General features: G+C 75.3%; 42 protein-coding genes and 1 tRNA gene (1 of these 43 running past the window's edge). 17 read left to right on the forward strand and 26 right to left on the reverse strand.

Translation table 11 applies throughout. From position 1 onward, the window contains the following. The 3 genes in view from IH44_RS0103675 to IH44_RS0103685 are tightly spaced (at most 17 nt apart) and all read right to left on the reverse strand, a layout consistent with a single transcriptional unit that may run on beyond the window. Nucleotides 1–306: the beginning of a SulP family inorganic anion transporter gene (locus tag IH44_RS0103675; protein WP_035953771.1), read on the reverse strand. It extends 1,383 nt beyond the left edge of the window; the window shows 306 of its 1,689 coding nt (coding positions 1–306); the start codon lies at nucleotides 304–306; the stop codon falls past the left edge of the window. Beyond that, a complete protein-coding gene (locus tag IH44_RS0103680) occupies nucleotides 306–974 on the reverse strand; it encodes a GAP family protein (RefSeq protein ID WP_030457915.1) in 669 nt (222 codons plus the stop codon). The genes IH44_RS0103675 and IH44_RS0103680 overlap by 1 nt, the downstream gene beginning before the upstream one ends. Before the next feature lie 17 nt (nucleotides 975–991). After that, the gene (locus tag IH44_RS0103685) at nucleotides 992–2,323 is read right to left on the reverse strand and encodes a DUF1254 domain-containing protein (RefSeq protein WP_030457916.1); all 1,332 of its coding nucleotides are present in this window, start codon (nucleotides 2,321–2,323) and stop codon (nucleotides 992–994) included. Between the two features lie 330 nt (nucleotides 2,324–2,653). Between IH44_RS0103685 and IH44_RS0103690 the strand changes: the two genes are divergently transcribed. Continuing rightward, a complete protein-coding gene (locus tag IH44_RS0103690; protein WP_030457917.1) occupies nucleotides 2,654–3,649 on the forward strand; it encodes an NAD-dependent epimerase/dehydratase family protein in 996 nt (331 codons plus the stop codon). An 8-nt stretch (nucleotides 3,650–3,657) separates the two neighbouring features. Here the strand turns inward: IH44_RS0103690 and IH44_RS0103695 are convergent, their stop codons facing one another. Then, nucleotides 3,658–4,734, reverse strand: coding sequence for a family 2 encapsulin nanocompartment cargo protein polyprenyl transferase (locus tag IH44_RS0103695; RefSeq protein WP_369794889.1), 1,077 nt, complete (start codon nucleotides 4,732–4,734; stop codon nucleotides 3,658–3,660). 111 nt (nucleotides 4,735–4,845) lie between these two features. Next, a complete protein-coding gene (locus IH44_RS0103700) occupies nucleotides 4,846–6,252 on the reverse strand; it encodes a family 2B encapsulin nanocompartment shell protein (RefSeq protein WP_030457919.1) in 1,407 nt (468 codons plus the stop codon). 381 nt (nucleotides 6,253–6,633) lie between these two features. Between IH44_RS0103700 and IH44_RS0103705 the strand changes: the two genes are divergently transcribed. Next, the gene (locus IH44_RS0103705) at nucleotides 6,634–7,749 is read left to right on the forward strand and encodes an ATP-grasp domain-containing protein (protein WP_051816513.1); all 1,116 of its coding nucleotides are present in this window, start codon (nucleotides 6,634–6,636) and stop codon (nucleotides 7,747–7,749) included. Nucleotides 7,750–7,794: 45 nt separating this feature from the next. Here IH44_RS0103705 and IH44_RS0103710 read toward each other — a convergent pair whose 3' ends face one another. Together IH44_RS0103710 and IH44_RS0103715 are read right to left on the reverse strand one after the other, a co-directional pair. After that, complete coding sequence (locus tag IH44_RS0103710; protein ID WP_030457921.1) at nucleotides 7,795–8,328, reverse strand: methylated-DNA--[protein]-cysteine S-methyltransferase; 534 nt, start codon at nucleotides 8,326–8,328, stop codon at nucleotides 7,795–7,797. Between the two features lie 41 nt (nucleotides 8,329–8,369). Further along, a complete protein-coding gene (locus tag IH44_RS0103715; RefSeq protein WP_030457922.1) occupies nucleotides 8,370–8,594 on the reverse strand; it encodes a hypothetical protein in 225 nt (74 codons plus the stop codon). 143 nt (nucleotides 8,595–8,737) lie between these two features. Here IH44_RS0103715 and IH44_RS0103720 point away from each other — a divergent pair, with 143 nt between their 5' ends. The 10 genes from IH44_RS0103720 to IH44_RS0103765 all read left to right on the forward strand — a co-directional run bounded on the left by IH44_RS0103720 (nucleotide 8,738) and on the right by IH44_RS0103765 (nucleotide 20,285). Beyond that, nucleotides 8,738–10,078 (forward strand): chloride channel protein, encoded by a 1,341-nt coding sequence (locus tag IH44_RS0103720; protein WP_030457923.1) that lies wholly within the window; start codon nucleotides 8,738–8,740, stop codon nucleotides 10,076–10,078. A gap of 262 nt (nucleotides 10,079–10,340) precedes the next feature. Then, on the forward strand, nucleotides 10,341–12,077 hold the full coding sequence (locus IH44_RS0103725; RefSeq protein ID WP_030457924.1) for a class I adenylate-forming enzyme family protein: 1,737 nt from the start codon (nucleotides 10,341–10,343) through the stop codon (nucleotides 12,075–12,077). Beyond that, complete coding sequence (locus IH44_RS0103730) at nucleotides 12,074–13,174, forward strand: serine hydrolase (RefSeq protein ID WP_030457925.1); 1,101 nt, start codon at nucleotides 12,074–12,076, stop codon at nucleotides 13,172–13,174. The genes IH44_RS0103725 and IH44_RS0103730 overlap by 4 nt, the downstream gene beginning before the upstream one ends. A 53-nt stretch (nucleotides 13,175–13,227) precedes the next feature. Next, on the forward strand, nucleotides 13,228–14,190 hold the full coding sequence (locus IH44_RS0103735) for a hypothetical protein (RefSeq protein WP_157852075.1): 963 nt from the start codon (nucleotides 13,228–13,230) through the stop codon (nucleotides 14,188–14,190). Continuing rightward, on the forward strand, nucleotides 14,183–14,770 hold the full coding sequence (locus IH44_RS0103740) for a hypothetical protein (protein ID WP_051816514.1): 588 nt from the start codon (nucleotides 14,183–14,185) through the stop codon (nucleotides 14,768–14,770). The genes IH44_RS0103735 and IH44_RS0103740 overlap by 8 nt, the downstream gene beginning before the upstream one ends. Beyond that, a complete protein-coding gene (locus IH44_RS0103745) occupies nucleotides 14,767–16,236 on the forward strand; it encodes a glycogen synthase (RefSeq protein ID WP_030457928.1) in 1,470 nt (489 codons plus the stop codon). Before IH44_RS0103740 ends, IH44_RS0103745 begins: the two co-directional genes overlap by 4 nt. Continuing rightward, nucleotides 16,233–16,856 (forward strand): SIS domain-containing protein, encoded by a 624-nt coding sequence (locus tag IH44_RS0103750; protein ID WP_051816515.1) that lies wholly within the window; start codon nucleotides 16,233–16,235, stop codon nucleotides 16,854–16,856. Before IH44_RS0103745 ends, IH44_RS0103750 begins: the two co-directional genes overlap by 4 nt. Then, nucleotides 16,853–17,422: an HAD-IIIA family hydrolase gene (locus IH44_RS0103755; protein ID WP_051816516.1), complete on the forward strand. Its 570-nt coding sequence runs from the start codon at nucleotides 16,853–16,855 to the stop codon at nucleotides 17,420–17,422. Before IH44_RS0103750 ends, IH44_RS0103755 begins: the two co-directional genes overlap by 4 nt. Continuing rightward, nucleotides 17,419–18,516: a galactose-1-phosphate uridylyltransferase gene (gene galT / locus IH44_RS0103760; RefSeq protein ID WP_232794802.1), complete on the forward strand. Its 1,098-nt coding sequence runs from the start codon at nucleotides 17,419–17,421 to the stop codon at nucleotides 18,514–18,516. Before IH44_RS0103755 ends, galT begins: the two co-directional genes overlap by 4 nt. An 8-nt stretch (nucleotides 18,517–18,524) precedes the next feature. Continuing rightward, on the forward strand, nucleotides 18,525–20,285 hold the full coding sequence (locus tag IH44_RS0103765) for an ABC transporter ATP-binding protein (RefSeq protein ID WP_051816517.1): 1,761 nt from the start codon (nucleotides 18,525–18,527) through the stop codon (nucleotides 20,283–20,285). Nucleotides 20,286–20,303: 18 nt separating this feature from the next. Here the strand turns inward: IH44_RS0103765 and IH44_RS0103770 are convergent, their stop codons facing one another. Continuing rightward, a complete protein-coding gene (locus IH44_RS0103770) occupies nucleotides 20,304–20,576 on the reverse strand; it encodes a helix-turn-helix transcriptional regulator (protein ID WP_051816518.1) in 273 nt (90 codons plus the stop codon). Between the two features lie 710 nt (nucleotides 20,577–21,286). Between IH44_RS0103770 and IH44_RS0103775 the strand changes: the two genes are divergently transcribed. Both IH44_RS0103775 and IH44_RS0103780 read left to right on the forward strand, forming a co-directional pair. Next, nucleotides 21,287–22,279: a hypothetical protein gene (locus IH44_RS0103775; protein ID WP_198544940.1), complete on the forward strand. Its 993-nt coding sequence runs from the start codon at nucleotides 21,287–21,289 to the stop codon at nucleotides 22,277–22,279. A gap of 118 nt (nucleotides 22,280–22,397) precedes the next feature. After that, nucleotides 22,398–24,230 (forward strand): BTAD domain-containing putative transcriptional regulator, encoded by a 1,833-nt coding sequence (locus tag IH44_RS0103780; protein WP_255358035.1) that lies wholly within the window; start codon nucleotides 22,398–22,400, stop codon nucleotides 24,228–24,230. Here the strand turns inward: IH44_RS0103780 and IH44_RS0103785 are convergent. The 7 genes from IH44_RS0103785 to IH44_RS46180 form a co-directional block, all read right to left on the reverse strand. Further along, nucleotides 24,151–25,467 carry an amidohydrolase family protein gene (locus IH44_RS0103785; protein ID WP_232794803.1) on the reverse strand — a complete coding sequence of 439 codons (1,317 nt, stop codon included), beginning with the start codon at nucleotides 25,465–25,467 and terminating at the stop codon, nucleotides 24,151–24,153. The genes IH44_RS0103780 and IH44_RS0103785 overlap by 80 nt on opposite strands. Continuing rightward, on the reverse strand, nucleotides 25,464–26,291 hold the full coding sequence (locus tag IH44_RS0103790) for an SAM-dependent methyltransferase (protein ID WP_051816520.1): 828 nt from the start codon (nucleotides 26,289–26,291) through the stop codon (nucleotides 25,464–25,466). The genes IH44_RS0103785 and IH44_RS0103790 overlap by 4 nt, the downstream gene beginning before the upstream one ends. Before the next feature lie 37 nt (nucleotides 26,292–26,328). Beyond that, complete coding sequence (locus IH44_RS0103795; RefSeq protein WP_051816521.1) at nucleotides 26,329–27,612, reverse strand: YcaO-like family protein; 1,284 nt, start codon at nucleotides 27,610–27,612, stop codon at nucleotides 26,329–26,331. Nucleotides 27,613–27,642: 30 nt separating this feature from the next. Beyond that, nucleotides 27,643–28,317 (reverse strand): nitroreductase family protein, encoded by a 675-nt coding sequence (locus tag IH44_RS0103800; protein WP_030457939.1) that lies wholly within the window; start codon nucleotides 28,315–28,317, stop codon nucleotides 27,643–27,645. Then, nucleotides 28,314–29,942 carry a hypothetical protein gene (locus IH44_RS0103805; RefSeq protein WP_030457940.1) on the reverse strand — a complete coding sequence of 543 codons (1,629 nt, stop codon included), beginning with the start codon at nucleotides 29,940–29,942 and terminating at the stop codon, nucleotides 28,314–28,316. Before IH44_RS0103805 ends, IH44_RS0103800 begins: the two co-directional genes overlap by 4 nt. After that, nucleotides 29,939–30,520 (reverse strand): TOMM precursor leader peptide-binding protein, encoded by a 582-nt coding sequence (locus IH44_RS0103810; protein ID WP_157852078.1) that lies wholly within the window; start codon nucleotides 30,518–30,520, stop codon nucleotides 29,939–29,941. Before IH44_RS0103810 ends, IH44_RS0103805 begins: the two co-directional genes overlap by 4 nt. A 120-nt stretch (nucleotides 30,521–30,640) precedes the next feature. Next, nucleotides 30,641–30,817 (reverse strand): hypothetical protein, encoded by a 177-nt coding sequence (locus IH44_RS46180; protein WP_157852080.1) that lies wholly within the window; start codon nucleotides 30,815–30,817, stop codon nucleotides 30,641–30,643. Nucleotides 30,818–31,666: 849 nt separating this feature from the next. On the opposite strand from IH44_RS46180, the gene IH44_RS0103820 reads away from it, so the two are divergent. Continuing rightward, nucleotides 31,667–34,606, forward strand: coding sequence for a BTAD domain-containing putative transcriptional regulator (locus IH44_RS0103820; protein ID WP_232794804.1), 2,940 nt, complete (start codon nucleotides 31,667–31,669; stop codon nucleotides 34,604–34,606). Between the two features lie 7 nt (nucleotides 34,607–34,613). Here IH44_RS0103820 and IH44_RS0103825 read toward each other — a convergent pair whose 3' ends face one another. The 8 genes from IH44_RS0103825 to IH44_RS46185 form a co-directional block, all read right to left on the reverse strand. Further along, a complete protein-coding gene (locus IH44_RS0103825) occupies nucleotides 34,614–35,636 on the reverse strand; it encodes a helix-turn-helix transcriptional regulator (RefSeq protein ID WP_157852082.1) in 1,023 nt (340 codons plus the stop codon). A 132-nt stretch (nucleotides 35,637–35,768) separates the two neighbouring features. After that, the gene (locus IH44_RS0103830; protein WP_030457944.1) at nucleotides 35,769–36,953 is read right to left on the reverse strand and encodes a galactosyltransferase-related protein; all 1,185 of its coding nucleotides are present in this window, start codon (nucleotides 36,951–36,953) and stop codon (nucleotides 35,769–35,771) included. A gap of 17 nt (nucleotides 36,954–36,970) precedes the next feature. Further along, complete coding sequence (locus IH44_RS0103835; RefSeq protein WP_030457945.1) at nucleotides 36,971–38,161, reverse strand: hypothetical protein; 1,191 nt, start codon at nucleotides 38,159–38,161, stop codon at nucleotides 36,971–36,973. Beyond that, the gene (locus IH44_RS0103840; RefSeq protein ID WP_030457946.1) at nucleotides 38,158–39,081 is read right to left on the reverse strand and encodes an LLM class flavin-dependent oxidoreductase; all 924 of its coding nucleotides are present in this window, start codon (nucleotides 39,079–39,081) and stop codon (nucleotides 38,158–38,160) included. Before IH44_RS0103840 ends, IH44_RS0103835 begins: the two co-directional genes overlap by 4 nt. After that, on the reverse strand, nucleotides 39,078–40,292 hold the full coding sequence (gene ribD / locus IH44_RS0103845) for a bifunctional diaminohydroxyphosphoribosylaminopyrimidine deaminase/5-amino-6-(5-phosphoribosylamino)uracil reductase RibD (RefSeq protein ID WP_081966709.1): 1,215 nt from the start codon (nucleotides 40,290–40,292) through the stop codon (nucleotides 39,078–39,080). The genes IH44_RS0103840 and ribD overlap by 4 nt, the downstream gene beginning before the upstream one ends. A gap of 264 nt (nucleotides 40,293–40,556) precedes the next feature. Further along, nucleotides 40,557–41,075 carry an NADPH-dependent FMN reductase gene (locus IH44_RS40550; RefSeq protein WP_051816522.1) on the reverse strand — a complete coding sequence of 173 codons (519 nt, stop codon included), beginning with the start codon at nucleotides 41,073–41,075 and terminating at the stop codon, nucleotides 40,557–40,559. Between the two features lie 94 nt (nucleotides 41,076–41,169). Then, nucleotides 41,170–41,841 (reverse strand): GTP cyclohydrolase II, encoded by a 672-nt coding sequence (ribA, locus tag IH44_RS0103855; RefSeq protein WP_232794805.1) that lies wholly within the window; start codon nucleotides 41,839–41,841, stop codon nucleotides 41,170–41,172. A gap of 161 nt (nucleotides 41,842–42,002) precedes the next feature. Then, nucleotides 42,003–42,173: a hypothetical protein gene (locus IH44_RS46185; protein ID WP_157852084.1), complete on the reverse strand. Its 171-nt coding sequence runs from the start codon at nucleotides 42,171–42,173 to the stop codon at nucleotides 42,003–42,005. A gap of 353 nt (nucleotides 42,174–42,526) precedes the next feature. On the opposite strand from IH44_RS46185, the gene IH44_RS0103865 reads away from it, so the two are divergent. Next, nucleotides 42,527–43,204, forward strand: coding sequence for a histidine phosphatase family protein (locus tag IH44_RS0103865; RefSeq protein WP_051816523.1), 678 nt, complete (start codon nucleotides 42,527–42,529; stop codon nucleotides 43,202–43,204). 210 nt (nucleotides 43,205–43,414) lie between these two features. Next, entirely contained in the window at nucleotides 43,415–43,789 is a 375-nt protein-coding gene (locus IH44_RS0103870) for a hypothetical protein (RefSeq protein WP_157852086.1), read from the forward strand. Nucleotides 43,790–44,089: 300 nt separating this feature from the next. Here IH44_RS0103870 and IH44_RS0103875 read toward each other — a convergent pair whose 3' ends face one another. From IH44_RS0103875 to IH44_RS0103885, 3 genes are all read right to left on the reverse strand, one after another. Continuing rightward, nucleotides 44,090–44,485, reverse strand: a complete 396-nt coding sequence (locus IH44_RS0103875) for a PIN domain-containing protein (protein ID WP_030457952.1) — start codon at nucleotides 44,483–44,485, stop codon at nucleotides 44,090–44,092. Further along, nucleotides 44,485–44,760 carry a hypothetical protein gene (locus IH44_RS0103880; protein ID WP_035953777.1) on the reverse strand — a complete coding sequence of 92 codons (276 nt, stop codon included), beginning with the start codon at nucleotides 44,758–44,760 and terminating at the stop codon, nucleotides 44,485–44,487. Before IH44_RS0103880 ends, IH44_RS0103875 begins: the two co-directional genes overlap by 1 nt. Before the next feature lie 128 nt (nucleotides 44,761–44,888). Further along, nucleotides 44,889–44,962, reverse strand: a tRNA-Thr gene (locus tag IH44_RS0103885). Nucleotides 44,963–45,044 lie beyond the last annotated feature (82 nt).

Consider the following 45,044-nt stretch of genomic DNA (forward strand, 5'->3'; position numbering starts at 1 on the left):
CACGCCGAGCACCGCCACGTTCCCGGCGTCCTTCGGGTCGAGCCCGGCGTCGGCCAGCACGCTCTGCGAGGTCAGCGCGATGGCGCTGGTCAGGGTGGTGACCATCAGCACGGTGCGGGCGGCCAGCGAGCCGACGATCGCCGGGACGACGCCGGAGAACAGGCCCGCGACCGGGTTGAACCCGGCGATCGACGCGTACGCCATGCCCTCCGGGATCGAGAACAGGCCGGTGACCAGGCCGGAGGTGACGTCACTCGGCTTCGGCCGTCCCGGCGAACGCAGCGATCGCGGTGACGGACGGCGCATCAGGTCAGGCCCGCCACGGCGTCACCGATGTACTTGGTGCCGAGGACCAGCAGCAGCACCAGCATGATCGCCGAGTTGTGCGCGGACATCCACGCCTTCCAGCCGCCCAGCACCTCGGTCGCCCGCGTCCCGCCGAGCAGGTAGACGCCCAGCGGCAGCAGCGTGCACAGCGAGCCGATCAGCACCAGCAGCGCCCCGGCCACCGCCTTGCCGCCGCCGCTCGCGCCGCTGGTGGCGATGGAGACCGCGCCGCCGACCGCCAGCACCAGGTTCTTCGGGTTGGCGGCGGCCAGCACCGCCGCCAGGCCCGCCGACTTCGCCGGGGTGAACCGGTCGACGGCCCGCATCCAGCCCGGCGGTTCGGCGACCTTCCCCGCCCGGGGCCGGCCCTGCCACTGCTTGGCCGCCAGCAGCAGGAACAGCACGCCCAGCCCGAGCTTCACCCAGGACGACCAGTCGGGCGTCCCGGCGCTGGTGTCGATGCCCGAACCGGCCAGCACCACCACCGTGGTGACCGCGCCGAGCGCCACCACCCAGCCGGCCGTGAACGCGATGCCGTTGGACCGGCCGCGCGGGGTGGCCAGCATCAGGATCACCGCGATCAGCGGCAGCGGGCTGATCGCGATGCCGACCGCCGAGGCCAGCATCTGCCCGATCGCGTCTCCCATCTCCGTCCCCTCCCCGGTCAGCGCAGCCGGATCGCCGGCAGCCGGTAGCTGCCGTCGAGCACCGCGTCCTGCGGCTGGTACATCCGCACCATCGGCCGGAAGCCGCCCTCGGGCGCGGGCAGCCAGTTCGCCAACTCGTCGGCGTCGGTGGGGCGTTCGTGCTGGAGGTGGAGGGTCAGCGAGCCGTCCTCGCCGTACACCAGGCCGGGCGTGCGGTCGCCGATCGAGTACCGGTCGATCTCGTTGGGGACCAGCAGGTACTCCGGGGTGCCGTACATCGTCACCGACCAGAACGCGCCCACCGGCGGGGTCTGCTCGAAGCGCAGCGTGTACGCGTGCGCGCCGGTCAGCGGGACGCCGTCCGCGTCGTTGTAGGTGGTGGCGTACGCGGCCTCGTAGGCGTGGTTGCCCCACAGGCCGGCCCGGGCCGCGACCGCGCGGGTCAGGTAGGCGGCGCGGCGGTCGGCGATCTTCCACTGCGGCTCGTCGCGGGTGCCGGGGCCGAGGTGGTCCAGGTTGTAGTCGAACAGGTGCAGGTTGGCGGCCCACTCGCCGGTCGGGTCGCCGGCGCCGACGGTCGCCGCCTCCACCCGCTCCCGGCCCGCCGCCAGGCCCTTGGCGAGCGCCGCCGTCCACTCGGCCGGGCCGTCCAGGTAGGGCGAGCGGCCCCGGTCGAGCAGCCCGATCGGGGCGAAGCGCTGCTGGAAGGCGACGTCGGCGTCGGCGGGCGGGAAGGCCGCCATCCACAGCCGCAGCTGCTCCAGGAACAGCAGCTCCGCCGGGACGTCCGCGGCCGGCTCGGGCAGTCCGGCCGCCGTGCCGCCGTCCTCGAACGGGGTCAGCGTCAGCTGCTGCTGCAGCACCCGGACCCGCGCCAGGTCGTCCGGGCCCGCGCAGTAGTTGCGCACCGCGATCGCCGCCACCGCCGTCGGCGCGGTGATCACCGGCACGCCCTCCGGGGCGCTGCCCCGCCAGCCGGGCGGGGCGACCAGCCAGGTCTGCTCGGCGGTGCCGGACGAACGGCGGCCCGCGTAGGCGAAGTTGTTCGTCCAGGCGTCGATGAACTGCAGCACGTCGTAGGCGCCGCCGGTGTCCGGGACGTGCAGCAGCAGCGGGCCGGCCGAGAGGTCCAGCGGGGCCACCGAGTACACGGTGTCGTTGTTCACCGAGACGAAGTGCGAGGCGGGGTCGGCCAGTTCGGTGGCGTGGCCGAAGGTGTTCCAGGCGGTCGGACCGATCGAACTCAGCCCCCGGCGGACGATGGTGTCCACCATGGTCAGGTTGGCCACCAGCGGGGAGCCGTACACGAAGGCCTCGGCGGCCAGCATCTCGGGCGTGGCGTCAGCCATGCGAACGTCCTTGTCTGATCGGTGGGTTCATCGGGGGCCCGGGCGGGCAGCGGCCGGCTGCCGTCCGGCGGCTCGGGCTTCGGGACGCGGGCGTGCCGGGTTCCCCATGACACCCGCCCTCCTTCCCGCCAAAAGGGAACATTCAGACATACCGGTACACGGGGGATGGTATGTGCTCCCCCCGCGGTCGGCACTCCGGACATCCGGTGGGCGGCCGACAGGCCGTCAGGCGGGTGCGGGCCCGGGCGGGCCGTCTGCTCCGGGCGAAACGGCTCCGCTCCCGGTGAACGCGGCGCATGGACCGGCCCCGGCTCGGAGAGCCTCGGAGGCATGGACATCCTTCTGCTCGGCGGCTCCAAGTTCCTCGGCCTCGCCTACGCCACCGAGGCCCTCGCCCGCGGCCACCGCGTCACCACCTTCAACCGCGGCCTCAGCCGGGCCGACCCGCCCGGCGTCGAGGCCGTCCACGGCGACCGCGCCGACCCGGACGCGCTGCGGCGGCTGGTCGACGGCCGCCGGTGGGACGCCGTCGTCGACACCTCCGGCCAGCAGCCCCACGACGTCGCCGCCACCGCCCGGCTGCTCGGCGACCGGGCCGGGCACTACGGCTTCGTCTCCTCCGTCCACGCCTTCGCCGACTGGCCCGCCCGTCCTGTCGACGCCGGCTCCGCCACCCTCGACTGCCCCGGCGACCTGCCGCCCGACCAGCCGTTCGCCAACGCGCTCAAGGCCGGCTGCGAGCGCGCCCTGCGGGACAACTTCGACGGGCCCGCCGCGATCCTCAACTGCGGCCTGCTGATCGGCCCGCACGAGCCGATCGGCCGGCTCCCCTGGTGGCTCGACCGGATCGCCCGCGGCGGCCGGGTCCTCGCCCCCGGCGCCCCCGACCGCCCGCTCAGCCTGATCGACGCCCGCGACTTCGCCGCGTTCGGCCTCGACCTCGCCGAACGGCGGGCCGAGGGGCGCTACGTCACCACCGCGCCGATCGGCTCCACGACCACCGGCGAGCTCCTCGAGGCCTGCCGCGCCGCGACCGGCTCCGACGCCGAGTTCGTCTGGACCCCGGACGCCGACCTGCTCGCCGCCGAGGTCTCCCCCTGGACCGAACTCCCGCTCTGGGCGCCCGACGCCGAGGGCTGGCACGGCACCTGGCGGGCCGACCCGGCCACCGCCCTCGCGGCCGGCCTGCGCATCCGCCCGCTGCTGGAGACCGTCACCGACACCTGGGCCTGGCTGGAGTCCGGCGGCCGCGCGGAGGTCGCCTACCGGCAGCTCGACACGCCGCTGGGGATCGACCCGGCGAAGGAGCGGGGCATCATCGGCTGAACGGGCCCTCAGTACGTCCGGCGGGTGACCAGCTCGGCGAGGGCCAGCAGGTCGTCGGCGCGGGACGGGTCGGGGACGGCCGCGGCCAGGTGGGCGATGGCGGCGGCCATCCGGTCGCAGCTCTCGGTCTGCGCCCAGTTGCGGCCGCCGGCCCGGTCGACCGCGTCGGCGGCGGCGGCCAGCTCGGCGGGGCTGAGCGGGCGGCCGGTGGCGTAGAGGGCGGCGAGCTCCGCGCCCGCGGGGGTGCCGGAGGAGAGCGCGTGCACCACGGGGAGGGACTTCTTGCGGGCCGCGAGGTCGGCGCCCACCGGCTTGCCGGTGACCGCCGGGTCGCCCCAGATGCCGATCAGGTCGTCGATCAGCTGGAAGGCCAGGCCGATCTCCCGGCCGAAGGCGTCCATCGCGTCGGCGGCCTCGGCGTCCGCCCCCGCGTACAGCGCGCCGAGCGCGCACGCGCAGCCGAGCAGGGCGCCGGTCTTGCCCTCGGCCATGGTGAGGCACTCGGCGAGCGTGACGTCGGCGCGCTGCTCGAAGGAGCAGTCGGCCTGCTGGCCGGCGCACAGCTCGACCACGCAGTCGGCGAGCCGGCGGACCGAGGCGGCGGCGGCCGGGTGCGGGTCCTCGGCGAGCACCCGCAGGGCCAGGGAGTGCATGGCGTCGCCGGCCAGGATCGCGCCGGTGGTGCCGAACACCCGCCAGGCGGTGGGGCGGTGGCGGCGGGTGTGGTCGCGGTCGAGGACGTCGTCGTGCAGCAGGGTGAAGTTGTGCACCAGCTCGACGGCGGCCGCGGCCCGCACCGCGTCCTGCGGGCGGCCGCCGACGGCGGTGGTCGCGGCCAGCACCAGCGCCGGGCGGATCGCCTTGCCGGCGCCGACCGTGCTGGGGCCGCCGTCGGCCTCCAGCCAGCCCAGGTGGTAGCCGGAGACCAGCCGCATGGAGTCCGGGAGGGTGTCGACGGCGGCGCGCAGCGCGGGGTCGACGACGGTGCGAGCCCGGCCGAGCAGGGCCATCGCCTCGGCGGTGTCGCGGCCGCTCTCGGCGGCGGCGGTGCCGTGCTGTTCGCGTTCGGGCACGGTGATGGCCATGGTGAGTCCTCCCCCTCGGCCGGCCCCGGGCGGCGGGGCGGCAGGAATGCGCGCTGACGGCGCGTCAGGCGGTGGGACGGGCGGGCCCAGGACGGTGGGCCCGCCCGGTGGTCAGTGCTGCCGGTGGTCGACGTTCACGTTCTCCAGGACGCCGATCGCGTCGGGAACGAGGATCGCGGCCGAGTAGTAGGCGCTGACCAGGTAGGAGATGACCGCCTTCTCGTCGATGCCCATGAAGCGGACGTTCAGGCCCGGCTCGACCTGGTCCGGCAGCGCGCCGGGGCGCAGGCCGATCACGCCCTGGTTGTCCTCGCCGACGCGCATCGCCAGGATCGAGGTGGTGCCGTTGACCACCGGGATCTTGTTGCAGGTGAGGATCGGGACGCCGCGCCAGGTCGGCACCGTCTTGCCCTCGAACTGGATCGACTCCGGGTACAGCCCGCGGCTGTTGCACTCCCGGCCGAAGGCGGCGATCGCCTTCGGGTGGGCCAGGTAGAACCTGGTGCTGCGGCGGCGGCAGAGCAGTTCGTCCATGTCGTCCGGGGTGGGCGGGCCGGAGTGGGTCTGGATCCGCTGGCCGTACTCGGCGTTCGCCAGCAGGCCGAACTCCGGGTTGTTGACCAGCTCGTGCTCCTGGCGCTCGCGCAGCGCCTCGACGGTCAGCCGGAGCTGGTGCTCGGTCTGGTCCATCGGCTTGTTGTAGAGGTCGGCGACCCGGCTGTGCACCCGCAGCACCGTCTGGGCGACGCTCAACTCGTACTCGCGCGGCTTGAGTTCGTAGTCGACGAAGGCGGTCGGCAGGTCGAACTCGCCCTCGTGGCCGGCCGACATGCCGATCGCCGCCTCGCCCTTGTGGGTCTGCGGGAGCTGCGAGTCGGCGATGAAGGCGAGGATCTGGTCGCGCAGCGCCTCGGAGCGGTCGGCCAGCTCCTGGAAGGCGGGCCAGGCCAGCACCATCACGGTGCCCGCGGTGGCGGCCTTGACGCTGTAGGGCCAGCGGCGGTCGGCGACGGTGAGCGCCTCGTCGCCGATGTGGTCGCCGTCCGCGAAGGTGCCCAGCACGGTCGGGTCGCCGTACTTGCCGGTGCCGATCTTGTCGACCTTGCCGTGCGCGATCAGGAAGACCTCGTCGATCTCGCCGCCCTGCTCGATCAGCACCTCGCCCGCGGCGAAGTCGCGCTGGACGAAGCGGCCGGCCAGCTCGACGAGCAGCGCGTCGTCCTCGAAGCCGCGCAGCACCGGGACCTCGCGCAGCGTCGGCGGGACGACCGTGACCTCGCGGCCGGTCTGCGCGAAGCCCACCCGGCCGCGGCCGACCGCGTACGACAGCCGCCGGTTGACCCGGTAGGTGCCGCCGGAGACCTCGACCCAGGGCAGCGCGCGGAGCAGCCAGCGGTTGCTGATCTCCTGCATCTGCGGGGCCGACTTGGTGGTCGACGCGAGGTTCTTGGCGGCCGCCACCGAGAGGCTGCTCTGCTGCCCCGTCCGGGAGATTTCGGCGGTGGTTTCGGTCGTCATTTCCGAGGGGCCCCTAGATCGTTTCGGCGGCACGTTGCGGCACCCATGCTGACGCCCGTTCAGGTGAGGCGGCAATCACTCGTGGGGGTGATTCAGGTGCGTGGACGCAATAGTGCGACCAGTGCACTGGATCGATCATCGTTCGATCCCGACGCCCCTCCGGGCACCTCTCCGGACACCTCTCCGGACACCCCTCCGAGGCCCCCGGAACACCCCCGTAACACCCCCGTTCCAGGCGTCCGCGCTGCTCACCAACCCCGTGTTCGAATCCGCCCGGAACAGCGCTAAGGTGGCCCCCTCACCGCGTGGTGACCGCCGCCACAGGGCAGGCGAACCGGTCGGTGACCTCCCATCGGCACGCCCTTCTCCAGGGAGACCCTCGTGACCGCGCCCGTCCGCGTCTGGCTGAACCGCACCTACGCCGAGAACGTCTTCTTCGTCGACCTGCTGCGGGCCGCGCCGCGCCCGGTGCACGTCCTGGCCACCCACGTCGACCCCGACTCCCCCGTGCTCGCCGCCGCCGACCTGGGCGCCCTGGAACCCGACGGGCTGAGCGCCGAGGGGTACGTGGAGTTCGCGCTGGAGTTCTGCGCCCGGCACGACGTGGACGTGTTCCTGCCGCGGCTGCACCAGCTGGCGATCTCGCTGCGCCGGCGCGACTTCGAGGCCCTGGGCACCGCCCTGGTCTGCCCGCCCGCCGCGGCGATCTCGCTGTTCGCCAGCAAGGCCGACGGCTACCGGGCGCTGGACACGGCCGGGCTGCCCACCCCGCTGTGGCGGCAGGCCGACACCGCCGCCGAACTGCTCGCCGCCGTCGAGGAGATCGAGGCCACCGGGATGACCGCCTGCCTGAAGCCGGCCACCGGCGCGGGCGGCGAGGGCTTCCGCGTCCTGACCCGCGAGCCGTTCAGCCTCCGCCGGCTCGCCGGGTACGTCGACACCCGGGTTCAACTCGACCAGGTGCTGGGCGCGTTGGAGCAGTCCGCGGCCCCCGCCGAACTGCTGGTGATGCCCTACCTGGACGGCCCCGAGGTGTCCGTCGACTGCCTGGCCGAACCGGACGGCCGGGTGCTGGCCGCGGTCGGCCGCACCAAGCAGGGCCGCCGCCGCGGCTTCACCCTCGACCCGGCCTACCTGGAGCCGGCCCGCCGCCTGGTCGAGGAGTTCGGCGTCGGCCACCTGTCGAACGTGCAGTTCCGGCACGAGCGGGGCACCGGCCGCGCGGTGGTCCTCGACATCAACACCCGCCCGTCCGGCGGCCTGCACCAACTCCGGCTGTGCGGGCTCAACCTGCCCGCCGCGGCCCTCGAACTCGCCCTCGGCCACCGGCCCGCGCTCCCGGCCGCGACGGAACTGACGCTCGGCGAGTACACCCTGGTCTCCACCATCCAGGCGGTGCTGCCCCGGCAGGCGGCGGCGCCCGCGCTGGAGCGGATCGGCGAGGGCGCCGGTGCCGCTGCGGGGCTGGTGCCGGTGCCGGTGCCGGTACGGGTCTAGGGACGGGTCTAGGGACGGGTCAGGCAGTCCTCGGCCGTCGCGGGCCTAGAGCTCCGGCCCGGACCAGTCCAGGGTCGGCGGGAGCACCCCTTCCAGGGTGAGCAGCCAGCGCTTGGTCTCCACGCCGTGCCAGGCCCCGCCGAAGCCGCCCAGGCCGTCCGCGGCCACCACCCGGTGGCAGGGCACCAGCAGGGGCAGCGGGTTCGCCCCCATCATCTGCCCGACCGTCCGGGCCGGTACCCCCGGCTCGGACGGTTCGGTGAACACCCCGCTGCGGGCGGCGAGTTCGCCGTAGGTGATGGTGCTCCCCCAGCCGACGTCCGCCCACAGGCGGCGCAGCACCGCCAGGTGGGGTCCGGAGGCCAGCCGCCAGTCGATCGGCAGCTCCAACTCCCGCCGCCCACCGGCGAAGTACTCGCCGACCCGGGCCCGCACCAGGTCGGCCTTGCGCGCGTCGGTGCACTCCGGGACCGGCCCGTCGCAGACGTAGCCGGCGGCGGCCACCCCCCGGTCCGTCACCCCGAACCGCATCGGCCCGCTCGGCAGCGGGGTCGGGACGGTCACCCAGGAGAGCTCCATCCCCCCACTGTAGGGGGCGGGCGGGGGCTCGAAGACGGGCCCTAGAGGTGGTCGCGGAGGTAGCCGGCCAGGGTGCGGGACCAGGTGGCGAGGGCGGCCCGGTCGGGGGTGCCGCCCGCGCCGAGGGCGGCGAGCTGTTCGCTGGAGAGGTGTCCGCCGGCGGCGAGCGCGGACAGGCCCGCGAGCACCGACGCCAGGTGTTCGGCGTCGTCGCGGCTGAGCATCACGAGGGTGTCGGTGTGGCCGATGGTCATGGAACCGGGCATCGCGTCCTCCTCGGTCGGTCCTTCCGTCCACCGTACGGCGGCGGGAGCGGTCCTCGCCCGTTCGGTCCACCCCGCTGGCCGGGGGGCGGTCGGGCGCCGGACGGTCGGAGGACGTGTGTCCGCCGTCGGAGACAGGAGCGCAGATGCCGGCAGCACCGGTCGTCGACACGTCCTCGCCGCCCAGCCTGCGCGAGCTGCTCCGCAGCCCCGGGTACGGGCGGCTGCTGCTGGTGTCGGCGCTGGTCGGGGTGCCGGTCTCGCTGGCCGCGTTCGGCTTCGTCGGGCTGGAGCACGAACTGCAGCACTGGGTGTGGGGGTCGCTGCCCGAGGCCCTGGGCTACGGGCAGCCGCCCTGGTGGTGGCCGCTGCCCGCGCTGGCGCTGGCCGGGCTGCTGCTGGCGCCGATCGTGACCCGGATGCCGGGCCGGGGCGGGCACACGCCGGTGCTGGGGCTGGGCGGGCCGCCGACGCTGCCGGTGGAGGTGCCCTCGGTGGTGCTGGCGGCGCTGGCCGTGCTGCCGCTGGGCGCGGTGCTCGGCCCGGAGGCGCCGCTGATGGCGCTGGGCAGCGGGCTGGCGCTGATGACGGTGAGCGCGGCGAAGCGGGCGGCCGGTCCGATGGTCGGGCCGATGCTGGGGGCGGCCGGGTCGACGGCGGCGATCGCCACCATCTTCGGGAGCCCGCTGGTCGCGGCGGTGATGATGATCGAGGCCGCGGGCCTGGGCGGGGCGCAGCTGACCATGCTGCTGCTGCCGTGCCTGCTGGCCTCGGGGCTGGGCGCGCTGGTGTTCACCGGCTTCGGGCACTGGACCGGCCTGTCGATCGGCGCGCTGAGCCTGCCGTCCGTGCCGAAGGCGCAACTGCCGGACGCCGGGGACTTCCTGTGGGGGGTGCCGCTGGCGGTGGTGATCGCGCTGGTGCTGGTCGCGGGGCAGACCCTGGGGCACCGCTTCGCCGCGTTCACCGCGCACCGGACGGCGGCCCGCACCGTGCTGTGCGCGGTGCTGGTGGGCGCGTGCATCGCCGGGTACGCGCTGGTGACGGGGCGCTCGCCCGAGGAGGCCGCGCTGTCGGGGCAGGCCGCGCTGGGGCAGCTGGCGGCGGACCCGCGCAGCTGGTCGGTCGGGGCGCTGCTGGCACTGGTGCTGTTCAAGGGGCTGGGCTGGGGCGTGGCGCTCGGGTCGCTGCGCGGCGGGCCGATCTTTCCGGCCGTGCTGCTGGGCTCGGCGCTCGGGGTGGCGGCGGGCGGGCTGCCGGGCCTGGGCATCGAGGCGGGGCTGGCGGTCGGGCTGGCGGCGAGCAGCGCGGCGGTCACCCGGCTGCCGGTGACCAGCACGGTGCTGGCGGCGGCGCTGCTGGGGGACCAGGCGGCGGACTCGATGCCGCTGCTGATCGTCTCGGCGGTGGTGGCGTTCCTGACGGCGACGTTCGTGCACCGGGTGGCGGCGCCGGCGCCCGACGGGCATCCGGCGCCGGGTCGGTGAGGTCCGCCGGGGGCGGCCCGGCCGGGGCCGTCCGGCAGGAGTGTTTCAGCCGGAATGAGATTTCCTCAGCTTTCCTGAAGGCGTTCCCGCGCAATTGTCCGCGATTCCGATAAGGGGCTTGACGATCACTGTCCGGCATCGCAGTATCGGTTCGTCACCGAGCCGAGCACCGGACCTCGCGGTCGGCGCCTCTCCCCTGGCCCGATGATCGCCGGGTCCGTCCAGCAGCCGGCCGCGCTGCTCGACCGCTGGAGATCCCCGCATGCCCGAGAAGACCGGAACCGTCGTCGACCTGCTGCTGGAACGTGGTGCGGCCGAGCCGGACCGGACCGCCGTCGTCCTCTCCGACGGCCGGAGGATCTCGTACGGGGAACTCGTTCAGCGGGTCTTCGAAACCGCGGAACAATTGCCCGGAAAAGGCCTGGGAATGTCGTCCCGGATCGGCCTCTGGTTTCTCGAAGGGGAATGGATCGACTACGCCGTCGGATACTTCGCCGCGCTGCTCAACGGCTCCGTCGCGGTCGTCCTGCCGACGGATTCCGACCGGCGGGGCATCCGGCGGATCTGCCGGGACCTCGGGATCGACCACGTCCTCTCCGCGGCCGCGCGGCCGTTCGGCTCGGCGGAGGTGCAGGACGTCCCGGTGGCGGAACGTGCCGCCGGGGCCGGCCGGGGCGGGCGCCCGGTCGCGCCGCTGGATCCGGCGCGGCTCGCCGACGTGGTGTTCACCTCGGGTTCGACGGGCACGCCCAAGGGGGTCGCCGCCAGCCACGAGGCGCTGGCCGGGATCGCCGACGGCTACCGGGCCCGTTCCGGGGGCGCCGCGGTGGTGGCCCACGGGGTCTCCCACGCCACGGCCGTCGGCACCCGCCAGCTCCTCCTCTCCGCCGTGGCCCGGGGGAGCACCCTGGTCGCCTGCGTGCCCTTCGAGGCCCGGAGCTTCCTGGCCGCGGCCGCGGCCGAATCCGCCGCCACCGCCGTGCTCCCCGCCGCCGCGGCCCGGTCCGTGGCGAGGGCCCTGGAGGACGATCCGGCCCTGCGGCCCGCCGGGCTGAGGACCCTGCGGTTCATGTCGGACCACCTTCCGGCCGAGCTGCACCTGGCGCTCGCCGCACTCCTCCCGGGCACCCGCGTCGTCAACACCTACGGGCTCACCGAGGCCGGTGACGCCCACCTGGTGACCACCCAGCAGGACTGCGGGCTGGGGCCGGGCGGCTTTCCGGCGCCGGGGACGGAGGTGGGGATCATGTCCGCCTCCGGGGACTGGCTGGAGCGGGGCGAGGAGGGTTACCTCTGCATCCGCGACCGGCTTCCCGCGCTCGGCTACCTGACCGACCCGATGGCCGCGGCCCGGACCTGGCGGGACGGCTGGACGGTCACCGGGGACCTCGCGCTGATCGACGGGACCGGGCGCGTCCGGATCAAGGGTCGGTCGCGCGGACTGGCCAGGGTGGGCGGCCGCACGGTGTCCGTGTCCGAGGTGAAGGCCGCCCTGGAGACGCTGCCCTGGGTCGAGGCGGCGGCCGTGGTGGTGCTGCCGCACCCGACGCTCGGGCAGTCCCTGGCGGCGGTGGTCGAGGGGCCCGGGGACGCGCCGGCCGAGGACGTGAAAGCCGCGCTGGCCGGGGTGCTGCCCGCGCACGCGGTCCCCTCCCCGGTCGTCCGGGTCGAGCAGCTGCCCCGCTCGCGCACCGGCAAGCCGCACCAGGACGCGATCACCGCCCTGGTCCGTCGGCGGATGTCCGCCTCCTCGCGGCCCTGCCGGACCGCCACGGAGGTCCTGGTCGGCTCCGTCTGGAGCGGCGTGCTCGAACTGGACGGCGCCCCGGGCGCGGACGCCGACTTCTTCCAGCTGGGAGGGGATTCGATGGCGGCGGTCGAAGTACTGGCCGAACTGGAGGGCCGACTGGGCGTCGACATCCCGCTGGACCTCCTGTTCACCAGGTCGAGCGTGGGCGAACTCGCCCGGGAGCTCGACCGGTTGCGGGCCGAACGGTGACCCGCCCGGTCGCCGCTCCGTGGCCCGGGGCCTTCGAGGCGGTGCGGGAGCGGCTGGCCCGGATCCTGGCGTCCGTCCCCGTCGCGGGCGCGCAGCTCTGCGTCTCCCGCGGGGGCACGCCGCTGCTGAACGCCGCGCTGGGCGAGGCGCGCACCGGGACGCCGATGGCCACCGACTCGGTCGTCTACTGGAGTTGCGCGGGGAAGCCGCTGCTGGCCACCGCGCTGGCGACGCTGGTCGACGAGGGCGGGATCCGCTTCGCCGACCCGGTTGCCCGGCACCTGCCGGAGTTCGCCGCCAACGGCAAGGAGGCGGTGACCGTCGCGGACGTCCTGAGCCACGCCGGCGGGTTCCGGCACTTCGAGGGCCCCGGGCCGGACCGGTCGGACTACGCGGACTTCGTGCGCCGGGTGCTCGCGCTGCCGCTCGAACCGGGCTGGGTCCCGGGCGGGCACCAGGGGTACCACCAGGAGACCGGCTGGTACGTGCTGGCGGCCCTGCTGGAGTCCGCGCTCGGGCAGCACTACGGCACCGTCGTGGCGGAACGCGTCTGCCGGCCCCTCGCGCTGCGCTCCACCTGGGCCACGGTGCCGCCCCCGGTTCACGACGGGATCCGGGACCGGCTGGCCGTCCCCTCGTTCGCCGGGCGGCAGGGCCTGCGCCGCTACCCCTACCTGGTGAGCCGCGCCGGCGCGCGGGCGAAGGTCCCGCCGTACGGCTTCTACGGCACCATGTCCGACCTCGCCTCGTTCTACGAGGCCGCCCTGTCCGGGCTGCGGGGCCCGGGGCCGTTCCCGGTCTCCCCGCCGGTGCTGCGCGCCATGGCCGCCCCGCCGCGCGGCCGGGTCCCGGACCGCACCTGGGACTACCCGTGCGCGATGGGGCTGGGCTACTTCTGCGGGCTGTCCGACCACAACGGCTTCGGCGGCAGGTGGTCGGACTCCTCCTTCGGCGCGTCGGGCCGGATCGGCCAGGTCTTCGGGGGCGCCGATCCGGAGACCGGAGTCGTCATCGCCGCCTCCTTCGGCGCGCTCGCCTTCGACAACGGGACCAAGGAAGCCCTGATGGACGCCCTGTACGCGGCGGCACTCGCTTGACCCGCCGCACCGCCCGCGACCCGGAGACTCCTGTGTGGGGGAAGCACGAGACCATGTACACCGACGCCAGTTGTTACCACGCCGCCCTCGGGACGCTCCTCCTGGACGCCTTCCCGGGGACGGACCCGGCGCTGCTGCTGGGCAGCCAGACCGGGACCAGGGTGGTGCTCCGGGACGGCGGGCTGCTGTTCGGGGACGTGGTGCCCGGCCTGCTGGCCACCCTGCGCTCCCGCGGCTGCCTCCTGGAGCGCACGCGGGCCGCTGCCGGGGGCGGTGCGGCGGGGCTCGCGGAGCTGCTGGCGGGCGGGACGCCGGTGGTGGTGGAACTGGACACCTACTACCTGGACCACTTCTGGATGAACCGCGGCCAGGTGCACGCGCTGCACTCGGTCGTGCTGCGCGGCTTCGACGCGCGCGAGCGGACGGTGCGCGTCACCGACCCGGGCGACGTGGTCTTCCTCGACGAGCGCCTCCCGCTCGCCGCCCTCGAACCGGCCCTGGGCCGGGAGGACCTGGGCCAGAGCTGGCTGACGATGGCGCCGACCGGCACCTGGTGCCCGCCCGCGCCGGCCGACCTGGCGGCGGAGTGGGCCGTGCACGTCGACGCCCTCGGGGCCCGGGGCCGCCGGTGGCTGAGCGGCGCGGAGCTGGCCGGGGCGCTGGACGAGCGGATCGACGGCCTGTTCGCCGGGCCCCGCGGGGGCGGCTCCGACCCGGACGCGGTGCCCCGGCTGCAGCACGGCATCTGGAACTACCACCACACCCTGCGCTGGTTCGGGCGCTACCTGCGGGCCCTGGGCGCGACACACGCCGCCGCGGCCGCGGCCGCGGCGGTCGAACGGGCCGCCCAGGACCTCCTCGTGGTCCGCTCGCTGCTGCGCCACACCGGCCCGGAGGACCCGGCGCGCGCCGACCGCCACCGGACCGAGGCCCGCCGTCGGCTCGACCGGATCGCCCGGGGCCTCGACGACGCCGCGGCCCGCCTCGCCGCCCTGCCGGGGGTGGACCGTGCGTGAGGCGTCACCGGTCCGGTACGTGCTGGACCTCGGCGGGCACCGGAACAACGCGGGGTGCGCCGCCCCCGGCTTCGACGCGCGGCAGGGGTTCGACGGCTTCGGCCGGACCTACCCCGCCGAAGAACTGGCGGCCCTCGGGCCCCTGGTCGGCGGCTGGCCGGAGCTCCTGGGGCGCGGGGACCCGGACAACGCGGAGTGCGACGGCCAGGTCGTCGAACTCGACGAGCCCCTGCTGGTGCACGCGGTCGGACTGCTGGGCGCGAGCTGTGGCGGCGCCCTCCGCGACGAACTCGTCCTGGCCGGCCCGCACGCCCCGGACGGCGTCCTGCTGCCGTTCGGCTTCCCGGACTTCCTGGCCCGCCCCGGCACCGGCGACGAGGTGTGCGAGTTCACCGCCTCGGCCCTGCGGGAGAACGGGCGCACCGTCCCCGGCCCGCCGCCGCGCCTGTGGCGCTCGCACGCCGGCCCCGCCCGGCCCGTGGTCTGCTCGACGGTCCGGCTGCCGGTCAACCCCGGTCTGCACCTCTTCGGCCTCTGGGTCCTCGCGGAAGCCGCCGGCACGGGCGCAGGCCGGCCGTGAACGAGCCGAACTGCCTCTACGTCACCCAGGAGCTGGCGCCGTTCTTCGCGGAGGGCGGCCTGGGCCAGGCGTCCCGGGCCCTTCCGGACGCGCTCCGGCGGGACCACGGGATCGGCCACGACCTGATCCTCCCCCACTACCCCCGGCTGGTGGCCGCGCACGGCCTGCGCACCGAGCGGGCGGCGTCGCTCCGGCCGGTCGGGGTGGCCGGCGTCACCGTCCGGCCGGTGGTCGAGCGGCTGGTCGGCCACGGCGGCCCGAACGAGGTGCTCCTGGTCCGGGCCGACCACTGGTACGACCGGGACGGGATCTACCGGGACCGCGACTACGTGGAGTACGGGGACGCGGTGGCCCGGGCCGCCTTCTTCGGGGCCTGCGTCGCCGACTGGGTCCGGGTGTCCGGGCGCCGGTACGACGTGGTGCACGGCAACGACTGGCAGTCCGGGGCCGCCCTCGCCCACCTGCGGTCGCTGCGGGCCGGCGGGAGGCGGCCGACGCTCCTGATGAACGTCCACAACGGGGCCTACCGCGGGGAGGTCGCCGCCGGCTCGCTCGACCGGCTGGGCCTGCCCGCCGACGCCCTGGAGACGCTCCGGGCCAAGGCGCCCGACCGCCCGGGCCTCCTCCTGCTCGGCCTGCTCTCCGCCGACCTCGCCACCACCGGGAGCCCCGGCTACGCGCGGGAACTGCTCCGGGAGTCGCACGGCACCCCGCTCGGCGACGCGCTGGCCCGGACCGGGCTGACCGGCGTCGTGGCGGGCGTGGACGGCGGGGTGTGGGACCCGGCGGCGGCGGGGCGGGTCTCGGTCCCGTTCGGCCCCGCGTCGGCCGCGGCCGGGAAGCGGGCGAACAAGCAGCTGCTCCAGCGGCGCACCGGCCTGCGGGAGGACCCCGGGCTCCCGGTGTTCGGCCTCTGCGCCCGCCTGGTGGCGGAGAAGGGCATCGACCTCGCCCTGGCCGCGGTCGCCCCGCTGGTGCTGGCCGGCGGTGCCCAGCTCGTGGTGATCGGGCCGGGCGACGGCCGGTACGTCGAGGCCGTCGCCGAACTCGCCGCGCAGGCACCGGACCTGGTCCACCACTGCCCCCGGTTCGACCAGGACCTCGCCTGGCTGGCCTACGCGGGCGGCGACTTCACGCTGATGCCGTCCCGGGTCGAGCCCTGCGGGCTCAACCAGCTGATCGCCATGGCGTACGGGACCGTGCCGCTGGTCAGCTCGGTCGGCGGCCTGGGCGACACCGTCACGGACCTCGGGCGCCACCCCGGCACCGGGACGGGGTTCGTCTTCGCCGACCTGACCGCCGACGCCGTCCGGCTGACCGTCCGCCGGGCCGTCGACTGGCTCCTGGACCGTCCCGCCGAAGTGGCGGCCGCCCGGGCCCGGATGATGGCCCAGGACTGGTCCTGGGCCCGCACCGCCAAGGAAACCGCACCCCTGTACACACGAATGGGCGCCCCTCAGCCATGAACCGAACCACGGACCACCAGAGCGAGATATCCGCGTACCTGGAGAACCTGCGGAGGGCGATCGACGGGCTCTCCGTCCCCGACCTGCTGCGGGTGGCCGAGCTCGTCGAGCGCACCCACCTCGACGGCCGCGTGGTCTACACCTGCGGGAACGGCGGCAGCGCCGCCACCGCCTCCCACCTCGCGGTCGACCTCGCCAAGGGCGCGCGGGCCTCCGGCGCGCCGCCGCTCCGCACGGTGTCCCTGGTCGACCACGTGGCGGCGCTCACCGCCTGGGCGAACGACGTCGGCTACGACGCGGTCTTCAGCGGGCAGTTGGAGGGGCTGGCGGAGCCGGGCGACCTCCTCCTCGCCATCAGCACGAGCGGGAACTCCCCGAACGTCCTGGCGGCCCTGCGCTGCGCGCGCGGGCTCGGCCTGCGCACCGCGGGCCTGCTCGGGGCGGGCGGCGGACGGGCCGCCGAGCTCTGCGACGCGTGGGTGGCGGCCCCGGCGGCGCGGATCGAGGAGCAGGAGGACATCCACATGACGGTCGCGCACCTGCTGACCCGCTGCCTGCGCAACACCGTCCGCGCCCGGGCCGTCGCACCCCTGGGCGCGCCCGCGGAGCGGCACCGGTGAACGGGAGGCCGGCCGTCCTCCTCGACCGGGACGGGACGCTGACGGAGCCGCGCCACTATCCGAGCTCGCCCGCGGAGCTGGTGCTCCAGCCGGGGATCGGCGCCCCGCTGCGCGGCCTCCGCCAACTCGGCGTCGCCCTCGTGGTGGTCACCAACCAGTCCGGCCTCGCCCGGGGGCTCTTCACCCCGCAGGACCTCGACGCCATGCACCGGCACCTGCGCTCCCGGCTCCGCGCCCTCGGGGTCTGGCTGGACGGGATCTACCACTGCCCCCACCACCCGGACGGGACGGTGCCGGAGCTCGCCGTCCGCTGCCGGTGCCGCAAACCCGGGCCCGGCCTGCTGCTCCGGGCCGCCGAGGACCTCCACCTCGACCTCGCGCGGTCGTGGATGGTCGGCGACTTCGCCAGCGACGTCGGCGCGGGCCGGCGGGCCGGCTGCCGGACCGCCCTGGTGGGCCCCGCCGCGGCCGACCCCGACCCGGACTCCCCCGCCCCGGACCTGCGCGCCCCGACCACCGCGCGGGCCCTGGAGCTGATCGCCGGGGCGTTCGGGGGCACGCCGTGATCCGTCCCGCACCGGTGTCGGCCGTGCTCGCCGACGGGCGCACCATCCACTTCTACGACGACGAGCAGCGACACCGCCCCGTCCCGCCGGACCGCCGCGTGCTGCCGCCCGCCGGGCCGCCGTCCGAACTGCGCTGGGACGCGACGACGGAGGAGTGGGTCATCATGGCTCCCCACCGCGCCGCCCGGGCGGGCGGGGAGGGGCCCGGCTGCGCGCTGTGCCCGACCACCGGGGGCGCCGCGACGGAGGTGCCCGCGGCCTCCTACGACGTGGCGGTGTTCGAGAACCGCTACCCCGCGCTGCGCGGGCCGGGCGGCCCCGCGCCGGGTGCGGTCCCCGGCCCGCACGCCGGCGCCCCGGCCGGCGGCAGGTGCGAGGTGGTGTCGTTCTCCTGCGCGCACGACACCTCGCTGGCCCGGCTGCCGCTGCGCCGGATGACCACCGTCGTCGAGGCGTGGGCGGACCGCACCCGCCGGCTCAACGGCCTCCCGGGGGTCGAGCAGGTCGTCTGCTTCGAGAACCGCGGTGCCGAGCTCGGCGCGACGCAGGCCCACCCGCACGGCCAGATCTACGCCTACCCGTTCGTCCCGGCCCGCTTCGGACGGATGTGGGAAGCGGCGGCGCGGGCCCGCCGGCAGGGCCGGCCCTGCCCCTTCTGCGAGGTCCTGGCCGCCGAGGAACGGGCCGGCGAGCGCGTCGTGCTGCGCACGCCGCACTGGACGGCCTTCGTCCCCTACGCCGCCCGCTGGCCCTACGAGGTGCACGTCTACGCCCGCCGGCACACCGCGGACCTCGGCGGGCTCGGCCCGGAGGAGCGCGCGGACCTGGCCCGCACGTACCGCGAGGTGCTCCGGCGCTTCGAGCACGTCGAGGAGGCGCCCCTGCCGTACCTGGCGCTGTGGTGCCAGGCGCCGGCCCGGGAGGGCCGGGAGGCGGCCCACCTGCACGCCCGGATCTTCTCCGACCGCTCCCGCGCGACGGGGGTGAAGCGGCTGGGCGCCGGCGAGCTGGGCGCGGGGGCGTTCGTGAGCGAGGCCCGGCCGGAGGAGGCCGCCGAGCGGCTGCGCGCGGCCGCGCCGGCCGAGGAGAGCTGAGGGAGACCATGGAACCCGCGACCGCGTTCGAGGCCCCGTCGGGCCGGGGCCCGCTGCGCACCGTCCTCGCCGCGCTGCGCGAGGAGCGCGCGCGGCTGGCGCTCGCCGCCGTCGCCTTCGTCGGCAAGCACAGCCCGGCGTGGCTCACCCCGCTGATCACCGGCGACCTGATCGACGCCATCGTCCAGCACCGCCCGGTCTCCCGGCTGGTGGCCGACTCCGCCGCACTGCTGGCGGTCCTGGTGCTCAACGTGCCGCTGCACCTGCTGTACGTGCACTGGATGTACGGCGCGGTGCGGCGCACGGGCACCCGGCTGCGCGCGGCCCTGTGCGCCCAGCTGCAACGGCTCTCCATCGGCTACCACGCGGGACTCAGCGCGGGCGTCCTGCAGAGCAGGGTGATCGGCGACGTGGACAGCATCGAGCAGGCCCTGCGGCAGAGCGGGGACACGGGGCTCGCCGCGGCGGCGACGCTCGGCGGCGCCCTGGTCGTCATCGCCCTGCGGGCGCCCGCCTTCCTGCCGGTCTTCGTGGTCGTCGCGCCGGTGTCCGCGTTGCTGGTGATGCGGCTCAGGGGCCGGATGACGGAGCAGAACGGGCGCTCCCGGCAGGAGGCCGAGAAGCTGTCCACCCGGATCGTCGAGATGACCTCGCTGGTGCCGATCACCCGGGCGCACGGGCTGGAGCGGGCCGCGCTCGCCCGGGTCGCCGAGGCCCTGCAGCGCGCCCTGGCCACCAGGACCCGCCTGGACCTGGTGAACGGCCGCTTCTCCGCCCTGTCCTGGATGCTCTTCAACGCCGTCAGCGCGGTGTGCCTGCTCGGCTCGGCCTTCGCCGCGTACTACGGCGCGCTGGACGTGACGCCGGGCACCGTGGTCATGCTCGGCACCTACTTCTCCTACCTGACGGGCGCGGTCGCCAACCTGCTCGGCCTGACGCCGGTGGTCACCCGGGGCCTGGAGTCGGTCCGGTCCGTGAGCGAGGTCCTGCGGGCTCCCGACCTGGAGGACAACGAGGGGAAGCCCGAGGTGGCCGCCGTCCGCGGCCGGCTGGATTTCGAAGGGGTCGGGTACACCTACCGGGACGCGGACCGGCCCGCCGTCGAGGGGATCTCCTTCTCCGCGGAGCCCGGCGGCGTCGTCGCCGTGGTCGGCCCGTCGGGAGCCGGGAAGTCGACCCTGCTCTCCCTCCTCATGGGGTTCCTGCGGCCCACCGAGGGCCGGATCCTGCTCGACGGCGCGGACATGGAGACCCTCGACCTGCGGAGCTTCCGGCGCTTCCTGTCGGTCGTCCCGCAGGAGTCGGTCCTCTTCGAGGGGACCGTCCGGGAGAACGTCGCCTACGGGAGGCCGGGGGCCGCCGAGGAGGCCGTGCGCGCCGCGCTGCGGGACGCCGACGCCCTCGACTTCGTCGAGCGCCTGCCCGACGGCCTCGACACCGTGGTGGGCGACCGGGGGACCCGGCTGTCCGGCGGGCAGCGGCAGCGCCTGTGCATCGCCCGGGCCCTCCTGCGCGACCCGAGGGTGCTGGTCCTGGACGAGGCCACCTCGTCCCTCGACTCGCGCTCCGAGGCCCGGGTCCAGCAGGCGCTGGCCCGGTTGGCGTCCGACCGCACGCTCCTGATCGTGGCGCACCGGCTCTCCACCGTCCGCCGCGCGGACACCATCCTGGTGCTCGACGGGGGACGGATCGCCGAGGTCGGCACCCACGACGACCTGCTCGCCCGGGGAGGCCGCTACGCGGACCTGCAGGCGGCCCAGCTGGTCTGACCCGGCCGGCCCGCACCGTCAGGCGGCCGGGCCGCCGAGGAGCGGGTCGGCGGCGGGCACCGGCTGCTCGCGCCCCGTCCGCTCGGGGATCAGGAGGTCGCCGATGCCGCAGGCCAGCGCCGCGCAGATGGCGTCGAGGTCCGCCAACTTGAGGCTGATCGGCTGCCCGGACCAGAGCCCGGACATCTTCCCGGTCGAGATCACCAGCCCGTGCTGGGCGAGTCGGCGGTGCATCTCGACCGCCGTCCAGATGCCGCGGTCCGCGGCGGCCCTGCGCAGGTCCCACCTCACCGATCGGCCCTCCCTTCCCGCGGTGTCCGCGGCTCCGGCCCGCCGTCGGCCGAGCCGCGGGGCCGGACGGCCGCAGGGTCCGGAACGGGTTCAACCACGTGTGCTGGCCTCCTCTGGAATCGGTCGACGGCATTCGCCCCCGGGCAGGCCGAGCCGATTTCCGACCCGCGCCGAACCGCCCGGAAAGGCAGCCGGAAACAGCCCGGCGGCTCGGCCGGACCCGGCACCGGCGGGCAGAAATTCACTCCACTCCCCGGAGATTCCGACGATTCCCGGCGCCTTTCACCGCACACGGCGGCGAATCGAGCGCCGGAATTCCGGCGGCCCGGCCGCGTTCCGCCGAAGCGATGGCGACGCTAGGCGGACCGGTTGCCGCGCGTCAAGCGACCGGCCCTGCGGTCGGGCGAATGGCAAAAGGCCCATGGGTCAGCATACGAATAAAGCGATCCAAAGCGGACATTTACCGATTCGTCCGACACCATTGAAAGTCCTTGCAGGGCCTTCCGCAAGATGATTAACTGCATGTTGCCGAGAGGATTCGGTGCCACCGGGAAGCGAAGCGCAGTGCCGTCGGCACTGCCCCACCTCCCTTCTCCGGCCGGCCTCGCACCAAGCCTGGAGAGGTTCATCCGCCCATGCTCCCGCCCCCCTCCGGACGGAACAGCGCTCCCGCGCGCCGACAGGCCGGCGAGGGCCCGAGCGACCTGTGGGTGAGCAGTGCACCGCTGCGCATCTCGCTCGCCGGCGGCGGAACGGACGTGCCCAGCTACGCCGACCGGTTCGGCGGGGCGGTGCTGGGCGCCGCGATCAGCCTGCGCGTGACGGTCGTGGGCCGGCCGCGGGCGGCCGCCGCCGGCATCCGGGCCTGCCTCGACTCGCACGGCACCGGGTTCTCCCACGACCACGCGGCCAACCCGTTCGTCGCGGAAGCCCTGCGCCGCCACTGGGACGGCGGCCCGCTGGACCTGGTGTCGTTCGGCGACACCCCGACGGGCAGCGGGCTCGGCAGCTCGGCGGCGTTCTCGCTGGCCCTGGTCGCCGGGCTCCACCCCGGGCGGCTGCCGCCCGCGGAACTGGCGCGCGCCGGCAGCGACTTGGAGACCCGGGGGCTGGGCCGGCCCGTCGGCGGCCAGGACCACTACCTGTCGGCCCTCGGAGGTTTCCACCTGCTGCGGTTCCACCCGGGCGGCCGGGTGGAGGCCGAGGAGGTCCCCGTGTCCGCCGGCTTCGCCCGGCGGCTGGGCGCGGACCTGCTGCTGTTCTTCACCGGGACGACCCGGGACGCGGGCACCGTGCTGGCGGCCCAGGACCACCGGACCAGGAGCGGCGACGCGGCCACCGAGGGCGGACTGCACGGGATCAAGGAACTCGTCCCGCTCGCCGTCCGGGCCCTGCGCGCCGAGGACTCCCCGGCCGTCGGCGAAGTGCTGTTCCGGCACTGGGAGTTGAAGCGCGCCCTGAGCCCGCGGATCAGCTCCGCCCCGATCGACCGCGCGTACGCCGACGCCCTCGCCGCCGGGGCGACCGGCGGGAAGCTGATGGGCGCCGGCGGGGGAGGCTTCTTGCTGCTGCACGCGGGCCCGGGCGCCCGGACGGCCGTGCGCGCCGCCATGCGGGCGCACGGCTTCCGGGAGTACGACTTCGCCTTCTCCCCCCGCGGGGTGGAGGTCGCCTCCGTCCCGTCCCCGGCCCCGTCCGGCTGACCGCGGAAATCCACCGCGGCCGCACCCGCGGTGAAACCGGAACTGCGGCAGGACCCGGCAGATCCTTTACCAAACAAGGATGACGGTAAAGCGAATCGTATGCCACCATCAATCCGTGATGTTCTACGTCTTGGGGCCGTTGAGAATTTCGTCCGGCGGACCACTGATCGGCCCGCGGGGCGCCAGGGACCGGACATTCCTCGCGGAATTGCTCGCCCACTCCGGTTCGGTGGTATCCGCACAGCACATCGTCGAAACGGTCTGGCCCGACCGGCTTCCCGCCAATCGCGCCAATGCCCTGCACGTCCGGATATCCCGGCTGCGGTCACTGTTTCGGGACATCACGGGATCCGATGACGCGCCGCAGGTGATATCGACCCACCCGGAGGGTTATCGGATCGAACCGTCCTGGACGGACGCGGCCCGCTTCGAAGCGCTGGTGGCGGAGGCCGAACGGGACCGGCGGACGGGCGCCCCGGCGGCGGCCGCCGACAAGCTGGCGGAGGCGCTCGGCCTGTGGCAGGGCGACCCCTACCTCGACGTCACCACCGGCGACTGCGTCACCGCCGAGGCCAGACGGCTGACGGACCTGCGCCTGAACGCGCTGGAACTGCAGGCCGAGGTGCTGCTCTCCCTCGGTGCGCACTCCGAGGTGGTGAACCGGCTGAGCGCGGTCGCCGGCCAGTACCCGCTCCGGGAGCGGCTGCACGGCCACCTGATCACCGCCCTGCACCGGGCCGGCCGGTCGGCGGAGGCCCTGGTCGCCTACGCCGGGTTGCGGACGGTGCTCAACGAGGAGCTCGGCACCGAGCCGAACCGGCACCTGCGCCAACTGCACCAGGTGGTGCTGACCCAGCAGGACGCGCACCAGTCCACCGAACCCCCCGCGCCGCCGCGGCCGCCCGCGCCCGTCGTGGACGCGCTGTTCCAACTGCCGCCCGACATCGGCGACTTCGTCGGCCGGCAGGACACCGTCGCCGACCTGGTCGCGGCCCTGGCCGGCCGCCACGACCAGGCCCTCCCGATCGCCACCGTCACCGGACGGGGCGGGTCGGGCAAGACCGCGCTGGCCGTCCGCGCCGCCCACCGCCTGCGCGGGACGTTCCCGGACGGCCAGCTGTACCTGGACCTGCACGCCGACCGGGAGCACCCCGCCGACCCGGCGGAGGTGCTCGCCCGCGTCCTCGTGGACCTGGGCATGAGCAGGACCGCCGTCCCCGACGGGGTGGAGCGGCGGAGCGCCGCCTACCGCAGCGTCCTGGCGAACCGCCGCGTCCTGGTCCTGCTGGACAACGCCCGCGACGAGGCGCAGGTGCAGCCGCTCCTGCCGGGCACCGCCGGGTGCGCCGTGCTGGTGACCAGCCGGGCTCGGCTCACCGGCCTCGCGGCGACCTGCCGCACGGAGCTCCGGCCGCTCGACCCGGTCGGCTCCCGCGAGCTGCTCGCCCGCATCGCCGGGCCGGAGCGCATCGCCACCAGCCCGTGGTCCGCGGACGAGATCGCCTCGCGGTGCGACCACCTCCCCCTCGCGCTGCGGATCGCCGGGGCCAGGCTCTCGGCCCGGCCGTACTGGAGCGTCTCCGACCTCGCGGCCCGGCTCGCCGACGAGCGGTGCTGCCTCGACGAGCTGCGCCACGGGACCTCGACCGTCCGGGCGAGCCTCGACGCCGACTACCGCGCCCTGGCCCCGCACGACCGCCACCTGCTGCACCGGCTCGGCACGCTCGGCCCGGCGCGGTTCACCGCCGCCGCGACGGCCGGGCTGCTGGAGGTCCGCCCCGGCGAGCTGCTGCCCGCGCTCGAGCGCCTGGCCGACGTGTCCCTGCTGGACGTGGAGAGCCGGCACGGCGCGGACGGCGTCTCGTTCGGCTTCACGAACCTGACCCGGGTCTACGCCCGGGAGCGGGCGCGGGCCGAGCATCCGGGCCCGGAAGGGACCGGATGTCCTTGACGACCCGGCCGCCCTGGACGACCACCTTGACCGACCGCGGATCGGCGAGCGCGTGGACGTCCCGCAGGACGTCCGCGTCGGTCACCACCAGGTCGGCCAGCTTGCCGGTCTCCAGGGTTCCGAGCCTGTCCCCGTAGCCGAGCAGTTCGGCCGCGGTCCGGGTGCCGGCCCGGACGGCCTGCGCGGGCGTCATCCCGAGGTCCACCAGGTGGCCCAGCTCCGCCAGGTTCGCCCCGTGCGGGCAGGCGCCCGCGTCGGTGCCCATCGCCACCCTGACGCCGGAGGTGACGGCGGCCGCGAGGTTGCGCCGGGCCGCCTCCAGCCACCGCGTCTTCTTCTCGTAGCGGTACCGGGGGGTGGTGACCGGGTCCGGGGCCCGCAGCGCCACGCTCAGGGTCGGCACCAGGTAGGTGCCCCGGTCGGTCATCAGCCGCAGGGCCTCGTCGTCCACGCCGTAGCCGTGTTCCACGCTCGTCGCCCCGCCCCGGACCGCCGCGAGGATCCCCGCCAGGCCCTGCGCGTGTGCGGCGACCGGCCGGCCGCCCCGGAGCGCGACCTCCTCGACGACCAGGCGCACCTGCCGCTCGGGCACCCCCACGTCCTCCGGGCGGGAGGTCGGGCTCGTCATGCCGCCGCTGGTGCAGAGCTTGATCACGTCCGCGCCGCTGCGGAGCAACCTCCGCACCACGAGCCGCAGTTCGTCGTCGCTGTCCGCGACGGTGTCGAGGTCCCTGGGGCCGGTCGGGATCGGCCGGCCGTTGGCCAGGCTACGGTCGGCGTGGCCGCCGGTGGGGCTGATCAGGCCGATGGCGAGGTGCAGCCGCGGGCCGAGGACGAGCCCCGCGGCCATCGCGTCCCGGAAGCCGGGGTCGGTGCCCCCCAGGTCGCGGGCCGTCGTGATGCCGGCCTCGAGCGTCCGCCGCAGGTTGTTGGCGGTCACCATGTGGAAGTGCGAGGGGAACATGCCCAGGGCGGCGAGCGGCGGGGTCCGGTCGGCGGCGAAGTGGACGTGGCAGTCGATGAAGCCGGGCAGCACGGTGTGACCGCGGAGGTCGTACTGCGGCAGTTCGGCGTCCTCGGCGGGCGGGTCGGGGCGCAGCGGCCCCACGTAGCCGAGTTCGTCGCCGTGGACCACGACCTCGCCGTCGGCGACCGGGGCGCTGTCGGTGCCGGTGACGATCCGGGCGTGGACCAGGCGCAGCCCCCCGTCCGGAACCGGCAGGCGCGGGACGTTCACCGGGCCTCCCCGGGCACCCGCGCGGTCAGCAGGTGGCTGCGGCGCCGGGCCGGCGCCGGCTCGTCCGGCCACCGGCCGTAGCGCCGGCCGACCTGGTCGGGGCCCAGGACGGCCTCGACCGCCCACCCGCACTCCTCGACCACCCGGGCCGGCTCGTCGGTGCCGAAGCGCCAGACGAAGCCGGCCCGGTGGGGCGCGTTCCCGGCCTTGTCGGCACAGATGAGGTCCGCGGCCAGCCGGCTCCCGCAGGCCGAGAGCGCGGCCGCGGTTCCGAGCACGTCCCTGGCGAGGGCCTCCGGGAGGTAGAAGAGCAGCCCCTCGCCGATCCACGCGGTCGGCTCGGCGGGGTCGTGCCCCGCCGCCCGCAGCGCCGCCGGCCAGTCGTCGGCGAGGTCCGCCGCCACCGGCCGCCGGTCGCAGCGCGCCCGGGCGCCGCCGGTCTCCAGCACCGCCGCCTTGTGCGCCAGCAGGTCGGCCCGGTCCAGTTCGAACAGCACGGTGCCGTCCGGCCAGTCGAGCCGGAACGCGCGCGCGTCGAACCCCGCGCCGAGGACGACCACCTGCCGGAGCCCGGCCGCCCGGAGGAAATCGTCGTACCAGCGGGTGCGCACCGGCAGGTAGGGGTTGTCGTCGGTCGCCCGGTGGGTCACCCCGAAGGTGTCGAGCATCCGGCCGCCGAGCTCCCCGGCGAAGGCGGCGGCGTACGGGTCGTCGAAGAGCCGGTCGGGCCGCAGGCTCTCCCGGGCCCGGGCGGCGGCCGTCCAGCAGGCGGTCCGGGCGACGGCGCCCAGGGCCGGGCCGGCGTCGGCGTTCGTGCTGCTCATGGCTCTGCTCCCGTCTCCGCGGCGGTCGGCGCCGCGCTCAGGCGAACGGCTGGGGATGGGGGTTGAGGTCGTCCTCGGCGCGGACGGGGTGGCCGAGCAGCTCCGGGAGCCGGTACAGGCGCGGGTGGCCCCGGTACTGCGCGTGCGGGTTGAAGGCCAGGGGCTGCAGGCCGGGTATCACCGCGCCCGCCACGTGCAGGCCGATCGAGCGCAGCTCGGGCGTGGTGAGGTCGACCGCGTAGACCTCGTGCCCGGCCCGTTCGCAGCGCTCGACGAGGTGGCGCAACCGGGCGGCGTCGTCCTCCAGCAGCGCGGACGGCGGTGCGGTGACCGGCCGGGGCGGCCGCGGGCCGTGCCCGCCGAGCAGGAAGTCCAGGGCGTGCGCCATCTCCGGGGCACCGATCTCGACCGCGCCCTTGATGATCGCCCCGCGGTCCTCCGGCTTCTTCTGCGCCCCGTTGTGCACCGCGGTGCGGATGGACATGCCCTCGCCGATCGCGTGCTCCACGGCCCGCGGCAGGTCGACGTGCGTGGCCGCGCTGACGATCCGCCGGGCCACCGGGTCGTGCGGCGCCTCCTGGACGCAGTAGACCGTCGGCACCCCGATCTCGGACGTGGCGTCGAAGACGTGCACCCGGACGAACTTCCGGTCGCACCACTCCACCAGGCGCGCGCCCTCGGGCGTGAGCACGCCCGGGTCGACCCTGGGCAGCCGCAGTCGCTGGTGCCAGGTCACCGCGATCATGTCGCGCTCGATGACCTCGCAGATCCCGGAGGCCAGGGCCGACTCCCAGCTGCCGCCGGCCGCGACCCCGGTGCTGATCTGGGCCCAGAAGCGCTCGCCGGGCATCGGCGGCAGCCCGAGGCGGGTCATCACCGCCGGCAGGTGGACCTTCTCCCCCGTGGCGACCCGGACGCCCTCGGCCCAGCGGATCGGCTGGTGCCTGTCCGGGAGCGTGAGCCTGCACCGGGGGTCGGCGAGTTCCCTCGCCGAGCAGCGGGGGACGGTGTCGAGGTCGATCGCGGTCGGCAGCGAGGCGGCGTCGCTCACCGGGAACTCGCGCTGCACGGTGTAGTTGGCCAGGCGTTCCAGCGTCTCGACGGCGCTGATCCGCCAGGCGGTCTCGGCGTCGCCCGAACGGCCCGACCCGTGCGACTCCTTGACCGTCCGCGGGTAGGGCCGGGAGACGGTGAACGGGGCCGAGGCGCTGACGAAGGAGTGCCACCACGGCGGCAGGTAGGAGGCGGGCAGCCGGCGCGGCAGGACGGGGACGGCGGCGAAGGGGCCGGCCAGTTCGTGGACCTTGCTCAGTGCAGTCATGTCGGTGGTCTCTCTTCGGCGGCCCGCGGGCTAGTCGGTGTGGCCCAGGGCGAGGGCGAGGAACGGCCGGGAGTCCAGGTGCCCGAGCCCGGCGGCGGCGTGGAGCAGGACCGGGTTGACCCCGCGGAGCAGGCTGCCGGACAGCCCGGCCGAGACCGCCGTCAGCCACGCCGTGTGCAGGCTGTACCCGGTGCCGACGAGCAGGTTGAAGTACCCGTCCGCGCCGTCCCGCCCGAGGCTGCCGGCCAGGTCGGAGACCGGCACCACGAGCGCCGGGCAGTTCACGAACTGCGGCTGCAGCGAGAGGTACCTGGCCTCCTCCGGCGGCAGGTCCGCCAGCCGGTGGAACCCGTCGCCGGTGTAGTGGTGGACGGCGGGGGCGAGGCCGGCCACCCGCTGCGCGAACACCAGCCAGCGGTGCGGCGGCGCGTCGCCCGCGAGGGCGGCGGCGGCCTGGACGGCGCTCCGGCAGACCGTCTCCAGCGCCTCGGCGGCGACCGGACGCGGGCCGAAGAACCTGGTCGCCCGGCGCTGCGCGGTCAGTTCGTCGAACCGTGCCGCCGACAGCCCCGCCAGCGCCCCGGCCGGCTGCGGGCTGACGGTCGGCCCGGCCCCCGGGACGAGTTCGCGCCGGGCCGCGCGGGCCATCAGGCCGGCCGCCGTGGCGCCCAGCACGGCCACCTTGGGCTGGATCGCGGTGCTCACGCTTCCCCCTGGAGGATCACGACGCCGGTGACCGGTTCGGTCTCCGGGTTCAGGTCGAGCAGGCCGGTGAACCCGGCCGACTCCCACCGGGCCAGCAGCCGGGGCCGCAGCCCCATCGCCCCCGCGGCCGCGAAGGTCTGGGAGAGCGCGACGCCCGCGTCGAGGAAGCCGAGCCGGAACCCGAAGTCGCCGTACTTCGCGGACAGCTTCCCGACGTCGGCCACCCACACCAGCAGCCGGTCCCAGCCCTCGTCGTCCAGCACCGGCGCGAGGGTGTGCGCCACCTCGGCGGCGGTGACCCGGCCGGTGGCGACCAGGGCGTCCCGGGTCGGGTCGTACCACGCGGCGTGGCTGCCCAGCCCGGGCAGTTCCGTCCGGGAGACCACGAACGCCTGCTGCGAGCCCAGGTTGCCCCCGGAGGGGATCACCCGGAAGGGCACCCCGCTCTCGCTCCGCTCCCGCACCCCGACCGTCCTGCGCAGCAGCGCGAAGACCTCGGACACCTCCGGTGCGCCGGCCGGGAGGTCCGCTGCGCGGAGCACCGGGCCGGTCGGCAGCGTGCGGCCGGCGCGCTGCAGTTCGGTGGTGTCCGGCTTGCGCTTGAAGGAGGCGGGGATGCCGAACTGCGGCGGCGGCAACTCGATCTCCTGCTCGAACTCCCAGACCTGCTGGGCCTCCGCCGCGCCGGCGAGGGCGGCCGAGCCGCACCGCGCGCAGTCCGCGGACCGGTACAGCCGCGGCTCGTCGACCTCGGCGGCGGGCCGCCGGTTCTCGTCCCAGCCGACCCGGAGCAGGCGGTTCACCGTGCCGACGGCCGCGACCCCGGACAGGGCGTGGACCGCCTCGGCGACCACCAGGCCGGTCAGCAGCGCGGCCGGGCCGGCGGGGAGGTCCGCACCGGGCGCGGCCAGCGGCAGCGGCAGCGCCGACCAGGCGCAGGCCGCGCACGCGTACGCGCCGTGCACCATCGGCCCGGCGAACCCGCCGTCGCGGCCGGCGGCGGCGCCGAGCCAGGGCACCTGCCGCTCGAAGCACCGCTCCAGGACGTCCGGCGTCCGCTCCCCGGCGCCCTCGAAGACCTGCACCACGAGGGCCGTCGGCAGCGCGACCCCGTCGCTGTCCGGGAGCGCGTCGAGCAGTTCGGCGGAGAAGCCGTGCACGGCCGGGACGGCCCGGGCGAGCTCCGAGCGCACCGCGGCGGCCAGCGGGCCGTCCCCGGCCACCAGGACCCGGGCGGCCGCCAGCCTCGCCGCGGCCTCCGCCGCGGACCGGGCCCGGTCGGCGTACCCGGCGCTGCGGGCGAAGAACGCGGACAGCTCGCCCGGCGCCCCGTCCGCGGGGGCGGTCGGGTCGACCGTCTCCACCAGCCCGTGGTTGCGCAGCAGCGCGACGCCGTCCCGGACGTCCTCGACCGGGATGTCGAGGGCCAGGGCCAGCTCCGGCAGCGACCGGGTGCCGTCCAGCAGGTCGCACAGCCCGGGGAGGACGTCCACGGCGCCCGGCCCGGTGAACGGCACCCGGGTCGTCCCGCCCTCCACGACGTACGCGGAACCGACCGTCACGCGGACCAGCCCCGGGGTGAGGGCGTAGCGGGTCTCCTTGGCCTGGGTGGCGGAGGTCGTCACGCCGCACCGTCCCTTCCTGCGACGTCCCCGGTGCGCCCCGCCCAGCGCGGGCAGGAGGGCAGCGGGACGAAGGTGTGGCTGATGATGTCCCCGGTGAGCACGTGGTACGTGTACAGGCTCCGGACCGCGGTCGTCGGCTCGCCGGCGAGCGCCCGCGCCAGGCCGGCGGCGATCACGGCGTGGTGGCCGAGGTGTCCCGGCGGGCCGGCCGAGGGGTCCTCGTCGTAGAGGTCCCAGAGGGCCTCGACGTACTCCGGCCGGGGGTCCGTGGACAGGACGCGGGTCTCCAGGCACTCGTGGCAGCCGGGCAGTCCGGGACCGAGGACCGGCCCCACGTGGATCACCGGATGGGTGTAGGTCACGGGCAGCCACCAGGGGACGCCGGGGGTCCCGTCCAGCTCGCGGGCGACCGCCCGGCTGGGCCGCCAGGAGGCCAGGACGACGGGGCGGGCGCCGGCCGCTGCGACGCCGGTGACCGTCTCGAACGCCGGGGCGGCGGCACCGAGCCGTTCGGCGACCGCCTCGCCGAACGGCCCCACCGGGAGCACGACGGGAGGACGAGCATTTTTCGTGTTCATGCGCAGCGCTTCGCTCCTGGCCTGGTCGGTTCGATCGAGCCGGGTTCGGGGCCGGGGGCCCCGGCCCCGAACCCGGCTCACACCGGCGCGGTGCCGGTGTCCTCGCTCACCTGCGGGTGACTACTCGCAGTCCTCGCTGGCGCAGGACTCCCAGCTGCCGCACCCGCAGTCGCAGGAGCCCTTGGCCGCCAGCTCCGCCGGCGCAGGGAACTGCTCCACCGTGAGCTGCATCCGGCGACGCCCCTCGACGGACGGAACGTCCTCGGAGCTGATGGCAGTGCCAACCGTGATCGACATGACTTCCCCTTCCTCTGGACCAAGCGGTTGCTCGGAACGGTGCGCGGCAGCCCGCCGCGCACCGCGCCCCAGTGTCACCAAAGGTGCTTTCGGTCCCCTTGCAACTCCCTGTCACCTCTGGCCCCGACGGTTGCGGGCGGCCGACGGCCGGCGGCCAGCGGTCGGCGGTCAGCGGCCGGCGGCCGGCGGTCGGCGGTCGGCGGCCGGCGGTCGCTCGTACGGGTCGGGCACGGGAGGCCCGGTGCGGTCACGGGCGGGCACGCAGCGGCCGGGTTCCCGTCCGGGCACGCCGACGGCCCCGGACGGGTCGTCCGGGGCCGGTGATCGATCCCTCCGGGAAGCCGGTGCCTCGGCTCGTCCGGGTCGGTGGCGGTATCCGGGGGTGCGCGGGTTCCCCCCGCCCGCGGCGTCTGCCACGGGCCGACCGCGCTCCCCCGGATCCGCGGCACCGGCGGCGCTCCCCCCGGGCGCCGTGCGGTGCGTGCGCCGGGCCCCGGGACGGCGAGCGGCTGCCGTCGGTGCGGGGTTCGGCGGGCGCGGCCGCCGGGTGTCCGGGCGGCCGCGGGTCCGGTCGGCCCCCTGCCGGTCGTGGCGGGGGCCGGGGTGGGTCAGGACCAGGCGATGTCCCGCCGGGGGCGGCGGGCGGTGGCGGTGCGCTGGGTGCGGGGCATGCTCTTCTCCGTGCCGTGGCGTGGGGCCGGAAGCGGTCGGGTTCCGGCGGGCGGTCCTTGGTGCGACAGGACAAGCCTGGATCGAGCCGATAATCGGCCGATAACATCTGTCTAACGTGCACCGACGGGGAGTCGGACGGGGCGCACGCGGACAGGGAGCACCACGGTGCGCTTCGGCTTGCTCGGAACTCTGACGGTCCACGACGGAACGGCCGAGCGCCCGATCCGCGGACCCAAGGCCCGCACCCTGCTCGCCGTCCTGCTGCTGAACGCCGACCGGCCCGTCTCGCTCGACCGCCTGGTCGACGCGCTCTGGGGCGAACACGCCCCCGCCACCGCCGAAGCCTCGCTGCGCAACCTGGTCGCCCGGCTGCGCAAGTCGCTCGCCGACGAGGACGGGACCCGGCTGCGCGCCACCCCCGCCGGCTACCGGCTCGTCGTGGCGGACGAGGAACTCGACACCCGGCGGTTCGAGGCGGCGGTCCGGCGCGCCCACGCCGCGCACGAGGCCGGCGACCTGCCCGCCGTCCTGGCCGAGACCGCCACCGCGCTCGGCCTGTGGCGCGGCGAACCGCTCGCCGACCTGCCGGAGGCGGCCGGGAACGGCGCGGCGTGCGAGCAGTGGCGGGAGAGCCGGCTGCAGGCCCTGGAATGGCGCTTCGACGCCGAACTGCGCCTGGGCCGCCCGCACGCCCTGATCCCCGAACTCACCCGGCTGGTCGGCGAACACCCGCTCCGCGAAGCCTTCCACGCCCAGCTGATCCGGGCCCTCCAGGCGACCGGCGACCGCGCCCGGGCCCTCGCCGTGCACCAGCGCCTGCGCACCGCCCTGGTCGAGGAACTGGGCGTCGAACCCGGACCCGCCGTGCGGGAGGCGCACCGGCGGCTGCTGGCCGAACAGCCGGAGCCGGAACCGGAGTTGCTGTCCGAGCCGGTGCCGGAGTTGCTGTCCGAGCCGGTGCCGGTGTCCGAGCCGGAGCTGGCGTCGGCGTCGGCGTCGGTGGCCGCGGAACGTCCTCGACCCGCCCAACTCCCTTCCCCCGCCGCCCACTTCGTCGGACGGCAGGAGCAGCTGGAGGCACTGCGCCGCGCCCTGCTCGCCGACTCCGACCGGACGGCGGTCGCCGTGGTCAGCGGCATGGCGGGCGTCGGCAAGTCCGCGCTGGCGGTGCGGTGCGCCGACGGGCTGCGGGCCGAGTTCCCCGACGGGCAGCTGTTCCTGAACCTGCGCGGCGCCACCCCCGGCCTGGCCCCGCTCACCGCGCACGCCGCGCTCACCGCCCTGCTGCTCGGCCTCGGCACCGCACCCGGCGCGATCCCCGAGGACGCCGGCGGCGCCGCCGCCCTGTTGCGCACCGCCCTGGCCGGCACCCGCACCCTGCTCGTCCTCGACGACGCCGCCGACCCCGCCCAGGTCCGCCCGCTGCTGCCCGCCACCCCCGGCTGCGCCGTCCTGGTCACCGGCCGCACCCCCATGCACACCCTGGACCACGCTCTGCACCTGCGGCTCGACGCCCTCTCCGAACGCGACAGCATCGCCCTGGTCGAACGCACCGCGGGCCGCTCCACCGCCGACCGGTCCGTGGTCGCCATCGAACAGGCCGACCTGGCCCGCCTGGTCCGGCTCTGCGGCCGGCTGCCGCTCGCCCTGCGGATCGCCGGCGCCCGCCTCGCCGCCCGCCGCACCCTCCCCGTCCGCGGCCTGGTCGGCCGGCTGGAGGAACCCGCCGACCGCCTCGACGAACTCGAACTCGACGACCTGAGCATCCGCCAGTCCCTCGCCCTGACCCACGACTCGCTGCGCGCCTCCACCCGCCGCCCGGACCTGCGCGCCGCCGACGCCCTCGCCGCGATCGGCGCGATCGACCTGCCCGACTACTCCGCCCCGCTGCTCTCCGCCGTCCTGCGGATCACCCCCGCCCAGGCCGGCGCCGCCCTCGACCGCCTCGTCGAGGTCGCCCTCCTCGACGAACCCCGTCCCGACCGGTACGCCCCGCACGACCTGGTCCGCGACTACGCGCGCGAGCTGGTTCCCGACCCCGAGGCCCACATCCGGGCCGCACTGGAGTGGTACTTCTCGCTCGCCTCCCGAACGGCCCATGCCCTCGACCCCGACATCCACCGGAATAGCCAACTGCCCCCGGTGGAAGCCGCCGACCAGTTGGACGAGGACGAGGCGCTGGCCTTGAGCGACGCCGAGTTCGACAACCTGCTGGCCTTGGTCGAGCAGCTCGCCGACACCTCCTGGGCCACCGCCGACGACGTTTCACCGCTGGTCCGCGCGCTGATGCCCTACCTGCGGATCTGCGAACGCACGGAGTCCTTCCGGATGAACGAACTCGTCCACCACCTGGCGCTGCGCGACGGCAACCGCACCGCCCAGGTGTTCGCCCTCAACGGCATGGCCCACGCGCACTACCTCGCCGGCCGCAACCTGCTCGCCCTCGAACTCCTCGACCAGTGCCTCCCACTGGTCGACGGTCCCCAGCGCGGGCGGATGCAGGGCAACCGGGGCATGCTACTGACCAGCCTCGGGCGCACCGAGGAGGCGACTCGCTGCCTAGAGGAGTCCCTGGCCCGGAGCATCCAGGACGAGGACCTCCGCAGCGAGGCCATCGCGCTCAGCGCCCTCGGCAACCTGGTCGAGGCCGAGGACCCGCACCTCGCCCTCGCCCACCACCGGCGCAGTGCCGAGATCGGACAGCGCTGCGACTTCGGCTTCGCGGTCAACACCGGCCTCGCCAACATCGGCTTCGCCCACCTCCGACTGGACGACCCCGCCGAAGCGCTGCGCCACTTCGTCCTGGCCACCGAGACCCACGCGTCCGTCACCGCCCAGGACCCGAACCCCGAAGGATGGCGTGGCCGGGCCGAAGCGCTGCGCCGTCTGGGACGGCTGGAGGAAGCCCTCGCCATCATCCGAGACCTGCTCGCACGGACCGCGTCCCAGCAGAACAACGTCTCCACCGGAATGATCGAGCACACCCACGGCCTGATCCTGCGCGACCTCGGCCGCCCGGCCGAGGCCCGCGCCGTCTGGGAGGCGACGCTGTCCCGGTTCCGCACCGCCGATCACAAGGTGGTCGCCGAACTGCGCGAACTGCTCGCGGCGGGCTGACGGGCGGTCAGCGCAGCCAGGAGCGTTCGGCGGCGCGGGCGCCGGCCTGGAAGCGGCTGCGGGCCTCCAGCAGGTCCATCAGTTCGGAGATCAGGCGGCGGACGGTGCGTTCGGAGACGCCGAGCTTGCGGGCCGCGACCACGTCGGTCTCGCCCTGGTGGAGGATCCGGAGCAGGGCGTAGTGCTGGCCCGACAGGCCGTGCGGGTCGCGGCTCCTGGCGTCGCCGAGCGGGGTGGCGCCGGACCAGACCAGGTCGAACAGGGCGCACATGGCGGCGACCGCGCCGGTGCCGTACAGCACGGTCGCGGTGTCGCTGCGCTCCGGGTCGAGCGGGACCACGGCGGCCTCGCGGTCGACGATGGTCATCCGCATCGGCAGCGAGGGCACGGTACGGACCTGGCCGCCGCGTTCGCCCAGCCAGCGGGCGTAGTCGGTGGTGGGCTGATGGTTGCGCACCGAGTCCAGGAAGATGGTGCGCAGTTCGACGCCGCGGTGCAGCAGTTCCTCGTCGAGCGGGCGGCTGGTGCGGCGGGCGGACTCGCTCTGGCCGCCGCCGGGGATGAAGGCCAGCACCTGGGAGCGGGTGCGGGCGCCGAGTTCGGCCAGCCGGTCGCGGATCGCGTCCACCCCGACCAGGTCCTCGGTGTGGGTGAAGCGGCGGCCGGAGGCCGACTCGGTGCGGATGATCTCGTAGGCGGCCTGGGCCTGTTCGACCTGCTGCCGGTGGGCGAGGAGTTCCGCCTCCCGGTGGGCGAGCAGGGCCTTGAGGCCGAGTTCGGGGATCACCGGGCGCAGGGTGAGCGGGTCGTCCCAGGAGGAGCGGAGCAGGGAGAGCCCGGTGAGTTCCCGGTAGGCGGCGTGGACCTCGTCCGCGGACAGGCCGAGTTCGGCGGACAGGGCGCCCTCGGCGGGTTCGGGGGTGCGCAGCAGGGCCTGGTAGACCAGGCTCGCCGCCTCGCTCAGGCCGAACGCCTGCAGCACGGCCTGCACGTCAGGACGCGTCCGGTGCGCGGCGGACCCGGTCGACATCGCTCACCGTGTTCATCGGAGCCCCCATTGCCCGATAGACGTGACCATTCGCGGTGTAGGTCTAGACCACTGGGGCGGGTGGTGTCAAAGGTTTCGGCGAAGCCGGCGGAGAATCTCCACTCCACGAACCGCTCACTGCACGAGGTAGCGGTCCAGCCGGCCGATCGGGCCCGCCGGCTTCCAGGTCATGTAGGGGATCTCGTCGTTCTGCCGCGCCTCCTCCGGCCGCAGCGGCCGGACCGGGTGGTGCAGGTGCACCATGAAGTCGTCGTAGGCGTACAGCGCGGTCGCCGACTGCAGCCGCAGCACCAGGTCCACGTCCTCGCCGCCCCAGTTCTCGTACCGCTCGTCCATGCCGCCGATCCGGTCGAACACCTCGCGGGTCAGCCAGACGCAGCCGCCCACCGGGCGGCGCATCCAGAAGCCGCGCAGCGCCGCCGGGTCGAGCGCCGGCTCGCCGCCCGGGCCGCGGGTGTGCACCGCCCGGACGCTGGAGCCCTCGTCCAGGTAGAGCATGTCGCGGTAGGGCAGGAACGCCCCCACGCCCGGTTCGCGGAACCGGGCCAGGCTGCGGGCGACGAACCCGCGGTCGGGCAGCAGGTCGGCGTCGAAGACGCAGACCGTCTCGGCCCGCACCGCCGAGTTGGCCACTCCGGCGTTCACCACCCACGCCTTGTTGAAGGCGCCGGGGTGCGGCGCGAACAGGTACTCGTCGGCCAGCGGCGCGATCAGCTCCCGGCGGCGCGGCTCGCGGTCCGCCTCGACCACCGTCACCGTGTACCCGCCCGGCACCTCGTCCTGGTCGCGCAGCGCGGCCAGGCAGGCCAGCAGGTTGCGCAGCCGCTCCCCGCCCCCGCCGCCGTCCCGGAACGGCACCACCAGCTGGGCAGCCGGACCCGGCACGCCCGTCCGCTCCGGCACCGGGGCGGCGGTGGGGACGGGCGGGGCCGGCGGGGCGTCCGGGCCGACGGCCGCGCCCAGGTGGTGGCCGATCCGGCCGCGCTGCGTGGTCTGCCAGGCCAGGTCGGTCAGCGGCCGCATCCGCTCCGGGAACTTCTCGATCATCGGGATCAGCGCGGCGACCAGGGCCCGATGGTGCTCGGGCCGCTCCGGCGCGGCCAGCAGCCGCCGGGCGGCCGGGGCGAACGGCGCGGCGTCCTCGTCGCCCGCGAGCCGGGCCAGCCGCTCGGTCAGCGGCTGCGTGCGGTACCAGTGGTACGGGTTGGTGGCCCGCGCGTGCGGGTCCGCGTGGATCACCAGCGAATCCGCGACGAGGCGGGCCGCGGCCGACGGGTCGGTGACGCGTAGCCAGGACATGGTGGTCTCCCAATTCCTCACGGGCGAGGGGTCGGTGAAGGGCGGGTGCCGCCCGGCGGGGGCGGCTCGGCGGGCTCCGGCTCGGCGGGATCCGGCCCGCCGCACGGCGGCGCGTCCGCGGGCAGGGCGCGCAGTTCCTCGGCCGGCCAGTGCTCCACGCCGTGGTTGGAGCGCAGCCTCGCGCCGACGCCGACCGCCCGCCACAGCACGTCGGTCAGCTCGTCGGTCCAGTCGTCCGGCCACTCCGGGGCCGGCACCGGGCCGGCCGCGTCCAGCACGGCCGCGCACAGGCAGGGCCGCAGGACCGGCGCCGCGGTCTCGACCGGGGCCCGGCCCAGCACGGTGCCCAGCGCCAGCCCGTAGCGGACCACCTCGGTGAGCGGCAGCACCCGCTCCCGGGCGCCCGGCGTCGGCCGGTCGGTGACCGCCACGAACGCCGCCGCCGGGGCCGCCACCGGCCAGTTCCGGCCGGCGCGGGCCATGTGCCGGGTCCAGGACGCCTGCCGCCAGGTCGCGGTGCCGGCGTCCCACAGCGAGATCAGGGCCCGGCCGCCGGACAGCCGGGGCAGCACCTCCGGCAGCGGGCTGACCAGGTCGGACACCCCGCCGGACGACCGCCCCGCCGCCCCGGCGCACCGCGCGGCCGAGGGCCGGGGCGGGGCCCCGGGCGCCGCCGGGGACGCGGCCAGGCCGCCGACGTGCAGCAGCAGGTCCAGCCGGTGCCGCCGGGCGAAGGCCGGCAGCAGCCCGTCCGGGGCGGCGCCCGCCGCCAGCGCCCCGGCCGCGAACCCGGCGAACGCGAGCGCCGCCCCGGACGGCAGCAGCACGGCCGCCGGGGACAGGCAGTCCTGCGGCACCGCCGCGGCCCAGCCGCAGCCGCGCAGCGCCGCCAACCGGACCGCCCCCGCGTTCCAACTGCCGCCGCCCGCCGCGGACAGCACCAGGGCGGCCCGGGGACGGCCGGCCACCGCGCGGAGCAGCTCGGCGGTGAACCCGGGCGCCAGCTCGGTACCGGCCCGGACCACCAGGTGGTGGGTCGAACCGGTGCCGGCCGCGGCCCGCCAGGCCCCGACCAGCGCGGCCGCCGGGTCGGCCCGGACCACCGGGACTGGGCCGAACTCGCCCAGTGCAGACGGGACTTCGCCAACGCCCGGGCCGGCCGCCGGGGCCGCCGGGGCCGCCACCGCCACGCTGATGACGATCGTCACGGCGCGCTGCCGACCGGGGCCGGGGCCGCACCGGCTGAGGCCGCACCGGCCGGGACCGCACCGGCCGGGACGGGCGTCGCCAGTTCCCTGCTCCGGGCGGCCAGGACGGCCAGTTGGCGCCCGGTCAGGTCGTCGAACGGCAGGTGCAGGACCAGCCGCTCCAGGCCGTGCCGGACGTACCGCTCCAGCAGCGGGGCGAGCAGCTCGGCGCCGACCTCGACCACCGCGATCCGACCCAGGTCGCGCACCCCGACCGGCAGGTGCCGGTCCGCGGTGCTGACCGCCAGGCTGAGCTGCATGGTGCGGGGCAGCAGGGCGCCGGGGTGGCCCTCGTCCGGGTTCGTGAGCTTCTCCGGGGGCAGGCCCGGCACCATCAGGCCGTCCAGGTACGGGCCGAGCTCGGACAGCACGGCCGGGTCGCCGCTGGCCAGCAGCATCGGCGGGGGCCGGAAGCCCGGGGGCTTCTCGAACCGCACGGTGTCCGGCAGGTCGCGGCCGCCCTGGCGGAGCAGGTCGTCCAGGGTGCGGACGGTCTGCAGCAGGTTCTGCCGCCGGGCCTGCCGGTCCAGGCCGTACAGCGCGTTGACGTTGGTCCGGGAGCCCGCGCCGAGGCCCAGGACCAGCCGGTTGCCGGAGATCTGCTGGAGCATCACCACCGAACGGGCCATGCTCAGCGGGTGCCGGTAGCCGGCGCACAGGATCGCGGTGCCGAACTCCTCGAACGGCAGGCCGGTGCCCATCGCGTGGGCCAGGTCGGCGACCGGGTCGCCGGCCACCGCGCGGTCCACGCCGTCGTTCTCGGTCAGCGTGACGTCCCTGGTCCACACCCCGGTGAAGCCGAGTTCCGCCGCCTCGTACAGGCGGCGCAGGCCGTGCTGCCACGGGTCGTCGTACAGCGGGAGCAGGATGCCGGTCCTCATGCCGTCCACCCCCCGGCGCCGACCGGAACCCGCTCACCCGGAACGCCCTCGCCCGGGACGCCCTCGCCCGGCAGGTCGGGGACCGGCAGATCGGGGACCGGCAGGTCGGGAACCCGCAGATCGGGGACCGGGACGACGGAGACCCGCAGGTCCGGCCCGACCGGTTCGGCCGCCCGGAACTCCCAGCGCAGCGCCCCGCCGATGGTGCAGATGCCGAGGTCGCCGAGCAGCGCGGGCCCGGCGCCGAGCAGTGCCGGGGCCAGGTGGCCCACCGCCTCGTCCACGCAGTCGGCGGCCAGCAGCCGGGCCGCGGTGCGCGGGCCGCCCTCGACCAGCACGGAGCGGATGCCCAGGCCGAGCAGGGCGGAGAGCAGCGCCCGCGGGTCGACCTGCCCGTCGTCCGGCCCGTCGGCCGGCCCGGCCGACGGGTCGTCGGGCGGGCCGATCGGGAGCAGTTCGGCGCCGGGTGGGGCGGCGGCCCGGGCGAACCGTTCCGGGACGGCCAGCAGCGTCCGGGCCGACCCGTCGAACACCCGGGCCGTCGCGGGCAGCCGGGACGGGTCGGCGGCCACCACCACCCGCACCGGGGCGGGGCCGGCCACGCCGTGCCGGACGCCCAGGTGCGGGTCGTCGGTGCGGACCGTGCCCGCGCCGACCAGCACCGCGCCGTGCCGGGCCCGCAACAGGTGGGCGTCGGCGCGGGCCGCGGCGGAGGTGATCCAGCGCGAACTGCCGTCGGCGGCGGCGATCCGGCCGTCCAGGGTGGCCCCGAACTTCCAGGTCACCCAGGGCCGGAGCCGGGTGGCGTTGGTCAGCCAGTACCGGTTCGCCCGGGTCGCCTCGGCGGCCAGCAGCCCGCCCTCGGTGGCGATCCCGGCGGCGGCCAGCACCGCCGCCCCGCCGCCGGCCCGCGGGGTCGGGTCGGCCACCGCGTACACCACCCGGGCCACCCCGGCGGCCCGCAGCGCCTCGGTGCACGGGCCGGTGCGGCCGGTGTGGGCGCACGGTTCGAGGGTCACCACGGCGGTGCCGCCGCGGGCCCGGGTGCCGGCGGCGGCCAGCGCCACCACCTCGGCGTGCGGTTCACCGTCGTGCCGGTGCGACCCCTCGCCGACCACCCGCAGCCGCTCGTCCAGGACGACACAGCCCACCGTGGGGTTCGCGCCGGTCAACCCCAGCCGTTCGGCGGCCAGTTCGACGGCCCGCTGCATCGCCCGCTGCTCGACCTGCTCGCGCGCCGTCCTCCGCTCGACCTGCTCGCGCGCCGTCCTCCGCTCGGCCCGCTCGCGGGCCGACTTCCGCTCGACCTGCTCGCGCGCCGTCCTCCGCTCGGCCCGCTCGCGGGCCGACTTCCGCTCGACCTGCCCGTCCTGCCCGGTCTTCCTGTCCTGCCCGGTCTGCCCGGTCTGTTCTGCCTGCCGACCGCGTTCGGCCTGCCGGTCCATCGCTTCCCGCCCGTTCTGCTGATGCACCGCCTACACCCCCGCCGGGGTGCGGAACGCCGTGCCCAGCCGCAGCAGTTCACCGGCGATCAGCTCGCACCGCTCGGCCAGTTCGTCCCCGGGGCCGACCGGTGCGCCGCCGACCGTGCGGAAGTCGTCCGGACAGCCGGCGGTCTGGGTGGGCACCACCCAGGCGCCCATCGCCCTTGCCACCGTGCGCAGTTGGTCGCACACCACGTTGCCGGTGCGCGGCCCGCTGCCGTTCGCGGCGACCGCGACCGGCTTGTCGGCGAACGCGTCGCCGGGCAGCCGGTCCAGCACCGCCTTGAGCAGGGCCGAGTAGCCGCCGTGGTAGACCGGGGAGACCAGGACCACCGCGTCCGCCCGGGCGATCCGATCGAGCAGTCCGACCGGGTCGGCGGCCTCCGGGCCCCCGGCGTGCACCGTCTCGGGCGCCATCCCGGCCGACCCCAGCGCGTCGCCGATCGCCCGGCCGAGCGCCGCCGTGTAGGAGTTCACGCGTTCGCTGCCGATGAATACCAGTGCTCTCATGCCGTCCTCCTGATGTGCCCCGGGCTCATGCCGTCCTCCTGGCCGAATGCGGGTGCGGGTACGGGTTACGGGTGTGTGCGGGCGCGGACGCGGGTCAGCGCGCGAGCCGGCCGGCCGGCTCGCCGAGGGCCAGCGTGTGGCGGGTCACCCGGGCCTTGGTCTCCAGGTAGAAGCGGTTGTCCTCGGTGACGAACACCCCGGTCGGCACCACCGCGACCACCTCGATCCCGTAGCGGGCGAGCTGGGCGGCCTTCTCCGGGTTGTTGGTGAGCAGCCGGATCCGGGTCAGGCCGAGCAGCCGGAGCATCTCGGCGGCGGCACGGTAGTCCCGGGAGTCCGGGGCGAGTTGGAGTTCCTCGTTCGCCGCGTAGGTGTCGTATCCGGCGTCCTGGAGCAGGTAGGCGTCCAGCTTGTTGTACAGGCCGATGCCGCGGCCCTCCTGGCGCAGGTACAGCACGCAGCCGCCGGTGGTGCCGATCCGGCGCACCGCCTCGTGCAGCTGCGGGCCGCAGTCGCAGCGCGCCGAGCCCAGCACGTCGCCGGTCAGGCACTCGGAGTGCAGCCGGACCAGCGGCACCGGGTCCGGGTCCGGGCGGTCCTCGCCCAGGGTGATCGCTATGTGCTCGCCCGGATCGCTCAGGCCGTGGAAGGTGTGCAGCCGGGCGGCGACGGTGTCGCCGTTGTTCAGGTGGATCGGTACGGGCACGGTGGCGCGGATCTTCGCGGACACCGTCTCGGTCGCGGGCATCGTCTCGGCTACGGTCATCGCTCGTCCTCTCTCACGCCGGCTGGCGCCGGACACTTCGGCAGGTCTTCGGTGGAAATTCGGCAGGACTCCGGCGGGGAACCACCGGATCCCGGCGGACCTCGACGGGTATCGACAGGCATCGAGGGGCCGTGGTGGGGCTCGGTACGGGGTGGCCGCGGTCAGCGGCAGACGCCGGCGACGACGTCCCACATCAGGCTGGCCGGGCAGACCACCGACTCCCGCGGCAGCTCGTCGGCCGCCGCCTGCGCGGGGGCCCCGGACAGCAGGACCACCACCGACGCGACAGCGGAGATCCCGGCGATCCAGAGGGGGGTTCCGGTCTTCTTCATGGCATTCTCCAGAGGATTTTTAGCCGTTCAGGAATGGCGGTCGCCTCCCCGCCACGGTCGGGCCTTCGAATTCGCTCGACGACCAACTGTCCCCCGGCCGGAAAGGCTTTCGCCACCGATGCCGCTGGCCGGACCGTGCCTGGCCTGATCCGGACAAGAACCCATCCCGGCCAGGGAGTTGGGCCGGTCGGCGAATTCCCGGATGCCCGAGTTGCCGCATTCCGCACCGGTCCTGCCGGAAGTGCACGGAATCACCGAATAGGCCACCAGGTCCACCGTTTCCGCACGATTCTCCGATCCCCCGACTTTCAACGGAGCGCATTTCCCGCGACCTCCCGGTCTAGGCTGGAGAAATGACCAGCGCACCGGACGGCCGGGCCACCGGACCCGCCGCACCCACCCCGCTCACCCCACCCACCACCCTGCTGCTGCTGCGCCACGGCGAGACCGCACTGACCCCGCACCGCCGGTTCTCCGGCAGCGGCGGCACCGACCCCGAACTCTCCGGCACCGGCCTCGCCCAGGCCGCCCGCGCAGCCGCCTCCGCCCTGCTCGCCGAGGCACCCGTGCACGCCGTCATCAGCTCCCCGCTGCGCCGCTGCCGGCAGACCGCGCAGGCCGCGGCCGAACGGCTCGGGCTGGACGTGGAGATCGAGGACGGCCTGCGGGAGGCCGACTTCGGGCACTGGGAGGGCCTCACCCTGGACGAGATCCGCACCCGCCACCCCGCCGACCTGCGGGCCTGGCAGTCGTCCGCGACGGCGGCGCCCACCGGCGCCACCGAGTCCCTCGCCGAAGTCGCCGCCCGCACCGCCACGGCCCGCGACGCCCTGCTGGCCCGGCACCCGGGCCGCCGCCTCCTCCTGGTCAGCCACGTCACGCCGATCAAGACGCTGATCGCCGGAGCACTGACCGCCCCCGCCGAGGCGACGCACGCCATGCACCTCTCCCCGGCCTCGCTCTCCGTCCTGGTCCACACCGGCCCGCGCGCCACCATGCACCTCTACAACGACACCTCCCACCTGCGCTGAACCCCCTCGCCCAGCAGGACCGTCCGGCCACCGCCCCGGCCCGCCGGCCGGATCAGGCCCGGCCGGGCCCGGCCGGCCCGGAGCGTGGCGGCCCCTCGCGTCACCGGGCGAGAGTGGAAACGATCAGCGAGCCCGCCCCCCCTCCCCGCCGTCCCACGCCCGAGAGGAAGCCACGGCCCCCACATCGTCTTCGCGCCCCAATTGCCCGACGTGACAACGGAGTTCCTCCCCGCACCGGACCGGCCGAACGAACCGGCCACGGTCGCCCCTTCCAGACCGAGGCTCTCCCTCGGCCTGCCCGAACTCGCGGGCCAGGAACGGGTGATGGCCGCCACCGTGCTCGACCCGTTCGACGTCGGGATGTTCGTCCCGCTGTCGTTCCTGTTCTTCGCGCTGACCCCCGACCTGACGGTCGCCCAGGTCGGCCTGAGCACCAGCATCGCCACCGCGCTCTCACTGCCGGCCGCCCCGGCGGCCGGCACCGCCGTCGACCGCTGGGGCCCCGCACCTCGCCGATCGCCAACAACCTGCCCGCCGCGGCCGGTTACCTCTGCTACCTGCTGGTGGCCTCACTGCCCTCACTGATCGGCAGCATGCTGCTGGCGCTCTGCGCCGAACGCCTCCGCCAAGCACCTACCGACAGTTCGCTGAGCCCCTGTCGGGTTCGAACCGACGACCCCCGCTCTACAAGACGAAACCTGATCACGTCGGTACGTGACGCCTGATGCTGCGCGGCGCCGAACCTGCAGGTCGGCGCCATGCATCAAGTTTCGACAGTCCGGCCCCGCCGGCGCTGCCGCTGTGCAGTCCGCTCACGCATGGCTCACGCAACAGGGCCGGTCGGTACGGCATCCACCATGGCCCGACTCATCCCGCATGCCACCGTCAGATGCCCTTGACCACAACACGGTCACCGCAGAGCAGACGCATGTCCTCCTCGTCGGACGTGAAGATCGTGACGTCACCACGCTGACGCAGCGCCACGGCGGCAAGAGCGGCGTCGATGGCGTACTTGTGTCCGTGCAGGCCTGCTGTCTCCAACAGTTCGATCGCTTCTCCGGCGATCTCTCTGGTCACGGGCTCGACTGCGATCCTGGAGAGGGCCCATGCCCACGCAGCCTTCTTGACGCGCCCGTGGTAGGCCTCGATGAGCGTCATCGACGTGGTCATGACCCGGATGCCGGAGCGGTCCGCGTCCTTGAGCCGGGCGCCCATGGCGCGGTGGCCGAGAACGGCTTGAGACAGGCCTTCACTGTCGAGCAGGTAGACGAGCTCGGACATCAACTCGCCTTGCGACGGGGCGCAGTCCGGGCTTTGCGCTCCGCGTGCTGTCGCTGGAGCGCCAGCCGCTCCGCCTCTGCGAGCGCCAACTCCGCGTCGGTCACCTCGCCGTGCTCGCCCTCCCACCAACCGACGAACTCGTGCAGGTTGTCGCGCTCACGCTGGCGCTCTATGGCCTGTGTGACATAACGGCTGAATCCACCAGACCCCACCTCGGCGCGGATCTCCTCCGCCAACTCCTCGGGCAGCGTCACGGTGTACTTCTTCGTTGCCATACCAGACATCATACCGACCGGCGGTCGCACTCGGGGCGCTCACGTAAACGGCCTCGGACCAGGGGTCCGAGGCCGTTGATCAAGCTTCCGGAAAGCCGAAGCCGCAGCTCATCCGAGATGGAAACGAGAGCCCCCTGTCGGGTTCGAACCGACGACCCCCGCTTTACAAGAGCGGTGCTCTGGCCAGCTGAGCTAAGGAGGCGCGGTGGCCGTCCGCGGGATCCACGGCGGCACCAGTGGGCAGTGTACCGGGCGGGGGCTCGGGGATGCGGGGGGTTGTGGGG

It is taken from the genome of Kitasatospora sp. NRRL B-11411, from assembly GCF_000721345.1.
Lineage (GTDB): Bacteria > Actinomycetota > Actinomycetes > Streptomycetales > Streptomycetaceae > Kitasatospora > Kitasatospora cineracea.

Coding starts and splice junctions, on each gene's coding strand:
- IH44_RS0103680 (WP_030457915.1), bottom strand. CDS start 974: ATGGGAGACGCGATCGGGCAGATGCTGGCCTCGGCGGTCGGCATCGCG.
- IH44_RS0103685 (WP_030457916.1), bottom strand. CDS start 2,323: ATGGCTGACGCCACGCCCGAGATGCTGGCCGCCGAGGCCTTCGTGTAC.
- IH44_RS0103690 (WP_030457917.1), top strand. CDS start 2,654: ATGGACATCCTTCTGCTCGGCGGCTCCAAGTTCCTCGGCCTCGCCTAC.
- IH44_RS0103695 (WP_369794889.1), bottom strand. CDS start 4,734: ATGGCCATCACCGTGCCCGAACGCGAACAGCACGGCACCGCCGCCGCC.
- IH44_RS0103700 (WP_030457919.1), bottom strand. CDS start 6,252: ATGACGACCGAAACCACCGCCGAAATCTCCCGGACGGGGCAGCAGAGC.
- IH44_RS0103710 (WP_030457921.1), bottom strand. CDS start 8,328: ATGGAGCTCTCCTGGGTGACCGTCCCGACCCCGCTGCCGAGCGGGCCG.
- IH44_RS0103715 (WP_030457922.1), bottom strand. CDS start 8,594: ATGCCCGGTTCCATGACCATCGGCCACACCGACACCCTCGTGATGCTC.
- IH44_RS0103720 (WP_030457923.1), top strand. CDS start 8,738: ATGCCGGCAGCACCGGTCGTCGACACGTCCTCGCCGCCCAGCCTGCGC.
- IH44_RS0103725 (WP_030457924.1), top strand. CDS start 10,341: ATGCCCGAGAAGACCGGAACCGTCGTCGACCTGCTGCTGGAACGTGGT.
- IH44_RS0103735 (WP_157852075.1), top strand. CDS start 13,228: ATGTACACCGACGCCAGTTGTTACCACGCCGCCCTCGGGACGCTCCTC.
- IH44_RS0103750 (WP_051816515.1), top strand. CDS start 16,233: ATGAACCGAACCACGGACCACCAGAGCGAGATATCCGCGTACCTGGAG.
- IH44_RS0103765 (WP_051816517.1), top strand. CDS start 18,525: ATGGAACCCGCGACCGCGTTCGAGGCCCCGTCGGGCCGGGGCCCGCTG.
- IH44_RS0103780 (WP_255358035.1), top strand. CDS start 22,398: ATGTTCTACGTCTTGGGGCCGTTGAGAATTTCGTCCGGCGGACCACTG.
- IH44_RS0103790 (WP_051816520.1), bottom strand. CDS start 26,291: ATGAGCAGCACGAACGCCGACGCCGGCCCGGCCCTGGGCGCCGTCGCC.
- IH44_RS0103795 (WP_051816521.1), bottom strand. CDS start 27,612: ATGACTGCACTGAGCAAGGTCCACGAACTGGCCGGCCCCTTCGCCGCC.
- IH44_RS0103810 (WP_157852078.1), bottom strand. CDS start 30,520: ATGAACACGAAAAATGCTCGTCCTCCCGTCGTGCTCCCGGTGGGGCCG.
- IH44_RS46180 (WP_157852080.1), bottom strand. CDS start 30,817: ATGTCGATCACGGTTGGCACTGCCATCAGCTCCGAGGACGTTCCGTCC.
- IH44_RS0103825 (WP_157852082.1), bottom strand. CDS start 35,636: ATGTCGACCGGGTCCGCCGCGCACCGGACGCGTCCTGACGTGCAGGCC.
- IH44_RS0103830 (WP_030457944.1), bottom strand. CDS start 36,953: ATGTCCTGGCTACGCGTCACCGACCCGTCGGCCGCGGCCCGCCTCGTC.
- IH44_RS0103840 (WP_030457946.1), bottom strand. CDS start 39,081: ATGAGGACCGGCATCCTGCTCCCGCTGTACGACGACCCGTGGCAGCAC.
- ribD (WP_081966709.1), bottom strand. CDS start 40,292: ATGCAGCGGGCCGTCGAACTGGCCGCCGAACGGCTGGGGTTGACCGGC.
- IH44_RS40550 (WP_051816522.1), bottom strand. CDS start 41,075: ATGAGAGCACTGGTATTCATCGGCAGCGAACGCGTGAACTCCTACACG.
- ribA (WP_232794805.1), bottom strand. CDS start 41,841: ATGACCGTAGCCGAGACGATGCCCGCGACCGAGACGGTGTCCGCGAAG.
- IH44_RS46185 (WP_157852084.1), bottom strand. CDS start 42,173: ATGAAGAAGACCGGAACCCCCCTCTGGATCGCCGGGATCTCCGCTGTC.
- IH44_RS0103865 (WP_051816523.1), top strand. CDS start 42,527: ATGACCAGCGCACCGGACGGCCGGGCCACCGGACCCGCCGCACCCACC.
- IH44_RS0103875 (WP_030457952.1), bottom strand. CDS start 44,485: ATGTCCGAGCTCGTCTACCTGCTCGACAGTGAAGGCCTGTCTCAAGCC.
- IH44_RS0103880 (WP_035953777.1), bottom strand. CDS start 44,760: ATGGCAACGAAGAAGTACACCGTGACGCTGCCCGAGGAGTTGGCGGAG.